This is a genomic window from Candidatus Melainabacteria bacterium, assembly GCA_016193285.1.
Taxonomy (GTDB): domain Bacteria; phylum Cyanobacteriota; class Vampirovibrionia; order 2-02-FULL-35-15; family 2-02-FULL-35-15; genus JACPSL01.
Genome location: JACPSL010000031.1, coordinates 1 through 57,671 on the forward strand (window position 1 = coordinate 1; position 57,671 = coordinate 57,671).

Sequence of the window (57,671 nt, forward strand, 5' to 3'; positions counted from 1 at the left end):
CAATTAAAACTCAAATGGAGTACAGGATGAAATCTGCATCTAAAAGATGGAGATTGTTTAATGCTAAAAAACTTCTTGTTCTTCGTGATACCATTTTTAATGGTCAGTGGGACAAGTTACCCCGAATTGCTTAACACACCCAAAGCTGATAGCTGATAGCTAATTATGTTAAAGTTTTCAAGAAGGGATTAACAAAATAAAAAATGGAAGCTACTACAGTTCACGGTAATAAATTTATTGAATATTTTTTTGCATTTATGGTACAAGATTGGTTTGCTTTTTGGCCAATTACTATTTGTTCTATATTAACAGTTGCAGTTGTAATCGAACGTTCTTTATATTATGCAAGAAATAAAAGAGATGTTACTACCTTTATTCAAAGGTTACAAAGAGAACTTGAACGAGGGAATTTAGATGGTGCTCAATCATTAGCAAATCAATTAGGCGGGGTTATTGGAGAAGTTGCAGAAGAAGGTACAAGACTAATAGCAGTTGAAAAAGAAGATTTTTCAAGAGCATTTGACATTACTGTAAACATAGTGAGTAGAAAGCTGGAAAAATATCTTGCAATATTAGGCACTATTGGTGCTACAGCACCGTTCTTAGGATTATTTGGAACTGTTGTTGGAGTTATTGTTACTCTACAAATTCTTGGTGAAGCTGGTGGTCAAACTCAGGAAGTTGTTATTGGAATTGCTAAAGCACTAATTGCAACAGGCTATGGTTTAATCGTAGCAATTATAGCTGTCATTATGAATAACTACTACAATAACACTGTAAGAAGATTTGAAGAAGATTTTCAGCTTTTAAAGTTGTTATTTTTAAGTTTTACAAATATAGTATCAAGTCAAAGTAATCCCCCACCAAGCTTTTATAGGAAATAATCATGGCATTTGGCACTAGCGGATCAAGTGGAAGACAAACATTTAGTGAGATAAACATAACTCCATTAACAGATGTTTTCTTAGTTTTGCTTATCATTATGATTTTAATTGCACCCCTTATTAATCAAAGTTCTCTAAAGGTAGAACCACCTGTTGCACAACATGGGAAAGCTGAACAACAAAACAAAACAATAACAGTAGAAGTAAGTAAGGAAGGAACTATTGCAGTAAACGGGATAAAAGTTTCAGACAAAAGCACACAACTTGATAAAGTTCAAGGAATAGTTGGTGATGCAATGAAAAACGAATTTCAAAAGCTTGGAACAAAAGACATTCCTGTAGCAGTAAGAGCAGATCAAGATGCAAGACAAAAATATGTTGTAGCTGTATTAGATGCTGCTGCTGGAGCAGGTGTAAAAAAATTACGGATAGTTACACTTCAAAATGCTACTAGCTATTAATGAAGATCATTATAAAAGTAGGTACAACTACACTAAGCTCCAATAATGGCATAAACATAGAAATTGTTGAAAAGCTTTCTTATGTTATTTCTAAACTAAATAAGATTGGGTACAAGGTTGTTCTTGTAACTTCTGGTGCAATTGCACTTGGTGCAAAAAAATTAAACCTCTCAAAAAAAACAAAAACAATACTTGAAAAGCAAGCTTGTGCTGCAATAGGTCAAGTACAGCTCATGCATACCTATGAAAAATGTTTTTCAAAGTACAATATTCCAATTGCACAAATTCTTTTAACAAGGGATGGCTTTGCTCAAAGAGAAATTTATACGAACGCTAGGAAAACCATCTTAGAGTTACTGAGCATGGGTGTTTTGCCTATTATTAATGAGAATGATGCAGTTGCAAGTGAAGAAATTAAATTTGGTGATAATGACATGTTAAGTGCAATGGTAAGTGATTTAATTTCTGCAAACAGATTAATTATTCTTACTGATGAAAAAGGTTTATATGATAAAAATCCGAAGAAATTTAAAGGTGCAAAATTAATTTCAGTAGTTAAAGAGATTTCATCAAAAATACAAAAGATGGCTTCTGGTGCTGATTCAGATCATGGTACTGGTGGCATGGTTACAAAAGTTCAGGCAGCAAAAATTGCAACACGTGTTGGAGTAAGAACACATATAATTCATGGGAAAAGACCTGAGAAGATTCTTGATCTTTTAAAAGGAGAAGCTATAGGGACAACTTTCTTGCCAAAATGAAACCAATATCAACAAAAGAATTAGATCTTTATAAAAATAAAGATACTAACAATGAAGACGACTTAGTAATGCCGCTTTCTGAGCATATGGATGAACTTAGAAATAAAATAATAATTTCCTTCATAGCATTTTCTATAGCTACATTAATTGGATTTTTATTTAGCAAAGAAATTATAACTTTGCTAATTAATATTGCTCCAGAAGAAACCACATTTCTACAAATAAAGCCAGGAGAATTTTTTTTTACTAGCTTACGTGTTGCTCTTTATAGTGGACTTACAATTTCTTCACCAATTATTATCTGGCAACTTGCTAGTTTTATTTTGCCAGGATTAACTACAAAGGAAAAAAAAATTGTTATTCCAATTCTTGCAGGTGCCCCGTTTTTATTTTTTATGGGTTCAGTATTTGCTTATTTTTTTGTAGCACCATCAATGCTTAATTTTTTGTTTGGATTCGGGGAAAATATTATTTCAACAAGTATTAGTATTGAAAGTTTTATTTCTTTTACACTTATGATTATGGCAATATGTGGTTCTGCATTTTTACTGCCAATTATTATTCTTGCTCTTGCAAATGTAGGAATAGTTGATTCAAGCATGCTAATTCAAAAATGGAGATATGCAATATTACTTTCTGTAATTTTAGGTGCTATTTTTACACCTACGCCAGATCCTTTTAACATGAGCATTGTAAGTGGGATATTAATATTTTTATATTTTATAAGCTACAGTATATTAAAACTAACGAGGAAATAGTTGTCGAATAGGAGTAAAATATCTCTGTAGTTTTTGATTTATATAGATTTGGCTACTTTAAGCCGTGAATGGGTCCTGTAATTGAAATAGCTATTCCAAGATAAATACTTGCTATACAAACAATGATTGTTGTTAATCTAAAATATTTTTTAGTTATCAATAAAAGGTCAAAATGAAAAATTAAAATGACAGCTGCAATTATAAATAAAGTAAGAAAGTCAGCCGTATATCTTAACGTCACATATTGAAATCCTATTAATAAAATAAAGTTTACTACTGCTGGCAATAATATTACTAAAAGCTCATTTAAAGGGAATTTGATCCCGATATTTTTTATAAGTCCACATTTTTTAAAGTCTCTAATTAAGGGTGGTATTAATATCAAGAACAAAAGAAATGGAATTCCAAATAGCATACCTACAATTCGTTCAAGTCCTTCAGCAAGATAAAAAGGTGGTCTCCAAAAGTTTAAAACAACAAATGGAAATTCCTTATCCAGTCTAGGCAAATAAAACAGATAGTAATATAAGTTTGATAGTATGATTTCAGGACAAAAATATTTTGCATGAATACTAGTTAGTGCATATTTATTGCCATTTTCAAAGACATTATCAAATCGTAGGTAATTATAAATCATGTGTAGGACTAAACAAAAAAGAAATGGCATAAAGAGTGGCACAAGAAATTTATAAGAAGGATTTTGTCTTGTGGCTACACTTTTATTAATAAGAAATGAAATAAAGACAAGAAGAACAATAACTCCAAATACATAATACAATCTACTCCCAATAGCTAATCCTAGAAATAAACTTCCAAGAAATAGTTCTCTTTGTCTTAGATTTTCATCTGTTATTGCTTTAACAAAAAAATAAATAGATCCAGTTAAGCAAAAACATCCACAAGATATTGCAACTTCATAAATTGCAGTATGTCTACATAAAAACGGCCCCAAGTTTAAAAAACCTAAACTAAGCAAAAGCATATTTACTAACCAGTTAGGTGATTCTTTAAAGTATTTCTCTCTTAGATCAGTTATTAAAAAAAATCCAAAAATAAAAGCACCAAACATAAATACCATTGCTGCTAACTCCTCTGTTGCTCTTAGTTTTGTTAGAAGATAAAATGGCAGATAAAAAAGCAGTACCGGAGAAGGTCCAAAATACAGATAAAGTTTTCCTTTATATAAAGAGATATCTTGAAATCCTTTCTGCCTGAAAGACTTGTTTAACTTTATGTTATATGGATCTTGTAATTCTAATAATTCTTTTGGTGGCGTTATTTGTAAATCCAGTCTTGATTTTAAAAATGAATTAACCAGTGAATTATATACATTAGAGTAAGATTTGCTAAGGTTTAATTTATATGTGCCATCAGTTGCAGTCCAGAAATAAAAAAGAAAAATAATTAAAAAAATAAAAAAGCGTTGCATTGAAATAATTATAAATTAATTAATTCTTTTGTAGCACTTTCTATATCTTCTTGTTTTATTAAACTTTCCCCAACAAGAAAAGAATAAACACCATGCTCTACTAATGATTTAATATCTTCATTTGTAAATATTCCAGATTCACTAACAACAATTTTGTCTTTTAAATCCTTTTTATATTTTGTAATAAGATTTTTTGTTGTGTTTAAATTTGTTTCAAATGTCTTTAGATCGCGGTTATTGATCCCAATCATTTGTGGATTTATATTTAATGCGATCTCCATCTCACGTTCATTGTGGATCTCAATTAAACAATCAATTTCATTTTCACATGCAATTTCATACAAATCACGCAATTGTAGAGACATGCCGCGGCATGTCTCTGCGATTAATAAAACACAATCTGCACCATAATAAATTGATTCATAAATTTGATAAGGATCGATAATAAAATCTTTTTGTAAAACGGGTAAATCCACAACATTTTTTATTTCATGAATGTAATTTAAATTACCCTGGAAATATTTTTCATCTGTTAAAACAGATAAACAACACGCACCACCATTTTTATATGCTTTTGCTATTTCTATGTGATTAAAATTCTTTTTTATAATTCCTTTTGATGGTGATGCTTTTTTAATTTCTGCAATTAATGCAATTTGTTTTTTGTTGATTTTGGTTTTTAATGCCGTAGAGACGCAATTAATCGCGTCTCTACCAGGCATATTTTTTTTCAATCTGTCAAGAGATAATCTCTCTTTTGATTTTTCAATTTCTATTTTCTTATAGGCAATTATTTCTTCAAGGATGTTCATGTAGCGATTTTTTGTTTCATACCATCAATTAATATTTTAGCTATCTCTGGTCTTGTAAATTCTTCTGGCAACATTTCTCCGTTGCGTAACATCTCCCTGACTTTCGTTCCACTAAGAATTAAATGATTGCTTTTATCGTGTGGACATGTCTTGTAAGATGCCATTTCTCCACAAGCTTTACACCAGAAACTATGCTCAAAAAATATTGGAGTAATGCCAAGCTCATCTTTTTTAAATTCACTAAAGATTTTTTGTGCATCATAAGTCCCATAATAATTTCCAACACCTGCATGATCACGTCCAACTATAAAATGAGTACAACCATAATTTTTTCTAATAATTGCGTGTAATATAGCTTCTCTAGGTCCTGCATATCTCATACTTGCTGGCATAATGCATAAAAGTGTTCTATCTTTTGGAAAATATTTTTCTAAAATTGTCTGATAACACTTCATTCTAATTTCTGCTGGAATATCATCTCCTTTGGTCTCTCCCATTGTTGGATGAAGCATTAACCCATCTACAGTTTCAAGAGCAACTCTTAAAAGATACTCATGAGCTCTATGAACTGGGTTTCTGGTTTGAAAAGCAACTATTTGTTTCCATCCTTTTTCAAAAAATATTTCTCTTGTTCTTGCACACCCAAGATTGTATTCAGGGAATTCATCATACGTATGTTTTAAAACTTTTATTTCTCCAGCGAGACAATATTCGCCGGCTTCAAAAAGATACTTTACTGCAGGATGTTTTATATCAGTTGTTTTAAAAACAAGTTCAGCTTCTTTTTTTAAAATTGGTTGGTAAATTTCTTTTAAATTTAAAATCGCAACTGCTCTATTTAATTCATCTTTTAATGTAATTTTGTTTTGGTCTTTGATCTCTTTGTATGTCTCTTTATTTACTTGTAATGTAATAGGTATAGGCCAGACTAAACCATTTTTGAGCCTCATTGTTTCAATAATTTCATCGTAGTCTTCTTTTTCTACAAATCCTTTAAGTGGACTAAATGCACCAGTTGCAAGCATTTCAAGATCACATAAAACTTTTTTTGAAACAGTTATACTGATTAATTCCTTAGCTTCTTGAAAAAGTTCATCTGGATTACCAGGAAAACAGTTAACTAATTCATTGCCATGAGGTAAGATTAATTTCATCATAACTAATTAATTCTATCTTATCTTATACGCTGGAACCAACTTTAAACTTCCCTTGTCAGAAATAACTACCATGTCTAAGCAAGAAGATCTAACAAAAGTAACAATAATAACAATAGTAGCTTTGTGTATTCTCATCTTTAGCTTGTTTTGGCTAAAAGGGTATAAGCTTTACAGCGAGCAAAAAATTAAAGTTTACTTTGAAGATGTTAGTGGTCTTGAAGAAGGTGCAATTGTTAGGTGGAATGGTCTTAGAGTTGGTGTTGTAGAAAGTATCAAACCTATATTAAAAAACTCTAATAAAACCTCTCGTAAAATTAAAAGTGAGCTTATTAGTTTAGGTGAAAATGAATTAAAAGAAGCTAAAGAGCTAGAATTAAAAATTTCCACTGGCAAAAATAATTTAAAAGATAAAATTGAACAACTAAAAAACAAAGCTCAAACCCATATCCAACAAGGACTTGCTGAGGACCAACAGAAAGAAAAAGAAATTAGAAACCATGTAGAAGTAACACTTGTGATTACAAAAAAGAATGTACCATTTGGTCCGCTTTCTTCAGTGAGTATTGTTCCTTCAGGACTTGTTGGGGAACAATTTGTAGAAATCTCATCTGTTATAAATAAAAAATCTTCACAAGTAGACTTTAAGCCAATTTTTTTAACTCAAGAACCTATTCGCTTTGAACGCTTTTTAAAAGCAAACATTGAATCTTCAGAAGCCTTTAAAGAAGCTATAACAAAAATCAACAAGTTAATAAAAGAAGAAGATGTAGAACTACTTGCTTCAACAATTAAAGATGTTAGAGAAGTTGTTGTTAATGTAAATAAATTAATTGATAATGCAAGTGTACTTTTAACTACTACAAGTACAAAACTAGAGCAACTAGCTACGAGTTCAAACTTACTTTCAACCAGCATAGTACAAGTAGGTGAAAATATAAATAAAATAATTGGAGATGAGGCTGTACGTCAAGATATAAAAACTACAGCAAGTTCTTTAAATATAATTACTGATCAAGTTGCAAAATTACTTAATGAGCAAGGACTTGCAAAAGATATTTTAGAAATTAGTGAAACTGCTAACGCAACCTCTTTAGAATTATCAAACTTTATAAAAGACTTACGACAAACTCATGAAGAATTAGAACTTCCAAAAGCAATTACAAATTTAAATTCCTTATCTGAAAAACTTGACAAGCTTACTGAAGAATTAAATAAAATAGTTGCAGATAAAGAATTTCAGGAAGATATTAAAGTTACAGCTCAAAAAGCAAGAGAGACAAGTGAAAACTTACAAAAGATGTCAAAAAAATTTAATAAGAGGTTTTTATTGTTTAGACTTTTGTTTTAAATTCTAGCAAGTAAGAAATTCCTAATTCATTAGGACTATTTTTAATAGAATCCTTTAAAAAATTATTAAATTTTTAATAAAAGAAGCTTTTAAGGTTGATAATAAAGCTACCTCTAGTAAGGTGGATGAAAAATCATGAATTACGTAAAAACAAAAATAAGAAAAAATATAAACAAAAATACAAATAGTCATTTTTATGACAATCCTTATCTTGATATTGATTTAACTTGCGAAGGAGAAAAAAAAGAAAGAGAAGCAACAGTTCAAGAAGATAAAGACTCCATAAAATTTTACTTAAAGAAGCTAAGTTCCATTCAACTTTTAACTCACAAGGAAGAAATAGAGCTTGCCACGAAAGTAAAACAAGGTGACATTGAGGCAAAGAAAGAACTAGCAAGAAGAAATTTAAGACTTGTGGTTTCAATAGCAAAAAGGTACATTAATCAAGGTTTATCATTTTTAGATTTAGTACAAGAAGGAAACCTTGGTTTAATGAAGACTGTAGAAAAGTTTGATGTAGACCGTGGTTATAAGTTTTCTACTTATGCTACGTGGTGGATTAAACAATCCATTACACGTGCTTTATCTGACAAATCAAGAATAATAAGAATACCTGTTCATGTTGTAGAAACAATAAACAAACTTAAAAAATCAATCAGGGATCTAAGTCAAGCACTTGGCAGAGAACCAAAACAAAATGAGCTTGCAAAATTGCTTGATACTGATGCTAAAGATATTCAAAACATTACTAATTCAATGCAAGCTCTTATATCAACAGATGCTCCAATTGGTAAAAATAATGATGAAGCTGACTTACAGGAGCTTCTTGAAGATAAACTATATATTGAACCAGAAGATGCTTTAATAAATGAAGATTTAAAAGGAAATATTGAAGATTCACTACTCTTGCTTAATCCAAAAGAAAAAAAAGTAGTAGAATTGCGTTTTGGTTTAAATGATGGTTTTAAAAAGACATTAAAAGAAGTAAGCCAAAAGATGGGAGTAAGCTACCCGTGTGCAAGACAGCTTTTAGCAAGCGCATTAAAAAAATTAAGAAATCCTGAAGTAAGTAATAAGTTAAAAGAGTATTTGTATAATTAATTTTACAATATATTTGTTAAAGCAATAAAAGAAATGCTGAATACTATTTGACATCCACGACTTGTTTTAATAAAATGAACAGGTTTATGTAATTTTATTCTATGGAGGAAGACAGTGAGTACAATTCAGAATCAACATTTTGTTTTATGTCGTTTTCAAATCCCTTATTATAATGAACCAAAAGTAGGATTAGTTTTAGATAGAGAGGAAGGTGTAATTGGAGATTTAACACCTAAAGGAATTAACTCCATAGAACAGTTAGCAAAAATGAGTTCAGGACACATGTTACAAGAACTTAGATTACTTTCAAAAACTAAACTACAAAGATTTGACGAAGGACGGTGTGCAGGTTTTTTAACTCCAATTGGTGAAAAACAGTCTGTATGGGCAGCAGGAGTTACCTATAAAAACAGTGTTCTTGCAAGAGAAGAAGAATCAGGTAGCAACATTTATGCAAATGTTTACCATGACGAGCGTCCTGAAGAATTTCCAAAAGCATTAAGTGGAAGAGATGTTGTAAGTCCTTATGACACAATTGGCATTCGTAGTGATTCAGACTGGAATGTTCCTGAACCAGAGCTTGTCATTGTTTTTAATTCAAAAGGTGGAATAGTTGGCTATACAATTGGAAATGATGTAAGCTCACGTGATATTGAAGGCAAGAATCCTCTTTATTTACCTCAAGCAAAAGTGTATGAAAATTCATTTGCAGCAGGTCCTGTTTTAGTTGTTGGTCCAAAAGAAGAAGAAGTAAAAACATGGAAGGTTAATTTAAAAATTTATAGAAATGGAGAAACTATTTTTAATGGGGAAAGTACAGTTGGAAACATGAATCGTACTTTTACAGAGCTTAGAGACTGTCTTTTTAACTATAGTTCTGACTTCCACTATGGTGTAGCTCTTTCTACAGGGACAGATCTTGTACCAGGGACACCAGAAAAAAGATTTACTCTGGAGCCTGATGATTTAGTTGAAATAAGTATTAGTGTAATAGGTACTTTAAAAAATAGAGTTGGAGTAATTAGGCCAAGGACAGATCTAGAACCTGTTGAGTAATATTTCTCTTAAAATATCTATCTGTAAATTAGAGCCAGTTAAAACACAAACTACTTTTTTGCCTTGAAAAATTTCTTTGTTCTTAATTAGACCTGCTAGTGAAACAGCTCCTGCACCTTCAGCAAGAGTATGACAATGTTCCAGTAAAAGTAAAATTGCAGCTTTAAGTTCTTCATCACTTACAAGAAAAATATCGTCTACATATTTTTGCATAATTTCATATGCATATGGATAAACATTTCTTGTAGCTAATCCTTCTGCAAAAGTATTTAAATTTGGATAAGTAATTAATTTTTTTTGTTTAAAGCTATCATGAACAGCTGGTGCACCTGTTGATTGAACACCATAAATCTTAGGTAGGGGCTTGCTGCAGCAAGCCCCTACAGAGGATTTTTCTTTTAAAGCAATTGCTGAACCACAAACTCCACTTCCTCCGCCAACAGCAGTTATAAAACAATCTACCTCAGGCAAGTCTTCATATACTTCAAGCCCAATAGTTCCTACTCCTTCAAAAAGTTCTCGTTGTTCAACTGAATGAACATAGTAATATCTTTCTTCACGAGCTAATTTTTTACAATACTCCCATGTTTCAAAAACATCTTTCCCATAAAAAATCACTTTTGCACCAAAATCTTTAATTGCTTGTACCTTCGATGGATTTGATCCGCAAGGACATGCAATTATAACAGGCAGATTAAATAAATTTCCTGCATAGGCAATTGATTGACCATGATTACCTGTAGAGCCTGCCAGTAGAGGCGTTGCGCGCAATGCCTCTATACCAATCTCATCGATTAATTTACAAACAAAATTAATTCCACCACGAACTTTAAATGCATTGGTTGGATTACAATTCTCATACTTTATGTATACTTTTGCACCAGTCAAATTACTTAATGAAGTTGAATGTAAAAGAGGAGTTTTTAAGAGATATTTTTTTAGTCTATCTCTAGCAGCTTCAATACCTGTAATTGTTGGCAGATTTAATGTTCTAACAGCCATAAAACTAAATTTTAACAAAAAAAAGATAATTAAACTGCTATCATTAGTCTAAGTTTTTGTGTTAAAGAAGAAAGTTACTTAGTCTGTTGTAAGAACTGTTTGTATTTTTTAAAATAAAAAATTTAAAGATCTTATAAACGGTGAAAAATGGATAAGCTTAAAGTAAACCCACCAGGTATAGATAGCAAAACCACTACTTGTCCTGTTACACCGGCTGGCTCACCTAACAGTAGATCTGAAACTGTAACAAGGTATGACAGTGATTCACAAACGTCTAACCTTACTTCTGAAAGAGTACTTGGAAATCTAACTAGACTCCTCAAAGAACAATTCAATAGATCTAAACCAGTTTTATCTTTAAAGGAATATACAGGCCTTGTTCTTGAAAGACCAGATTTACGACTAAGACCAATTTCAAAATATGCACTAGATGCAATTAACTATGTAGAAAGAGAATATGGTCCAGGTAAAACTGTAAGAGTTTTAGGTCGCGACTTAAAAGAATACAAGTTTTTAGAGATGCCTTGGAAATCACAATCACTTCAGAATATTGAGAGATTTAGAGGACACTTACTTTTTGTAGATAGATTTATTCGCAAGCTAGAAGCTTTTTCTACAAAACCTCACCCTGATCGTGCAGTTTTAATTCATGGTCCAAACTCAACCGGTAAATCATCTTTTCTTGATAAACTTTTTGCCTTACTGGAATATTATTCACATACAGATGAAGGAGCATTGTATACATTATCATGGGCTTTTGATGACAAGCTTTCTGAATTTGGATTTCACTCAAATAAAAATGGATATTCTTCTGAAGAATTAATAAATCCACAAGATGTTATAGTTACAATTCTGTCTAATAAGAATTCAATTCCATTTTTTGTGCTTGATATAGAACAAAGAGCAGAAATACTTGATCTGTTAGAGGCTAGTGGGAAACTTCCGAGTGGTTTTAATACAGATTTTGTTCTTTCCTATAAATTGGACGATATGTCTAAAAAAATCTTTGATGGACTACTAACACTATATGGAGGTAATCCAGATAGCGTCTACAGACATATGCAAGTAGTTAGATGGTACTTTTCAAGCACAGGTGACAGAGGTTTAGTATTAAAACAACCAACAGATGCACCAAATACAATATTACAACAGATTACACCAACGACTAATTGGGAAAGACTTCCTCATCAGATTATAAATGTTTTATCAAATGCAGGATTACATACACTTGAAGGTCCACTTTCTCAAGCTAACCATGGGATTATTTACTACGATGACATGTTTAGAGGAATAGAAAGACATAGAGGTCTTAATGACTATTTATGGATACTTAGACTTGCAGAAAAGGGTGAGACTACTGTAGCATCTACAGATGGTATAAATACTACAAATGAACAATTTGATATTTTAACTATTGGTACTGCAAACGACAATAGACTTAGAGATATTGAATCAATTGATGGAGAAAATTGGCAAGCATTACAACCGAGACTCGAACTTTTAGAAATCGGACATGAACGTTGTTATGGATATGTTGCTGAACTATTTAGAGATAAACTTCCTCTAATTATTCCACCAAATACAAAAAGGCATGTCTCTCCTAATGTTATTGATACTCTTGCACTTTGGGTAACAATGACTCATTTATTTCCATACGGGAATGAAGCTTACTACAACTCCAGTCTGCATGATACATCTGTTCCTCTTAGAGAAGAAGCTAAGCAAACACTTAAAACTCTTTTGAGAGGAATGTCTCCACTTGAAATAGCTCTTTTGTATCAAGATGCAAACTTAAATGTTTTTGAATTAGATCCATCAAAAGTAAAATATGATTCACAAGCTCAAAAATTATTACATGATAATGCAAGATATAAAACTGATGAATATAACCTTAGTAGCAGCGAGCATAGTTTAGATTTTTATGAAGGTTGCATAGGTCTTCCAACAAGAACAGCAGAAGATATACTAACTCGTGCAGCTCAGTTAAACCAAAATGAATCACTTACTGTAATTGAACTATTTAGAGCAGTTGATGATGCAATTAGGCGTGGCTTTAGGTTTGAAATGGAAAGGAATGAACTAGCAACAAGAGTTAACTCAGAAGCTGCAAAAAAAGACAAACAAGCTTCTCTAGGAAGAACTAACTTTACATTGCCTAAGTTTCCCTCTAGTCAGGACTTACTTACTCAAGCTAAAGAATATGCAAAAAGAAAAATTCGCTTTGATGTATGCAAAGCAATTAGTCTTATAAAAACAAATGAAGAAATAAAACATGAATTAAAGAGATACTTGGCACACTTAAAAGCATTGCTTAGAAGTGAGAATGTTCCTTCTGAATGGAGAGAACCAAAACACCAGCTTAAACCCAATGAACAGATTTTAGAATTGCTAGAAAATATTTTTGAAATAGAGGAACGTTACAGAGACAAATTTAGAAGAGACACTTTAAGCGAAATAGGTAGTTGGCAACTTACAAATTCAGATAGAACTGCAATTGATCATATAGACGAAGTCTTACCTAATTTAACTAAAAAACTTGAAGCAGCATATGCTAAAGAAAATGCTAAAGATGTAAAAAATTTCCTTACTGATCTTAGAGAACTTCTTGAATCTAAGAAATCAGCACAAATAGAAAATGACGAGGCAAGAAGTAGTATTCTCCATAATGGAATTATAGAATTACAAAAAATGGGATACACAGAAGAAATCATGCTAAAAGAGATCTTTTTTGCTTTTGATAGTGATTACTTACTTTACCTAGATAAATTAATCCAATCAAAAAGTAGCTATTCTATCTAATATACAATCATCCCATCCCCATAGCTATAAAACCTATATTGCTCTTTAATAGCTTCAGTATAAATTTTTCTAACATTCTCCCACCCAATAAATGTACTAACTAAAACTAAAAGTGTTGTTTTTGGCAGATGAAAGTTTGTAATTAATGCATCTATGATTTGAAATTTAAAGTTCGGGGTAATATACAAACCGTTTAAACCACCAGGTTTTTTAATTGTTGCAGCATATTCCAACGCTCTTACAGTAGTAGTTCCACAAGCAATTATTCTTTTTTTGTTTTTTTTAGCTTTAAGAATTTTGTCCCAGACCTCACTTTCAATATAAAAAAACTCAGGCATTAATTTATGTTCTCTAATGTCATTAGATCGAATTGGCAAAAATGTTCCAGGACCAACATGCAAAGTTATATAAAATATTTCAACCCCAATTTTTTTAATTTTATCTAATAACTCAGGAGTAAAATGCAAAGCCGCTGTTGGTGCTGCAACAGCGCCAGGTTCTTTTGCAAAAACAGTCTGATAACGATCAATATCTATCTTTTCAGGTTTTCTTTTTATGTAAGGAGGTAGAGGTGTTTCGCCTATATTGTTTAAGATGGTTTCTAGATCTTGGTGAGATTGAAATCTTATTGTTTCGGTATCGATAACGTTGATTGTCTGTAGAGACGTTGCACGCAACGTCTCTACACCAATTAAATGTTTCTTCGGACTTGCTAAAATCTTCCATGTTAAATTATCAGGACTAATAGGGCTTACAAGCAAGATTTCGATTTCTTTATCTTTTTTTGTTTTACAATAAAATCTTGCTGGAATTACTTTTGTGTTGTTTAAAACTAAAACATCATTTTCAGTAAGTAAGTCAGGTAGTTCATAAAACTTACAATGTGAAAGTAGAGACGTTGTGCACAACGTCTCTACTTTCCTGTAACAAAGTAATCTAGATTCATCACGTTTTTCTAATGGATATTGTGCAATTAAATCTTTTGGCAGAGAATAATTGTATGTTTCAAGATTATATAAGTCTTCAACCATAGTTATGAAATCTCAAATTGGATTATCAGTTCTTGTTTGTACGAGAAATAGAGCAAGGCAACTTGCAACATTAATTCAGTGTTTAGGAACTCAAACAAATATTGAAAAACTAAACTGGGAAATTGTCATAGTCGATAATAACTCAAACGATAATACAAAAGAAGTAGCATATGCATTTTGTGAAGGAAGCAATTTAAAAGTTAATTACTTGTTTGAACCTAAGATTGGTTTATCAAATGCAAGAAACTCAGGTATCCTAGCTTCAAAAGGTTCGTTGATTCTTTTTGTTGATGATGATGTATTAATTCCTAAGGAGTTCATTAGTAGTGTTTTGTTTGGAGTACAAGAATTTCCAGAGTTTGATATTTTCGGATTTAGAATTTTACCTGACTGGCAAGAGAATTTAAAACCACCTTTTTGGCTAATTTTTAAGAAACCTCTAAATTTACCAATAAACTTAATTCAAAGCTTTCTTCCAATTCATGATCTTGGGAAAGAAATACTTCAATACCCAAATAGAATTACAAAAAATCCAATTGGGGCTTGCTTCCTAGTAAAAAAGGGAGTCTTTGAAAAACTAGGACCATTTAGAGATGATCTTGGAGCTGGTCAAAGCGGGGTTTGTGAAGATACTGAATTTTTCTGGTATGCAATGATAAATAACTTTAAGATCTTATACTGGCCTTATGCTGCTCTTTATCATCCAGTAGATCCTAAAAGACTAACTATTACTTATTTACACAAGTGGTATTTTAATTTAGGAAGATCGCTGTACTTGATAAAGAGCAAAGGAAGGATAAATAAAGAGTTTCCAGCTTCCAGCTCTTGCCTTTTGTACTTTAAATTATTTATCTTGATCCTACTTTTACCATTCTCAATTATTTTATTGATTTTTAAAAGACCATTTTATTTAAGTACTTTACTTGCAAAAACTTTTGGAGAAATAAACCAATTAATTAAATCTACAAAAAGTTCTTAATTCCAAGAATATTGTTTTTTCCTTTTCATGTACTCTGCAAAATTTTCTTCAGCAATTTGTAAACATTCAGGGCATATATTGAAGTGTGCATCTACTTTTTTTTGAAGGTCTTTAGGCATTGTTCCATATGCATAATTTTTTAACTGCTTTTTTGAAAAGTGTTTTTTTACTGGTTCTTGTGGACGAGATAAATCACATATTATTTTTGTAGCAATCTCATTAGTAATACATACCTTTGTAAGACTCATTATTTTAACCATTAAACTAAGTGTATAACAAAAAGGACAATTCCTTGACCTAGCTACTATGCATTGGTAACATAATTATCCGCTATTTAATTTCCTTACTTAAAGTTTAAATAAAATTTTAGATGAGGGTTAATTAAAAAGAGAAAAACAAAAAAATATAAATTTTGCTTTTTCTTTGCGATAACTTGTGGCCTGAAATAGGTCTCGTGAATTCTGAAAACTGCATACAAGATCAAAAAAAATCAGAGAATCATAAATATCTTCGAAGATATTTATTGATGTTATTGATAAAACCAAAAACGAAAACAGATAAATTAGAGAGAAATAAATACATAAGCAAATACAATACAGGGACATCCCTAAAGTGTAATTGCAGATGTAAAGCATAAGGATAAATTGATGATCCTTTTGTAGTCTAGAGGAAAATAAGTTAATCGTTTTACAATTATAGGATTCATCCGATTTATTCGGTGAATCCTATAGAACGTGAAAAGTGATCAACGGAAGCTCAAGCTTGTCTTGAGCATAAAAAATAACAAGCTACAAAGGGCATACGGTGGATACCTTGGCACCAGCAGCCGATGAAGGACGTAGTAAGCTACGAAAAGTTGCGGTAAGCTGCTAACAAGCTACGACCCGCAAGATTCCGAATAGGGAAACCTGGTTCGAGTTATATCGAACCATTGCTAACTGAATTCATAGGTTAGTGAAGGTAAGTCTGCGAATTGAAACATCTTACGTAGCAGAAAGAAAAGAAAACAAATCAGTGATTCCCAAAGTAGCGGCGAGTGAAATGGGAAGAGCCTAAACCAATTAGCTTGCTAATTGGGGTTGTAGGACTGCATTTAGTACTTGCAAGGATAGTTGAACAAAGTTGGAAAGCTTGACCAAAGAAGGTGATAGTCCTGTAAACAAAATCTAAGCAAGGCGAGCAGTATCCTGAGTAAATCGGGGCACGTGAAACCCTGATTGAAGCTACCAGGACCATCTTGGTAAGGCTAAATACTGACTGGTGACCGATAGTGTACAAGTACAGCGATGGAAAGGTGAAAAGAACCCCGGGAGGGGAGTGAAATAGAACATGAAACCGTATGCTTACAAGCAGTGGGAGGATAAGTAATTGTCTGACCGCGTGCCTGTTGAAGAATGAGCCGGCGAGTTAGTATGTCTAGTTTGGTTAAAGAGTGATATCTGGAGCCAAAGCGAAAGCGAGTCTGAATAGGGCGATTTTATTAGACATATTAGACGCGAACCTTGGTGATCTAACCATGGCCAGGTTGAAGCACAAGTAACATTGTGTGGAGGACCGAACCTATTAGTGTTGAAAAACTATTGGATGAGTTGTGGTTAGGGGTGAAATGCCAATCGAACCAAGATCTAGCTCGTTCTCCCCGAAATGTATTGAGGTACAGGGTTAGATTAAAGCTTTGTGGAGGTAGAGCACTAGTTCGGTAAGGGTGGTGAATAACCATACCAAATCGAGTTAAACTCCGAATACCATTAAAGTGATATCTAGCACTGAGACGATGAGTGATAAGATTCACCGTCAAGAGGGGAATAGCCCAGACCACCAACTAAGGTCCCTAAGTTAATGCTAAGTGACAAAGGAGGTGGGATTACTTAGACAGCCAGGAGGTTGGCTTAGAAGCAGCCACCCTTAAAAGAGTGCGTAACAGCTCACTGGTCAAGTGATTCTGCGCCGAAAATGTCCGGGGCTAAAGCATTATACCGAAGTTGTGGCTCAGCAATTTTTTTAAATTGTTGGGGGTAGGGGAGCGTTGTATTTTAGGATGAAGCTAAGTTGTAAAACTTGGTGGACAAAATACAAGTGAGAATGTCGGCTTGAGTAGCGAAAACATTGGTGAGAATCCAATGCACCGAAAGCCTAAGGATTCCCACGGAAGGTTCGTCCACGTGGGGTTAGTCGGGACCTAAGCTGAGGCTGAAAAGCGTAGGTGATGGATAGCAGGTTGATATTCCTGCACTATTAAGTAGTCGTTATAGGAACATTGGGACGTAGGAGGTTAGGTTGTGGCGGTTAATGGATTCCGCTCCAAGCGTGTAGGTAGTCACTGCAGGCAAATCCGCAGTGGCGCTATAACCTGAGGCGTAATGGTAATTGTCTACGGACAAGAAGCAACTCACACCACACTAACAAGAAAAGCAGTGTTTCAAGATTATTTAATACCCGTACCAGAAACCGACACAGGTAGGCTGGTAGAAAATACTAAGGTGCGCGAGATAACTCTCTCTAAGGAACTCGGCAAAATGCCCTCGTAAGTTTGCAAGAAGAGGGACTGTACAGTATGTAAGAAATTTACTTTCTGAAGTACAGTGCAGTGACACAAGGCAGACCCAAGCGACTGTTTAACAAAAACACAGGTCCCTGCTAACACATAAGTGGATGTATAGGGGCTGACACCTGCCCAGTGCTGGAAGGTCAAGGGAGTTGGTTAGGAGCAATCCAAAGCTAGCAACCAAAGCCCCAGTGAACGGCGGCCGTAACTATAACGGTCCTAAGGTAATTTCAATTGCCTTAGTAAAATCTGGCTGTATGCTGGAAAGTCTGGAGTATCTTATGGTACTATGGAACATATTTACCTTAGAATATGCCTAGTAAAAATCCAATAAGTGCAGACAACCAGCAGGAAAGTCTAGAAGTTGCTGGATGGATAGTAGGGTTTGTTGATGGAGAAGGCTGCTTTTCAGTTAGTCTTATACACAACAAAACAACTAAACTAAAATATCAAGTGTTTCCAGAGTTTGTAGTAACACAAAGAGCAAAGAGTCTAAGTGCTCTAAAATTTCTACAAGCTTTTTTCAAGTGTGGATCTATTGTTGAAAATAAAAGAAAGGATAACCATAAAGAGTCTTTATTTAAATATTGTGTACGTTCGCAAAAAGACTTGAAGAAAAAAATTATCCCCTTTTTTCAAACATTCAAATTACGCACTGCAAAGAGGAAAGATTTTGAAAAGTTTGTAACAGTAATTTGCTTACTAGATTCAAAAAGACATTTAGAAATAAATGGTTTAAAAGATATAGCAAAAATTATTGAGCAAGTGAATAGAAAGATTCCATCTAAATTTCTAGAATCCTCAGAGACTGTACGCCAGGCTTGTCAAATAAACAATGAAGATACAGTCCGAGCTTTATAGCGATATAAAGAGGACAGCAGAAATGACTGTCCCAGTTATGTAAATAGCTAGTAACAACCTGAGCGAAATTCCTTGTCGGGTAAGTTCCGACCCGCACGAATGGTGTAACGATTTGGGTACTGTCTCGGAGAGAGACTCGGCGAAATAGATTTATCTGTGAAGAAGCGGATTTGGTGTGCCAGGACAGAAAGACCCTATTGAGCTTTACTGTAGGCTGGAATTGGTCGCGGGCGCAAGATACGTAGCATAGTTGGGAGACTTTGAGGCTTTACTTCTGGGTAGAGCGGAGTCAACAGTGAAATACCAATTTTTTTACTCCTGCGTTCTAACCGAATGCTGTTATCCAGCATCGGGAAAGTTCCTGTCGGGCAGTTTGACTGGGGCGGTCACCTCCTAAAAAGTAACGGAGGTGCGCAATGGTTCCCTCAGGCTGGTCGGAAATCAGCCGTTGAGTGTAAAAACATAAGGGAGCTTGACAGCAAGACAGACATGTCGAGCTGGTACGAAAGTAGGCTTTAGTGATCCGGTGGTTCCGCATGGAAGGGCCATCGCTCATCGGACAAAAGTTACCATAGGGATAACAGGCTGATCTCCCCCAAGAGTCCACATCGACGGGGAGGTTTGGCACCTCGATGTCGGCTCGTCGTATCCTGGGGCGGTAGTACGTCCCAAGGGTTGGGCTGTTCGCCCATTAAAACGGCACGTGAGCTGGGTTCAGAACGTCGTGAGACAGTTCGGTCCATATCCGGCATACCCGAAAGATATTTGAGAGGAGACTTCCTTAGTACGAGAGGACCGGGAAGTACAGACCTCTGGTTTACCAGTTGTCACGCCAGTGGCATACGCTGGGTAGCCATGTCTGGAGTGGATAAGTGCTGAAAGCATATAAGTACGAAGCCCACCTCAAGATGAGATATCTCATACCACAAGGTAGTAAGATCTGCGGAAGACTACCGCGTTGATAGGCAGCAGGTCTAAGTGTAGTGATACACTCAGCCAAGCTGTACTAATAGATCGAGGGCTTGTTTTTTTCCTCTAGACCACAAAGGGATCGTCTGTATGCAGCTTCCAATATTCGACATATGCTAGCAATAAAAAGATTGTTACCACACACTCATTTTTTTTAAATAGGCTTTGCTTGTTTCAAGAAAGGATCAGCTTGAAGTAAGAAATAAGGATCGGGTTGAGGTAAGAGATGAGGGCGTTGTAAAAAAGTTGCATGATTTGATGGACCAGCATAAAAATCATTTCTTGTAGGAATAATTTCTTCAAGACCGGCACTTTCGCCTATGTCCCAGTTAAAAGCTTTTAAATCAACTTCTGGAATATTATGTCTAATGTTATCGTTAAAGTGATCTCCATGTATTCTTATCATTTCTTCTCCTCATATTAAATACTTATGAAAACATGTATACAAGTATACACTCATGGAAGAGTAATTTAAATCTGTATCAAAAGTCTTAAAAAGGCTTAAATATAAAGTAAACTAAGCTATATGAAACCTAATTTTTTTTAAGCAGTCTAAACCAATATCTAAAAAGGAGGTTCTATCATGGGTGATTTAGGAAATTTATTAAGCAATAATATTACATTGCTTGTTGTTATGATTGCAGGATTTTACTGGCTTGGGAAAAAGTTAGATAAAAAATAAACCTACTAAGATTATATATGGTAGAGACGTACCACTGGTGCGTCTCTACTTAGGTTTTACAATAAGAACATGCCTACAAATACAATTCATACCAAGACCATCCAAATAAAAACCAAAGGCTTTACAGATATTGTTGACTTATCAGATGAAATAGAAAATTTTCTACAAGAAACAAAAATTAAAGAAGGTACATTGGTTGTATTTGTACCTGGTTCGACTGCAGCAATTACAACAGTTGAATATGAGCCAAGACTCAAAAAAGATATTTCAGGGTTTTTAGAAAAAATTCTTCCTTATAAAAAAAATTATGAACACCATAAAACTTGGGGTGATAATAATGGATCAGCTCATATAAGAGCTGCACTTGTTGGCCCATCACAAGCTATTCCAATAATTAACGGGAAACTTACATGTGGTACATGGCAACAAGTAGTATTAATTGATTTTGATACAGGTGCAAGGGCTAGAAAAGTAATTTTACAAATTATATGAAGAACAAAATTCTTATTTTAATTCTAGTAGCTATATTACCTAGCTCTTATCAAGCACTTGCACAAGATAAAATAAATATCTATGAAACAGTTTTGGATGAATTAAGTGATGTTGTAACAAAAATAAATTCGCCTACAAATAAATATTTAAAGGTTATAAGAGGAGATCTTGAATCTATTAAAAAATCAATAACAGATATGCTTGAAAATCCAACAACTTTTTGTAATGAAATTATTACTGAAGCAGCAGATATTATAAATAGTACAATCAGTGACGCTGATAAAAAAGTTTGCAAAAAAAAAAGAACTACTAAATGTATACCTAAAACTTTATACGATGAGATTGTACCTATATTGGAAAAAGTGAGTGATGAGTTGCATGAAGACTCAGATGAAAATTCTTTTCTTGATATTTGTGAGGATTTTAATCATCCTTTAGGATGTTTAATTAATGATGGAGGAAAAGAAGTAGAAATTGGAACCACAAACAATGATACTGAAATTACACTATGTAACTCAAATGAAAAAATTAAATCTAATGATATTTTTCAAAGCAACACATTAGTTCTATCATCAACAACTAAAATTGATAGTGACTCTGATGTGGGTAACATTGAAATGTATAAATATTCACTCAATAGTAGTGATTTGTACTTTGCAAAAAATACCTCGCTTCTCCCTATTGAGGTGAAAGTTGAACTAAATGCAGGTAGTACAAATGTTACTGTAGATATTCCTCAAACCATTTCTCTTTTGCCTAAGGAAGAAAGATTTGTATTTAAAGTTTGTGCTACAAATCCGAGCAAAGCATGGAACTATGAATATAGTTTCATGCTTGCACAAGGTTTTTCTACAAGTACACATACAGCTAATGGAAAATATTTTTTACCATTTAAAGGAGGTGAGAGTTATGAAGTAGTCCAAGGCGAAACAGGTTCTTTCTCTCACTTTGGCGACTTTTTATACTCGATTGATTTTGATCTTTTAGAAGGGACAGAATTTACTGCAATGAGAGATGGAATAGTAACCTTTGTTAAAGAAGGTTCAAATGAAGGAGGAGCAGATCAATCTTTTCTAGGTAAGGCTAATTTCATCTGGGTTTTACAGCCTGATTATTCAATAGCAAGATATGTTCACTTAAAGCAGGATGGAGCAATTGTTAATGTAGGTGATAAAGTTAAAGTTGGTGATGTACTTGGATATTCTGGCAACACAGGTTTTACAAGTGGACCTCATTTACATGTTCAAGTTGTTGTACCAAAAGGATTTAATGGGGAAGAAAAAATCCCAATACGGTTTAAAGGTATAGACGGTGCATTAACAGATGGTTCAACATACACTGCGTTTCCGATGTGTGGAAAGTAGTGGTAGGTAATATGGACCTTGATTTAGTATTTAAAAATATTCTGGAATTATTTCAGAAAGAAAAAATCAATGTTGCAATAATTGGTGACTTTGCTTTGCAAGCTAGCGGTATGACAAGAGCAACTCAAGACATTGACATGCTTGTTCTTATTGATGACAAAGAAAAAGTAAAAAAAATAATGCTAAGTCAGAGATTTGAACTGCGCCATGAGAGTAAAGATGTAATGAATTTCTTTGGTATAGTACCAGTATTAGGTAGAGTAGACTTTATAATTGCTCATAGAAAATATGCTAGAGACATGCTGAAAAAATCAATTGAGAAAGAAATACTAAACGGAAAGTTTAAGATTAAAGTAATAACAATTGAAGATCAAATAGGTTTTAAAGTACAATCAAGTACAAATGATAAAGAACGATATGATAGACATAGAATGGTTGATAAAGTTTAATTATCATTGTTTGAATATGGACTTGATAAGAGAATACTTTAGAGTTTTTAACAGAGAAAATGAACTCGATGAAATAATAAAGAAAGTAAAAAATGTTAAGTGAAGAGTTTAAGAAAGAAATGCTTGAAGATGGGCTTAGCAAGGAACGAATGCTTGATTTTAGACAAGCAAATAACATCACTACTCCAACATCCTTAGATGACTATTTAAATTTTCTTCGTGGGCTACAAAAAATATTTGGCCCTTTTCCTATTTCTCAAAAAATTACAAAGACAGAAAATAACAAGCTCTAATTATAAAATGTTTTTATGTTCTCTCAAATCAAACAAAAGATCCTAAACAAAGAAAGAATAACTTTTGAAGAAGGAATTGCACTTTATAAATCAAATGACATTTTAAAAATTGGTGAACTTGGTAAATTAGCTCGTGAAATTAAATTAGGAAAAGAAAAATCAAAATGGATTTACTGGAATAAAAACTTACACTTAAATCCTACTAATGTTTGTATTGGCCACTGTAATTTTTGTGCATTTGCAAGGCTGCCAAATGAAGAAGGAGCATATACTTACTCAATAGAAGAAGCACTTCAACATGTTGAAAGAGGTGTCAAAGAAAGTGCTACTGAAGTTCATATTGTAGGTGGTTTAAATCCTAAAGCTTCTTTGCCTTACTATATTGAGCTGTTAAAAGTAATTAAAAAATATTATCCAAGACTTCACATAAAAGCTTTTACTGCAATTGAAATTGATTTTTTTAGCAAGCTTAAAAAACTTAGTAACCTTGAAACCTTGAAACTTCTCATTGAAGCTGGTCTGGATAGTATGCCTGGCGGTGGTGCAGAAATATTTTCAAAGGTAGTAAGAGATGAGACTTGTCCAGATAAGCTGCCTGCAGAAAAATGGCTTGAGATACATGGTATTGCCCATAGTCTTGGTTTAAAGTCAAATGCAACAATGCTTTGTGGGATTGGAGAAAAAGTAAAAGATAGAGTTGATCACTTGCTAAGACTTAGAGAGCAACAAGATAAATCAAAAGGCTTTCAAGCATTTATTCCACTTAGCTGTCATTATGAGGATACTGAAATAAAAAATAAGGTGCGGTCACTAACTGCTTTTGATGAGTTAAAAAATATTGCTATTTCAAGAATTATGCTTGATAACTTTGATCATATAAAAGCTTACTGGATTCAGCTTGGTATAGGTCTTGCACAAGTTGCACTTAATTTTGGAGCAGATGATTTAGATGGCACGGTTCAAGAAGAAAGTGTTACTTATGCTGCTGGTGCTAGTAAAAGAGGACTTAAAAAGGATTTTATACAAAAACTAATTGAAGATGCTGGTTATATACCTGTTGAAAGAGACACTGTCTATAACGTTTTAGCGGTATAATTATACTCACTAAAGCTGTGGACGATCACATAAAAGTAGATGTTGAAGGTAACTTGTACTACCAAGGTAAACAATTAACTCATGATAAAATAATAGAATTTTTTAAAAAACTAGACTTTGAAAAAATTGATGACAGTAATTACCAGCTAAAGTGGCAAAATAATAATGTAACTCAAAAAATAAGTATTGTACCTGAAGATACTATATTTATCGTAAGAGATGTAGTTAAAGACAGTAATGAGATTAAGCTTGTTCTAAATGATGAAACTATGGAAAAACTTGATACAAATACCTTAGAGTTTAAAGGAAACATTCCATATGCTTGGATAAAAAGAGGCAGAATAAAAGCAAGATTTAATAGACATGCTGCTTTTAAACTTGGTGAAGCAATTTTAGGATAGGTTTCCTTTAAAAAAGTCAATTACTCCAGATGAAAAATAAATTTAGAATTATCTGATTTTACTGGTAATTTTACTAATGGAAAGATCCCTCATGTAATTAAAGATGCGGTTAGCTCAATTTCTGATGAGACTTAAGGTTTAAAAATTTTAAAAATAGATGCAATTCTATTGAGAGTCCATGGTAAGAGGACTTGAGCACCTTTAATTGCTATTTCTTTGGCTGGTTCTTTCATCCAACCAAATAAGAAAAATCTTCTAGTAAATGGCGGTACTTTTTCTAGTTCTTCTAACCCTTCACAAGCATGTTGAATCAAATTAGGAGGCCCACCAAATTTTTCTTCTTCCTCTTTTCTTTTTAACTCTCTTTGTTTTGCAAGCCCTTCATAATTTTTAGCTGTTGTGTCTGCAACATGAGTAGCTGTTTTACCAGTTATGTCTGTTAAAATTGCTCCTGCTCTGACTATTACTTCTCTTATCCTTCTTCCATTTTCCCTTGCATTGCTATTTTTTGGTTTTCCATTCACCCCGTCCTCTACATCAACACTTTCTTGTGCTATACCGAATGCAGCTTCAGCTGGACTCATTAATTTCCTCTTCATTGCCATCATTTGCAACCTTTTTCTAAGGCCGCCGCCAATTGTTCTTCCAGGATTTATAGGAAGTGTTTCAGTTTTCACTGTGTTTGCCATATTCTATCTATTTTTCCTACTTGCCCCACGAAAACCAGTTCGTAGAGGTAGTGACTATAATTTGAACTTAGCAAAAAATAAATAAAATGTCAACGTTCTCTTAACCGAGATGAAAAATATAATTTTTGAAGGATCAAAGAAAGCAATTTTATCAATGCCATCTTGGATAACTCCCCAGCCATTTATAGAAACTAAAATCAGGTGCTACTTCACTAAGTGCTTTTTTTAACGAGATGTCTTCTCTGTGTGCTTCAAGATCAATAAAGAAGATGTATTCACCAAGTGCTTTTCTTGAAGGCCTTGATTCAATTCTTGAGAGGTTTATTTTTTCTTTTGCAAATGATTGAAGTACATTAACTAAAGTACCTGGCTTATCATAAGGTACCCCAAATGCAATTGTTGTTTTGTCTTTGCTGCTTGATTTTATTGTTTCAGTACCAATTAAAACGAATCTCGTAAAATTTTCTTTTTCATCATTAATTCCTTTTTCAAATACTGGTACTTTATAAATTTCAGCTGCCATGGCAGGACCAATTGCAGCTAGACCATTTAGTGATTCACTAACAATCTTTACAGCAAGTGAGTTGCTTGTAGTAGGTTCAACTTCTGCTTCTGGCAAAAATCTTTTTAAATAGTTTTGACACTGACTTAGGGCTTGAGTGTGTGCAATAACTTTTTTAATTTCATTTAATGTTTTATTTTTTGTAATTAAACAATGCTCTATTGGAATTATTATCTCTGCATTTATTGTTACTTTTTGAGAGGACCTAAGTAACTGGTCAAGTGTTTCACCTACAGATCCTTCTATTGAATTTTCAACAGGAGCAATTCCACTTTTTATTTTTCCACTGTTAACTGATTCAATTACTTGAGCTATTGTTTGAAAAGAACAAATACTATCTTTAATTTCAAATTTAGATAAGTACTGAATTAATGCTTGATGAGTAAATGAACCTTCAGGACCAAGGTAACCAATCATTAAAGAGTACCTAACTCACCAAGGACATGATTTACTTCACTCAATGCACTAGTATTATTACCTGCTTTTATAGCCTTTATTGCTTTCTTTAATCTTGCACCCATACCTTTTACCTGTCTTGGTGTAAGTCCCTTAATTTTTCTTAATTGCCCAATTGCACTTTTTAAAATAGTTATTGCTGTTTTATTTTTTCCCTGATCTAAAAGATCTTGAATACTTTCTAAATCAGCAATTGCCATTTGAAGAGGGCCAAACTCTTCTGTTTGCTCCAATGCCTGACTTACAGCAGCTGAAGCTCTACAAACTTCAGCGAAAGGTAACAAGTACACAAAAGAAAAAATAAACGTTACGAATACACAAACAAATCTCTTCATATAGTCCTGCCTTCCAAAGAAACTAGAAACAATGGCTATTTTAGCAGGCAATAGTTTTTCTGAAACACTGATACTTATAATAAATACTAAATGTTATTCTTATCCACCTAATCTATATCCAAAACCTCTAACTGTTTGTAAAACTTTTGGTCTTGCGGGATCTTCTTCTAGTTTTTGCCTCAACCAACAAATATGTACATCAACTGTTTTTGTATCTCCATCATAGTCAAGGCCCCATACTCTTTCTATAAGATCGTCTCGCGAGTAAACTCGCCTTGGATTGTTCATAAAAATTTCAAGCAGTGCATATTCTCTTGGTGAGAGTGAAAGTTCTTTATCAGCTAACCAAACACGATGACTTGCAGTGTCCATTATAATGTCACCAAAGCGAAGCCTTTTGCCTGGCGTTTGAGAAACTTGTTGAGCTCGTCTTAGTACTGATCCAACTCTTGCAAAAAGTTCTTCCCATGTAAATGGCTTAGTTACATAATCATCTGCACCAGCAGTAAGTCCTTCAACAATATCTTCTTTTGCAGTTCTCCCTGTAAGCATGATTACAGGAGTAAAATCTTGTTCTTCACGAATTTGTTTTAATATATCTACACCTTGTATATCTGGGAGTGTCCAGTCCAAAATTACTAAATCAGGTTGTTCTCTTCTAAATGCTTCAAGAGCACTTTTTCCATCGTATGTAGTTATGGTGTCATACCCTTTTTGCTTTAAGTTATATGCAACTGGGTCAATTAAATTTACCTCATCATCAACTAACAAAATTTTGTTTGGCATATGTTTATGTCCTTATATGATTAACTTACCATAATCTAGGTTAAGATAAACCCGTCTTAATCCTATTCTTTAATCTTTGCTTAGTCAATTGGAAGATGAACAATAAAGCTAGATCCGCTCCCCATTTTTGATTTAACTTCAATTTTACCTCCATGAAGATCTACTACATTCTTAACAATTGATAGACCTAACCCTGAACTCCCTCTTGCTTTTGTGCGGTCAACTCTATAAAACCTGTCGAATATTTTTGGGATTTCACCTTCAGGAATTCCAATGCCTGTATCATCTATTTGAAAACTTCCAGGTACAGGCCCATGTTTAATAGTAACTTGTGTGTTTTCTTTGCTATATTTTATTGCATTTTCAATTAAATTTTGAAGCACATGATCAATTTGTTCAGGATCAGCAAAAATTTCATAGTCACCTGAAACTAAATTTGAAATTTTAATTTTACTTTTGTCAGCTATTGGCTGAAGTAACTTTATTGTTTCATCAACTTTTGTTTTAAAATTTATTCTTTTCTTTGGCCCTGAAAGTTTGCCTGATCTAATCTTTCCAAGATTTAATAATTGATTTACTAATTTTGTTAGTCTATCAATTTCATTATTAATTTGTTCTAAGAATTTTCCTGAAACATCCGGGTCTTTCATTGCACCAAGAAGAAGACTTTCAGTAAGAGTTTTTATATTTGTAATGGGACGCCTGAGTTCATGACTCATTTCACCTATGTTTTCTTGATGGGTTTCAGTAATAATTAGGATAATATTGCTGTCACTTGTAGTAATTTTCTTTGCTTTTAATTGGTTTGATAATCCAATGATTTCTTTCTCAGTATTGGATGGAAGATGCAAGATTTCTATAATTTGTTCTTTTAAAAGTTTAAAATTATTTTTTTTAAAATCTTCTTCATTTGTTTCTAAAGCACTAACAGCATATTTATTCCAGGACAATAAATTATTTTTCATGTCGAATAATAAAAGGCCAACTGGTATTTCCTCAATGTAATTTTTCAATAGTTCAAATATTTCTCTGGTTTCTGGCATTGTTTTTAAAATAGACGAGCAAACATAAAAAATGTGATCTAATATATACTATTTTACCCAGCAGTAATATAAAATTTTTCTTTTTCTTCAAGATATTTTTTTAGTTCTGGATAATCATTTAAGTTGGAATCCTCTTTTAAGATTTGCAATGCTTTTCTTCTTGCTAATTCTAGTACTGTAGCATCATTTATAATATCTGCAAGCAATAAGTCAGGAAGCCCACTTTGTTTTGTACCTAAAAATTCACCAGGTCCTCTAATCCTTAAATCTTCCTGAGAAATAATAAATCCATTATTTGTCTTTGTTAGTATTTCAAGTCTCTTTAAAGCATCCTCAGAGTAACCTTGAGGTGAAAGCAAACAATATGCTTGTTCTCCACCTCTACCAACTCTTCCACGCAATTGATGTAACTGAGATAATCCAAACATTTCTGCATTTTCTATCATCATTACAGTTGCATTTGGGACATCCATTCCAACTTCAATAACAGTTGTAGTAATTAAGACATCAATCTTCTGGGTTACAAAAGCTTGCATAACTCTTTCTTTTTCAGCTGATGGCAATTCTCCGTGCATAAGACCAAGTCTTAAATTTTTTAAAAAAGTTTTAGAAAGTTCTTCAAACTCAATTGTAGCTGCCTTTGCAGATAAAGCTTCTGACTCATCAATTAAAGGAAAAACAATATATGCTTGTCTTCCTTTTGCAACCTCCCCGCAAATAAGATCAAACACTTTTGCTCTTTGCCATGACTGAACAACTGAAGTTTTAATTGGTATTCTTCCTTGTGGCAATTCATCTATTTCAGACATTTCTAAATCACCATGTAGAGCTAATGCAAGAGTTCTTGGAATTGGTGTGGCAGTCATAAACAATCTTTCAACATTTTTAGATTTTTGTAAAAGAGCATCTCTTTGTTTTACTCCAAAACGGTGTTGTTCATCAATAATTGCAAGTCCAAGGTTTTTAAATGTAACTTCATCTTGAATAAGTGCATGAGTGCCTACAACAATTTTTATGAGACCTGTAACAAGACCATCGTAAATTTCTTTTTTTACTTTATCTCGTGTACTGCCAGTTAACATTGCAACTTGGATACCTAAAGGAGATAAATATTCCTGGAATTTTCTAAAGTGCTGCTGAACTAAAATTTCAGTAGGTGCCATAAGTGCAGTTTGATAACCATTTTCAACTGCAAAAAGCAATGCCATAAGAGCAACTATAGTTTTTCCACTTCCAACATCTCCTTGTAAAAGCCTGTGCATAGGCTTATCACTCATTAAATCTTTTTTAATTTCTAGGAAAACCTTGTTTTGTGCATTTGTTAATTTAAAAGGCAAAGAGTCAACTAGTTTTCTTACAAGACTCTCATCTCTTTCTTTAAGGCTTAAGCCAGTTCTATCTTTGTCAAGAGTATGTCGTCTATAAGTTAGTTCTAACTGCATTAAGAAAAACTCTTCAAATACAATTCTATGCCTTGCAAGATTACATAACTCCTGGCTGTCAGGAAAATGGATTTGAGACAAGCTTGTTTTTAAATCAAGTAACTTTTCTTCCTTTAAAAGTTTTCTTGGTAAAGATTCTTGAATATAATCAGAATAAACTAAAAATGCATTTGAAACAATTTTTCTTATAAACTCTTGAGAAATTCCTTCTGTTAATGGATATACTGGTACAATTCTTGCAACATTTAAGAGACGCTCTGATGAAGCATCTCTGCCATTGTCGTCAATTATTTCTATTGCTGCATTTGCAAGGCAGAATGCTCTTGAAAACTTATCATATGAAACTGTACCTGAACAAATAACTTTTGAATTTATTGGATGTTGCTTTTTATAATTTTCTTGAATGAGCTTGTTAAATTTCCCGCCAATAAATCTTGTAATATTTATTTTTCCTGTCTCGTCTTGAATTATAATTGTAAAAATGGTTAGATTTCTTCTCTTTGGTGGAGTAAATGATCTAAATCCTTTAATTTGACCAATGATGGTAACATCCTCATTAATTTTTAGGTCTTTAATTTGTCTTGTTTTTTGAAAATCCAGGTATGTTCTTGGATAATAACGAAGAAGATCATTTACAAGAAAAACACCAATCCTATTAAACACAAGAGATAATCTTGGTCCTATACCTTTTACATATTTAACATCTATTTTTTTTGGGTCTTTTTCGTATGATTTGTTGGGAGGTTTCAAGGTTTCAAAGTTTCGAAGTTTCTGAGCTCTGCTCTCTGCTCTCTGCTCTCTATTCTTATCCGATATTTCTTTTAAAATTCCTTGTGCTTTATGAATAGTTTCAATTCTTGAAGTAACATCTTGTGTTGGATATGAATAAAATAAATTAATAAGCAGTTTAAGCTTTTCCTTATCATTAAACTCGTAAGAAAGTAATTTTGTGTTTTGAATTATAAAGTTAGAGAATGTTGCCTTTTTGCCTTTTGCATTTACATAGTGTTGATCAATTTCATAGTTGATTGCATCTTGAATAGTCTTAAGCGTTTCATGGATTGTTTTCATTTATTGATATTATAAAGTAAAAATATTGCATCCAATACTACTACTTGCTAAACTAAACTAATTATGTCAATTATCACTGAAACAAATTACTTTGGCAATTTTAGGCACATTGAAGACCCAAAAGTTTTAATTATCCCAGTCCCTTATGAATATACAGCTTCAAGTAATAAAGGTACTAAATATGGACCACAGGGAATTTTAAATGCAAGTACTCATCTGGAATCCTTTGACGATGAGCTTTGGACTGAAATTGAGAAAATAGGAATTAATACTACAAACTTTGTAAGTTGTGAGTTTGTAAATAACAAAACCAAGCAACCGTTTGTAGAAGTAGAAGATGCTGTAAGAAATGCAATAATTAGTGGCTGTTTACCAATACTAATTGGTGGTGAACATTCTTTATCATATGGAGCTATAAAAGCAGTCTATGACTTATATCCAGATATTTCTGTTGTACATTTTGGGGCTCACTTAGATTTAAAAGAATCATTACAAGGAAATAAATACACAAACAAATGTACAATTAAACAAATTTATAATTTAATGCCAGATTTAAAAATTGTTCAGGTAGGTACCAGGTTGGTTTCTCTTGAAGAAAAAAATTGGCTTGAAGAAAATAATCCAAACATAGATATCTTTTTTGCAAAAGATAAAAACCGTTGGACAGTAGCAGACTTATTAACTAACCTTACTAAAAATGTTTATGTTAGTTTTAATTTAAATTTTTTAGATACAAGTATCATGCCATCTGTACAAAGACCAGAGCCTGGCGGATTGAGTTGGAATCAAGCAATTGACATTATGAAAAATATTTGTACTTTTAAAGAAATAGTTGGAATGGACTTTGTTGAGTTTACACCAATACCAGATTTACTTGCACCCAATATACTTGCTGCAAAAATTATTTACAAATCAATTGGCTATACTTTTGCAAGGCAGCTAGGTGTGTTGGAAGAAGAAAATTCATTTGTAAGCACTGAAAACTAATCCATTAGTGACCACAGGCACTTTCATTAAACACTTTACACCTGTAATTTCAGAAATTACATCTGGTGCAGTTTTTATTACTACATCATTTGTTTTTTCATCATAGCTGCTAATGACAAAGCCTAAGACATTTAGCTCTTTTTGTTTTGCGAAATTAATTGTTAAAACTGTGTGATTGATTGTGCCTAAGGTTGGACGGGCAACAATAATAACTGGGTAGGTTAGATCTTTTATTAGATCAGCAACTAGATAGCAATTAAGACTATAGACCTTTTTGTGGTCTTTGGTCTCTGGTCTCTGGTCTCTGGTCTCTGCAATAGGCACTGCAATCCCTCCAATCCCTTCTATAATAACCACATCAAATTCTTTTTCAAGTTCTTTAATATCTGAAATTATTTTTTCTACTTCTATCTTCTTATTTTCATTTTTTGCGCTAACTAATGGAGCACTAGCAAGAGAAAAAGAATAAGTGTTAAATATTGGGATTTTATTATTTGTAAATTTAGCTAAAAGAGTAGTATCTTTTTCGGGTCCTGTTTGAATTGGTTTTGAAATTGCAACTTTTTTACCTTGTTCATAATAAGAATTAGCTAACAGTGCAGTAAAAATACTTTTACCAACTCCTGTACCTGTACCTGTTATAAAAAAATTTATCTTCTTCCTCTTAAGAACTCAGGAATGTCTAAAATATCTGAAGCCATTCTTTTTACTTTGTCATCAACAATAGTTTTTGTCCTAGCTTCAACAACTTTTTCTTCTTTTCTATCGCTAACACCAACACCAACTGGTCCAAAAAATTCTTTTGTAAGTTCTTTGGTCTGTGCTCTTTGCTGTTCCACTGTTGGTACTTGCATTGAAAAGCCTGTTGCAATAACTGTTATTTGAACTTCATTTTGAAACTTAGGATCAATGACTGCTCCAATGATTATGTTTGCATCGTCTTGAGCAAGTTCATAAATTAATCCTGCAGCTTCATGTACTTCATGTAAAGTCAAGTCAGGTCCACCAGTAACATTAAATATAATTCCTGAAGCACCATTGATGGTAGTCTCAAGTAATGGACTTTCAATAGCTTTTCTTGCTGCTTCTGTTGCTCTGCCCTCACCAGATGCTGTTCCCATACCCATTAGTGCTGAACCTGCAGAAGTCATAATGTTTCTTACATCTGCAAAATCAACATTTATTAAACCAGGTATTGTAATTATGTCAGAGATGCCTTGAACACCTTGAAGCAAAACATTGTCTGCTTGCTTAAATGCTTCATGTACAGATGTTCTTTTTTCAATAACTTGTAAGAGTTTATTATTGGGGATAACAATTAAAGCATCAACCTTTTGTTTTAAAGCCTCAATACCTTGTTCGGCTTGGCTAATTCTTCTTCGGCCTTCAAAGGTAAATGGTTTGGTACAAACACCAATTGTTAAAACTCCAAGATCTTTTGCAATCTCAGCCATTATTGATGCACCACCAGTTCCAGTACCACCACCCATTCCACAGGTAATAAAAATCATGTCAGCACCTGTGATAGCTGCAGCCATCTCATCACGGCTTTCTTCAGCTGCTTTTAAGCCAATGCTTGGATTACCGCCTGCACCCAGGCCTTTTGTTAACTTGCCGCCAATTTGAATTTTATTTGGTGCTGTACATAGTTGTAATGCTTGTGCATCTGTATTCACTGCCCAGAACTCAACATTACTTAAACTAGTTTCAATCATTCTGTTTACAGCATTACATCCTGCACCACCTATCCCGAACACTTTTATGATTGCAGGTGAAATATTTAATTTTGAATTTGAATCAAAAGTTTGTCCTTCCATGATTTTTTTATCCCTCTTTTTTATGTTTCCTACTTTTTAAGTTTCTACTTTTCTATTTTTTGCTTCATAGTAAAAGCAGCCTTGTTTTTGATATGCTAGGGCTTGGATAAAAAAAATTCAAGTATCTTTTTAGTTGCTGTTGCTCTAAAACAATTTCTTAAAAGAGCTTAAAACAATAAATTGGCCTCAATTGTGACTTTTGAGGCCAAATCCAATGCTTTTATATCTAAAGGTTATACAATAAAATGTTCCTAATTAACTTTACGATTAGTTACTATTTAAAAGAAAGCTGTTGTAGTTACATACCTTGACAACTGAACAAACTTACTTTCTAAGCAGATACAAGGTTCCTTCCTGGCTAATTTTGATCTTTAAATTTTAACAATTCTTGTTTCTCTTTTTTTCTTGACTTGGCTCTTGTTTCTTGATTAATTTTAGGGATTATTTTTTTATCACCTTTAAGACCACCTACAGATTTTACTTTTGCTTCTTGTTTAGATCTATAAAATATTTTTGACCTTGACTCTGAAAGAATCATTAAATAATTTTCATAGCGCGATTGCAGGATTGCATCCTTCTCAATAGCATCATTTATCTTGCATCCTTCCTCTTGTTCATGTAGACAGTTATTAAAATTACATTTGACATTTTTAAACTCATTAAATGTTGTTTGTAGCTTGATAGGATTTAACCCAGCAAAACTAAACTGAGTAAACCCAGGAGTATCTCCTAAAAAACCATTGTTGCACTTGTATTCAATTGGAATTAATTGAATGTTTCTTGTTATATGTTTGCCTTGTTTAATTGCACTCAAGGAACCTATTAAAATATCTTGGCTAGGAGCTAATGCTTTTATTAAACTTGATTTTCCTGTACCAGATGGTCCTGTTAGGACTGTTGTTTTATTAACTAAATTTGGAGCTAAAAGATCTAAACCGTTTTTTGTTAAAGCTGAAGCATAAAATATTTCGACACCACTGTTTTTGTAAATATCATTAATATTAATTTCTTTTAAATCAGTTTTATTTATACAAACTATAGTTTTTTCATATGGTAATTCATATTTTATGTAAGAGATATATCGATCTAAATTATATAAACCAAAATCTGGCTCACAGGTAGAAAAGACAATTAGCACTTGATCAATATTTGCAATTGGTGGTTTTGCGATTTTATTTTTTCTATCTATTAAGTTAGTTATTACACCACTTGTAGGGTTTGTTTCTTCAAACTCAACCTTGTCTCCTACAAATAAAAATTTTCCTTCTTTAAGCAATCTACTTCTTGCAAAGCACTCCCATGTTTTATTTTTTTCATCTACTACATAGTAAAAATTTGCTAGGATTTTAGTAATTGTGCCTGTTAGTTTCATAAGGGTCGTCGCTTTTTGGATTCTTCATGCATAAACAGTGATGTATGATCTGGTAATTCCTGGATAAACATTTCCTTATAAACAAATGAGATTATTGGAATAATAGGAGTTAATAATAGAGCAAGAATTAAATCATAACCAATCATACTAAATGAAATATGCCAGGTAACATCTAACCAATCTCTTTTAAAAAGTAAAATATAAAAGATTCCTAAAAAATGTGTGGTGAGAAGTGGGATTAAAACTGTTAAAAACTTTTTATTCTTTTCATATAACCACCCGCTTAAAAAAGCATTAAGAGGAAAAGAAATTAAATATCCAAATGTTGGTTCTTTAAAATAATCAAGCCCTCCACCACTTGCAAAAACCGGAAGGCCTAAAAATCCTAAAACAAGATATATAGTTATAGCAATAAAACCTGTTTGAGGACCTAAGATTATCCCACATGCCCATACAGCCACAGTTTGTAAACCATAAATCTGCATGTCAAAATAAAAGTGTGGTAGTAGACTTTGTAAAAAAATTAATAATCCTTTATTTGTACTTGCTGGATTAAAATCTATACCTACAAAAGGCAAACGAGCTAGTACTAGATTACTTAAATAAATTAAAACAAGAAGGCATAAAACCATTAGCCATTTACACTGATATACTGGCTTATATTTCATATCAAACAAATTATAGCTCTTAATGGAACTAATCTCTGGCTATTAAAATCTGTTAACATATGGCAAAAGAAATTAATACTTTGGTTACTGATTTAAAACCAGCTTCACGGAAAAATGTTATTCCTATAACTTCTCTTACTGATCTTGGAAGTGCAATAAGTGAAATTCAAAATCAGCTTTCAATATTAATTGGAAAGTCAGAAGATGATGTAAGCCCTGAGTTTAAAGCTTTGATGGAAGGTTATATAAATAAAGCTAATGAATCAGAAGAAATAAAAGCTAAGTTAGAAAATATAGCTTCTTTAAAAGAAGAATTAAAAGTAGAAATTTCCCGTGTCCGTGAAACAAATAGAAATTTAATTAATGAGTTACAAAGTGCAAGAGAAACACTTAAAAATCTTGAAAGTGAATTTAACAACTTTCAATTAACCTCAAAAAAAACTGAACAAGAATACAAAGATAAACTAAAAATTGTAAAACATCAAAATGAAGAGCTTGAAAACAAAATTAAAGGGATGACAGAAGAACATGATGGAATTAGACAAGAATATGAAAATTTCAGGAAAGAATCACTAGACCAAAACTATAAATTCCGTGAGCTTGAACAAGAGCTAAAAATTCAGAATGACAATATGCAAAAGCAACTAGAAGAATATGAAATGCTTTTAGGTGAACAAAAGGAAGCACTTGAGTTTAAGACTAAAGAAATTGAATATAAAGACGCTCTTTTAAACCAGTTGGTTAAACAAGTAACTAATGAAAAGTTAAGAATACAAAACATAGCCCCAAATATTGCTAATAAAAAAGAAGATAAAAGAAAAGGTTGGTTTTTAGGTTAACAAATTGTTAAGTAGGGGCAAGTGTCCACTTGCCCCTACTGTCAAATTTTTCTTCTTAACCTCTTTTTATACATTGTAAGGGCTGGTTGCGATCAGCCCTAAGGAGAAAAATATAATGGCATTACTTAAAAACAAGATTGATATTGATATGGAAGATGAAACATTTTTAACTTGTGAGGAAAGTGAAGAAGAAACTAAAACTCTTCCACTCACTGATGATTTAGTCAGAGTTTACTTACGTGAGATTGGTAGGATGTCTGTTCTAGGATCAGAGGCTGAATTAGAGCTTGCAAAGAAAGTTCAAGTTGGAGATGAAAAAGCAAAACAAGAGTTAGTAATGCATAACTTAAGATTAGTAGTTTCCATAGCAAAGAAATATCTAAATAGAGGAATGTCATTTCTTGATTTAATTCAAGAAGGTAATCTTGGTCTTATGAAAGCAGTTGAAAAGTTTGATCCAGATCGTGGTTATAAATTTTCTACTTATGCTACTTGGTGGATTAGACAAGGCATTACAAGGTCATTATCTGACAAGTCAAGAACAATTAGACTTCCAGTCCATATGGTTGAAATAATTAGCAAGTTAAAAAAAGCAATTAAAAAACTAACTGATAAGTCAGGCAACTTTCCTTCTTGTGAAGCTCTTGCTTGTGAAGTAGATATGGATATTAATAAAATTAAAGAAGTTATTCAAATTATGGAAGTACCTGTTTCTTTAAATTCTCGTGTAAATAATGAAGAAGAAGGAGATCTTGAGGACTTCATTAGTGATGATGAAAACCTAACTCCTGAGCAATTGACAAATTGGATCTTGCTTGGAATGGATATAAATAAAGCACTTAAAAAGCTAACCATGAAAGAAGCAGCTGTAATTAGATTACGTTTTGGTTTGGATTGTGGAGAGCAAAGAACACTTGAAGAAGTTGGAAAAATTTTAGGTGTAACAAGAGAAAGAGTTAGACAACTAGAACACCGTGCTCTAAAAAAACTCCGGGAAAATAATTTTTGTGAAAACTTAAAAGATTATTTTGTTGCATAAATAACCATCCCCCGTTTGCAGTAGATCATACACTATTTGATTTAGGTATATAAGCTAAAAAGGGCTTGCCCTGGGGGTTTCACATACATTGCTTAAAAAAATATTATAAACAAATAGGGATAGCTATTAGATGAACCCTAAGATTTTTCACAAATTATATTAGAGAGCAGAAAATCTGCCTCGAAGTGAAAAAACAAGATGTATCTAAGGCTTAAGAAACTATTCCTTATTAATTTATTTATTGTTATTGTCATGAGCTTGACAATGAGCAACAATACTTTTGCCCAAGGAGATGGAGACAAAGAACTAGAAGCTGCACTTAGAGAAGATGAAGATTTAAGCAGTGTACAACCAACTCAAGAAGGTACACATGTTCAAAGAAGTATAGCAGCAAGTGTTCTTGGAAGAGAACTTACTCAAAGAGAAAAAGATTCGCTAGGAAATGATTATACAAAACATGATGTAGAAATTGCATTTTTAGCAAATGAGCAAAGGCTTGTAATAGTTAGAGCACTGCTTGCTTGTGGTGTTCCTGAAGAAAATATTAAGGAAATTCTGATTATCTATCAAGTTTCAAAACTACAAACGTTTAAGGAATTAGTTGACTATTTTACAGATTTAAAAGAAAGGCATGGGTCAGTTATAGATGGAATAAGAGATGAATTTATCTTAAATATAAAAGATTATGAACAAACTTTTAAGAAAGCAGCTGTAAGGGCCTATGAAATAGTGTTTTGTATAAAACTTGAAGTTGAAAATGACATACAACAAGTAGTAGGTTTTCTAAAAGAACAAGAAGCATTAACCTTCTCAAAAATGGTTGAAGTTTTAATGTCAGCACTTACACCAAAACAAAAAGAAGAAATGCTTTTTAAAGCTCTGGACAAAGTTGGAAGATCAGACTTAAAAGAAAACAAGGAATTTACAGAGAAAATCCTAGCTCAAGAGTTTACTTGTGAAAATTTAAGCAGGATGTTACAAGAATTAGGTCCAGCAAAGAAATCTCAGCCAATAAAGCAACCACCTGAAAAACCATCAGGAAAGAAACCACAGAAGAAATGATTTTATCCGGGGTAATACTAAGAATATTTAAATTTAATTTATTTTTTAAAGGGTATGTTTATTACTTAGTCTTAATTTGACTCATGTAGTATAAAAACATTCACCTCCCAGCCAGATAGACAATCTAATAAAAAACCCGCTCTAAGGAAGCGGGTTTTTTATTATTTTTAGTTTCAAGGGCTTATAGTAGGAGGTGTATGATTTATCTATTTGCCCTTTAAACTGCTTGCTTTTTCCACTTTTCTTTAGCAAAGCAAAATCATAATACACTATAAGAACCTTTTGTTCAGTGACATTAATCACTATTTCATTTATGCACTAAAGTCTTTGGTTCTTAAATTGATGTTATGCTAGATTATTTAGTTCCAGCTTGTAAATTTTAAATCTTGTGAATTTTCAAAGATATCCAAAAATTTTATACAAAGATAACGAAGATAAAGCAAGCAAAAGATCTACTTTGTTTTATGTAGTTTTATTCTTCATAGGGCTTTTCTTAACAATTGTTTCACTAAATATTTACAGTCCTTCCTTGGTACCACAAGATCTGAGAGTAATAAGTTTAAACAAAAGACAAAACATTCTAATTTTAGGGTGTGATGAAATTTTTCCAGGGGAAGCAAAGAATTTTAAATTTGACCAAGCACTTTTATGGAAGGGTCGTTCAGATACTATATTTCTTATAAGTTGTAATCCATTTAAAAACACTTTAAATATTTTAAATATCCCAAGAGATACAAGAATTAAAATTCCAGGACATGGTGTTGAAAAAATAAATTATTTAAACTCAATTGGTGGCCCTAGGTTCACTAAAAAATATTTAGAAAGACTCTTAAGAACACCAATTCATCATTATGTGGTTATAAATGTTCAAGGGCTAAGTCAAATCATTGATGAAATTGGAGGAATAAAAATAGATGTTCCTCAAAGAATGTTTTATGAGGATCATGCTGCAAAGCTTTACATTAATTTATTTCCTGGTAAACGGGTGCTAAACGGTGAACAAGTTGTTGGATACTTACGTTTCAGACATGATAATTTAGGTGATATTGGAAGAATTCAAAGACAACAAGCATTTATGAGAGCTGTTTTTGACAAGCTGTTAGACCCTGTAATCTTTACTAAACTTCCAGAGCTTACCTCAATTTACAAACAAACAATTCTTACTGATTTAAAACCAAAGGATATTATTAGAATTGCTAACTTTGTAAGAAATGTATCTCCATCTAAACAAAATATTGTCTTATTACCAGGAGAGTTTGGTCAGCATAATCAGATTAGTTACTGGATACCTAACCCAAAAGAAATCGATAGAGTTATTAAACAACTTTTTTATGATAAAGAAAATAATTTTAATTTCTTAAGGAAGAATCCAAAAGACATAAAGATTTCCATTTTTAATGGTTCTCGTAAGAATCGCAGGTTAGCTACTAAACTAACAAATATATTAAGAGAATATGGCTATACAGTCCTTCAAGCTCAAGACTATGAAAGTTATGTAAAATTTACTAAAATATATGCTCAAAAAGCTAATTCTGACGTAGCGTTACAAATTAAAAATGATATTGGCAATCGTGGGGAGTTGTTAATAGGAAATCTGGGTCCACCAGAAGCAGATGTTACCATTTTAGCTGGTGATGATTTAGCAAATATTAAAGAAGGAAGGTAAATGTTATATAATCGTATACTTTTAGCCAGCATAATTATTGGAACGTGGGCATTTATAAAACTTGTAGAAGAATTACTTCCAGACAAAGCATTATCATACTTGCCAAAACCACTTGCTCTTTATGCAATCCTTGTTCTTGTAATATGCATGGTTATTCATACTGTCTCTCTTGCTATAGCTCAAAATAGAAAAAAGAAATCAAGTAAACTACTACAAGCCAGATGCTATCCAAATGTTGATATTTTTGTTTCAATTCATAATGAGGAAAAAGTAATTGCAGATACCATAGAGAATTTATTAGCTTTAAACTATCCAAACTATTTAATTTATTTAATAAATGATCATTCTACAGATTCTACAAAAGAAATTTTAGACAAATATTTTTTGAGATTTCCTAATAAGATAAAGGTTATACATAGAACCAAAAATAGTTTATGCAGAGGTAAAGCCGCATCATTAAACTATGTATTTAATCATTCAAGTGAAGAGTTAATTGCTGTTTTTGATGCTGATGCAAAAGTAGAATCAGATTTCCTCTTAAAAGTGGTTCCCTATTTATTGGAAGATAATTCTGTAGCCGCAGTTCAGTCACAAAAAAGAGTTTCAAATCCAAACGTTAACTATTTAACCAAACTACAGGAAAATGAATACTGCCTTGATAATTATTTCCAATGTGGAAGGGATGAAATTCATGGGAATGTTGAGCTAAGAGGAAATGGTTTTATTATTAAACGAAATGTTTTAGATAAAATTGGTCATTGGGATGAAGAAGCACTTACAGAAGATCTTGAGCTATCAACAAGGCTTACAGTAAATGGCTGGCAAATTAGATTTTGCCCTGAAGCAATTACCTTAGAACAAGCACCAATTAAATTCCGTGCATTACTTTTACAAAGGCTAAGATGGGTTGAAGGAAGTTTAAGAAGATGCTTATCAAATCTTTTAAAGATGTTTACTCTAACTAAGGGATTTTCCATAATGCAACAATTTGATGCATTTGTTTTCCTCTCTCAGTTTGCAATTCCAATCTGGATCTTTTTAGATATTATTTCAGAAGTAATCAGGTACTTAAAAGAGCAAGAAACTCATTTGACAAGTTTAATGTTAATATCTCTTGCTGTGTGGATAATTACATGGGTAAATTTAATTTTTGGTATAAAAATCTATAGAAAATTTTCTTGGAGGACAAGTATTAAAAGAGCCTTAGAAACTAATATTTATTTTCTTACTCTTATGCCAACGGTTGTTTTAATTACAACAAGAAAAATATTATTCAGCAGAACAAAAGGTAAATGGCACAAGACAGAAAGATATGATAAAGCTGAACTTGAAGAGGTGTAACTATGCCTAAATTATTAGACTTCTTATATAACAGACTTAAATCATATGGTGTTGACCATGTGTTTGGAATATCTGGTGAATCAGTTCACGTACATTTTCATTCCTTGGAAAAAAGTCCACTTAAATCAATACCCATGACTCATGAACCTTGTGTTGGTTATGCAGTTGATGCATATTCAAGAATACGTGGACTAGGTGCTGCTTTAGTAAGTTATGGTGTAGGAACTTTAAATATTGTAAATGCAGTTGGTCAAGCTTATGCTGAAAGATCTCCTGTTGTAATTATTAGTGGAGGTCCTGGTATAAATGAAAGAAGAAAATATACTCACTTGCACCATAAAGTAAGAACTTACGAAACACATCAAAGAGTAATGAATGAAATTACAGCACAAAGCATTATTGTAGACAATCCATTAACTGCTGGTAGAGAAATTGATCGAGCATTAGATATGGCAGTTACACTGAAGCTTCCTGTTTATATTGAAATCCCAAGAGACATGGGTGAAATTGAAATCATAGAAGAGCCACCTTTACGTACTCCAAAAATCCCTGAGGATTTAGCTGCACTTGATGAAGCATTAGATGAAATTATAATCATGCTAAACAATTCAAAAAATCCTGTAATAATTGCAGATGCAGAACTAGCTAGAATTGGATTACAAAAAGAATTAATTACTTTTGCTGAGAGAGTAAATATACCTGTTGCATCTACAATTCTTGGTAAATCAATTTTCCCAGAAGAACACCCGCTCTCCATGGGAGTTTATTTTGGTGGCTTAAGTAATCAAAAAGTTGCTGAGTATATTCATAATTCAGATTTTCGTTTAATGATTGGAGTTATTTTAAGTGATGTAAATCTTGGAATGTTTACTGCAAAGTTTTCCCCGGATGATGCTGTAGCAGCTAATATTGAAGGCTTAAAGGTAAAAAAACATTTTTACCCTCAAATTAGCTTAGACCTTTTTATGAAAGGATTGCTTGCAAGAAAAGATATAAGAACTCATAACTTTAGCTTTCCAAGGATAAAAATTCCAAACTATCCTACAGGACAAGACAATGACATGATAACAGTTAAAGCATTAATGACCATTCTAAATGAATTTATTGATAAAGGTTACAGAGTAATTTGTGATGTTGGAGATTGTTTATTTGCAGGGCAAGAATTACAAATGAAAGGAGCAACCACCTTTCTATCTCCTGCTTATTACCTTAGTATGGGCTTTTCAATTCCTGGAGCTATTGGGGCTCAAATAGCTGACTCATCAAGGCGGCCAATTGTAATGGTAGGAGATGGTGCATTTCAAATGACAGGAATGGAATTAATTACAATTGCAAAGCTAAAACTAAACCCCATCATTATACTTTTTGACAATTCTATTTATGCAACTCTTCGTTATTGTGAGCCGCCAGCTACTGCACAAAGGCATGATATACCTACTATGGACTATGCAAAAATGGCAGAAATTATGGGTGGTAAAGGTGTATCAGTAAAAACTGTTGGTGACTTCAGAGGTGCATTACAAATAGCAAAAGATGTAAAGGACACCTTTACTTTACTGGATGTAAAAATAGATGAATATGATACATCTCCTGCTCTTAAAACTTTTGGGCAAAACTTAGTACGTTTTATTAAAGATTCTACAAGCAGCACAGTAAAAGTTTAATGAGTTCCCAGATCCAAATAAAACAAGAAAAAGAACTTTTAGGATTTACATCACCAAATGATCTTCGTGAAATAAATCATAAAAAAAACAAAGCAATGATCAGTAAACTAACTGATCTAAAAACTGCAATTAAAAAACATGTTAACAATGGTGATTATCTTGGAATTGGTGGTTTTGGAATGGATAGAATTCCAGCAGCTGCACTTCATGAAATAGTTCGCCAAAAGAAAAAAAATCTTACACTCGCAGGTCATACAGCAACACATGATGGCCAAATACTTGCTAGTGGGGGATGCATTAACAAAATAGATGCAGCTTATGTTGTAGGAATAGAACTTTTAGGACTTTCACCAAACTATAGAAGAATATTTCAAGAAGGAAAAGTAAAAGTTACTGAATGGACAAATGCAACCTTGGCATGGCGATATAAAGCAACTAGTATGGGTTTATCATTTTTACCAGTTCGATCAATGCTTGGAACTGACACAATAAAACATAGCTGTGCAATTGAATATAAGTGTCCGTTTACAGGAGAAATATATGCACTTGTACCAGCATGCTCTCCGGATATAGCAATTATTCATGTACATAGAGCAGATGAATTTGGAAACTCACAAATTGATGGAATAACAGTTTCTGATTATGATGTAACTAGAGCATCAAAAAAAGTAATAATTACAACAGAAGAAATAATTTCAACAGAAAAAATAAGACAAGAATCCGAAAGAACAATTATTCCTTACTACTGTGTAGATGCTGTTGTACATGTACCTTATGGTTCTTATCCAGGAAACATGCCTGGGAAATATTATTTTGATCTGGATCATTTAAATGAATGGATAGAAGCTGAAAAAGATTCAAACAAGTTAAAAGAATTTTTAAATAAATATATTTATGATGTAAAAGACTGGGAAGAATATTTAGAAAAATGTGGTGGAGAAAAAAGACTGGCAGAATTAAGAAGCATTGAATTAATTGAGCAACCAATAAATAATATTCACGTCATTGCGAGGAGCGAAGCAACGAAGCAATCTGCTAACGCTTCTAAGTCCTCAAACATGACCGAGTTTATGATCTGCACTGCCTCTAGATTTCTTGAAGATGGTAAGATTGTTGTAGTTGGTACTGGACTTCCTGTGCTTGCAGCTATGCTTGCTCAAAAAAATCATGCACCAAATCTTTTACTTATGTTTGAAGCAGGTGGAGTTGCACCACTATTACCTGCTCTCCCAATGTCTGTTGGTGATTCAAGAACACATTATAAAAGTCTTTTAGCTACAAGCATGCCAGAAATTATGGAAGGTTGTGCTAGGGGACTAGTGGACTATGCATTTTTAGGTGGAGCACAAATAGATCGCTTTGGAAATTTAAACTCAACTATTATAGGCAGTGACTACAATAAACCAAAAGTAAGATTACCTGGAAGTGGTGGAGCTAATGATCTTGCATCACTTTGTTGGAATACAATAATAATTATAAAAATGGATAAACATAAGTTTGTTGAAAAGTTAGATTTTCTTACCACCCCAGGATACTTAACTGGAGCTGGTGCAAGGGAAAAAGCAGGGCTTCCTCCAAACACTGGGCCATTAAAAGTAATCACTGATTATTGTGTACTTGGATTTAACAAAGATACAAAAGAAATGCAAATAGAAAGTATTCATCCAGGTCTCACATTAGAAGATGTGCAAAACAAATCATCATTTAAATTAAAGGTTGCATGTAGAGACTGCCAGTCTGTGCCAACAACAAGCAATCCAACTCAAAAAGAACTAGAAATATTAAGAAGAGAAATAGACCCAAGGGGACAAGTAATTCTTTAACGATTTTCTTACAATCATTGTGATAGCATATAGATAATTTCAAAGGAGAAAATTATGGTAGATAAGATAACACCAACAGGTCAGAAAGTAACTCCAAAAGCAACTTCAGGAACAGGGGGTTTTAATTTCGATGAAATAGAAGAACATAAACCTATTAGAGATACAAACCTTGTACTTGCTGAGTATCAAGAAGAAAAGTCACGAAGTCTTTTTGAACAATTAAAACAATATGGATTAGATATAAACGATGAAACAAGTCCATATTGTAACTCACTATATGCATTAGACAATGCTATCTCTGATAGATTAGAACTTTTTAGAAGGGGAAAAATAACAAAAGAAAATTTCCTTCAAGGCAGTGCTGCTGAATTCCGTACAAGACTTAAAGCTGCTGTTAGTAAGGTACTCAATGATCTAGCTACGCTAACAAGTAGAGAAGAAAGTAAAAAGATTATCACACGACTTCTTCTTGACTATGGTGAGCCGCTTTCACACTTAGTTAAAAAAACAACATAAAAAATTATCCTATAAACCACTTTATACCTGAGTATAAGTAAAACACTCCAATGACAGTAAGAATAATCGTACAAGTTATTTCAATAAACTTACTATGTTTCTTAAAATAATCTAATTGTTTTAAAATACCTGTAAATAAGCTGGTTACAAAGATTAGTCCTGTATATCCAACAGAGTAAGCAATCATTATTAGTGTGCTAGTAAAAGTTGATCCTGCTGAACTTGCTAAAGCTAAGATTGCAAATAAAATCGGACTAGCACATGGTGAGCTTACTAGTGAAAATGCCATACCAACAATAATTGGTCCGCCTGCTGGTACAGAAGTTATAAATTGAGGTAAAGGGAAATTTATTACTCTAAGAACTAAAAGTGCCATAACTAAAACAAATATTCCAATTGCAACATGCACATAACCTCTATACTCTATTAAAACAAAACTAGCAAAAGAAGCAAACAGACCCATAAGGCTAAATATAAAAGCTGCTCCAAGACAAAATAAACTTGACTTTTTTAGTGCATCTATTTTTGATTCAATTTTTGTAATGCCAATATAAGTTAAATACAATGGAATCATAGGAAGAACACATGGTGTTAAACTGCTTGCAAGCCCTCCTAAAAAAGCTAAAGCAACAAGCATTGGTAAAGGAAGTCCTGCACTTGATCGTATAAAGCTTGAGACTAAATTTTCAAAGCTATTAAAGAAATCATTCATTTTGTTTACCAGTATTATAATTATACTATGAAATCTTTTATTTCCTTGCTTTTGATCTTGTTTTTATCAGGTTGCTCAATTCAACAATTAACACAAGAAGAAATTCAAAAAATAGTTACAAAAGTCCAGAACTCAAAAATAATTGTTTTAAATGTTTACCACGATAGGTGTGAAAGTTGTAAAAATATTGAACCAATAATAAAAGAGTTAGAATCTGATTTTTCTAATAATCCAAGCATAGCATTTTTAAGATATGATTTATCTAATCCATTTTCAATTTACAATTCAAGAAAAATAGCTAAGTTAGTAGGACTTGAAGATATTTACAAAGCTCAAAGGTTTAGCGGGATAGTTTTAATTGTTGATACTAAAAGTAAGCAAGTTTTAGAAACCTTAATAGCTGAATATAACAAGCAAAAGTATGTAGATCTCTTGTATAAGAAAGGACTACGAGCTAAAATATAATCGCTATGAGAAAAATTGTTTTAATATTAATAGCTTTAACGTTTACACTGTACGGTTGTCATGGTTGTTCATTTATTAAAGAGCGTTTAGGAATAAAAGAAGCTCCTAAGCAAGATCAACAATATCAAGATCAAGAAAAAGGAAAATCAGGTCCTATACCAATCAACCCACAACATTCATAGAACATTTACAAGCTACAATAAACTCTCAAAATGGCTGGTAATAAAACCTATAAACAAAGAACATATCTTGATCCAATTCATGGGCCTATTGAACTAAACCTAAATGATTCAACTGACAAACTACTTGCAAAGATTATAGACAGCAAGGAATTTCAAAGACTTAGAAGAATCAAACAAATGGGATTAGGCTGGTTTACTTTTCATGGTGCAGAACATACTAGGTTTGGTCATAGTTTAGGAACTTTATATATTGCAAGACAAATGTTAAATCACTTGTCAAAAAGTTTTCCAGAAATACATTCACATAAAAAAGAAATCTTGATATCAGCACTACTACATGATATTGGTCATGGTCCTTTTAGTCATACATCAGAAAAGTTTACAAAATTTAATCATGAAGACTGGACAGAAAAAATTGTTTTAAGTAATTCAGAAGTTAATTCAATACTTAAAAAGCACGGTAAAAATTTACCAAGAAAAATCACTAAACTTTTAAGGCATAAAGAAACAAAAACTTACTTAAGCCAGATTATTTCAAGTTATATAGATTGTGACAGGTTAGATTATCTCCTTCGAGATTCTTATTATGTAGGTGTTCCGTACGGACTTACAGGTTCAGATAGGATAATCTCATCGCTAGAAGTTGACAAAGATAAAATTGTTATAAATGAAAGTATTGGCTTGGATGCTGTGATTCATTATTTACATGCAAGATATTCAATGTACAAACAAGTGTATCAGCATAAAAAAAACCTAGCTTGCGATTTTTTATTAAAAAAAATTATTCAAAGGGCCTGTCGTAGAGGAAAAGTTACCTCTCCTCTACGAGATTGGTTAAACATTGATAATTTGCCAATTGAAAAAATAAATATAGATTCTTTTATAGAGATAGATGATTACTTATTAATTTCAAGCATACAAAAATGGTCAGAGGGAAATTCAGGAGACAAAATTTTGAGCACATTATCAAACTCTTTTATCACAAGAAAATTATTTAAGTCGTTAGAGTTCCGACGCAAAGTTTCTAAGGAAAGGAAAAATGAAATTCTGGAAAAAGTTAAAAAAATCGCTAAAGCAAAAAACTTTGATCCAAATTATTACGTAGGGATAGAACATTCTGCTTCTACACCTTATGAACCTTATAAGGCTTTAAGTAAGACAACTGATAAAGCAATTTTTATAAAACAAAAAAATGGTAAAGTAAAAGAACTTTCTCAGGTTTCAGGTTTAGTAAAAGCTCTAAGTCAAGAAAACGTTGTAAAAACATGTCTTATATTTGCACCTGAACTTGAAGATGACATAAATCAAATTAAAGAATTTAGAGAATTGTTCAAATAAGATATAATAAAACCTTGAATCTTTTCTAATTCTCTGATTCCTGACCACTGATTTTCTGAAAGGGCTCATAGCTCAGTTGGTAGAGCGCCTGGTTTGCATCCAGGAGGTCAGGAGTTCGAGTCTCCTTGGGTCCAGCTTTCGAGTCTTTCTTTATTTAATCGGCGAGTCATTAGGGATTGCTGTAAATTGGAAACCATAGTATTTAGGCTGGTTATTTTCGTCATTTGCTAAAGTTGAACAGAGACCAGATATTGTTGAAGTGTTATTAATTACCCCAAGGCAGTTGTACGAAAAAAGACTATCCTTAAGTTGTAGTGGTACATTAAAATTTATAAGATCATAAAATATAAAAGCAATTGCATTACTGACTAGTGTTCGAAAGTTTTGACTTCTTACATCATATTTTAAAGTAGTAGGACTGTCTTCATTCTTTTTAAAATTTAATTTGAGCAGTAAACCATCATTGTCTAAAGTTGCACTTAGTGTGTAACTCTCTTTTAATAAAGGTACAAATGTATCTGTTTTTATACAAGCATATGATACTTGTGGGCAATTAACTTCTGGACAAACCGGACATACGGAATCAGTGTTTAACTTGCTTAATGCGCGCTCTTCACAAACGTCACAAATTTTTTTTAGTATTCTTGTAGAACAGCCAGGACTAGCATAAGATGGTAAGCCAAGAATCATTGATATAAAAATTATTAATAAAGTATTTTTAAACATGTACGTATTAAAATAATTATATACACAATGGTTTGTGAGATTTCTACAAATTAATATTAATTTTATAATCCTGTGCTTTGTGTTTTTTTATGGGCCTTTAGCTCAATTGGATAGAGTACCTGGCTTCGAACCAGATGGTTGGGGGTTCGAGTCCCTCAAGGCCCGAGTTCTGAGATTTAATTCATCTAAAATGGCCTTTTGATCAGTAATGGTGAGCATCTCACGCAGTTCTAATCTTAGTAAATCTGTTTCAATAGCAGGATAGTCTTTTATTATTGGCTCTAGCCAGGAACAGCCTTCCAGGCTGAGTTTACTGTCCTTTAATAAAAAGTTCGAGCCTAAGGCTACAAAGATTTCCTTTTTAGTAGCAATACCCCCTTTTAGAAAAGCATCTCGGGCATCTCTAGCAAAGTCAAAAGCCTTCCCTAGTTTTTTTTGCCAGCTATCAGCTCTTTCGCTAGTTTCTTTTAGTTTTTGTTCAAGTTGTTTTTTTTCATTCACCAGGGCGGTACGCTTTGGATTGTATTCTTCATCCGTGATCTGCTCTTTTAATTTCATATCAAAAAGTTTATCTATTTGGTTTTGAGTATCTACTAATGCTTTAGCCTGCATTTCAAATATGTTTTGTCTTGTGTGAGTTTCTTGTGCATTTTCTTTGTTTATTATTTCTAATGCAAGGTCTCTAAACTCAGGAAGAATTGTAAACTTACAAATTTCTCTCATAATTTGTGCTTCTAAATCTTCAACTGTTATTGCCTTTTGAGTACATTTGTAGCCCTTTTTCTGGTGGGTACAGCGATAGTAAGTGTAATCCTTCAATTTGCCAGTCCTTTTTACAAGTTTGGTTTTTGTTTCAGCAGTTACAAAGCAACTGCACTCTCCACATCTGATATTTCCAGCAGTAAAAGCAAAATTTCTTGTCTTTGTCCTTGGTTTGCCTTTTCTACCCAACATGAACTGTACAGCATCAAATTCTTCAAGGGTAACCATCTTTTTATGAACACCATTATATTGCTTTCCTTTGTATTCGATAATTTGTGCAAAAAAAGGATTGGTAAACATCTTGTAGATCACGCTTCTTGAAAGCTCATTACCACCAAATCTTTTAGTTTTCTTTGTTCTAAAGCCCCACTCTTTGTTTGCAATATTCCTTATTTGTTCTGGATTATAAATTCCTGTAAGCATTAAATCCCACATTTTTCTAACTAAGTCAAAGCGATCTGGATCAGGAAGAATGTCATTTTCACCTCTTTCTTTTATCTTACTGTTTAAATAGCCAATTGGTGCTTGGTTTGGGGCCCAACCTTTTTTTAGTTTGCTTTCAAGCCCTCTTTTGACATTCTTACTTAAATCTACGCTAAATTGGTTTGCAACTCCCATTTCAAAACATAAAAATAATACATTATCCTCGGGTAAATGTTCTTTTTCATAAGTCCTTATTGATTTAATTATTCCATTTTGTAAGAGGTTGATTACTCTTCCCCCCTCTTCCATGTTCCTTGCAATTCTGTTGTTTTGCCAGCAAAGAATTCCATCGGCTTCGCCAGCTTCAATTTTCTCTATCATTTTATTAAAGACTGGCCTGTTGTTTGCTGTTTTAGCCGATTTGGATTCCTCTAATATCTCTACTATTTTTAAGTTGTTCTTAGATGCAAGTTGCTTGAGCTTTTCAATTTGATCATCAATAGATTGCACTTGCTTATCTTCACCCTCAGTAGATTTTCTAGCATAGAGAATGTATCTAATTTTTTGATTGTTTTCTAACATCTTCTTTCACCACAAACCAAGTCTTGCCTCTTTTTATCCCATTCAATGTTTTATTTAAAATGCGAGCCTTAAGTGTGTCTGCTTTTGCAAGTCCAAGCCTTTCAGCTTCCTTAAGAGTAATCAACTCCTTCCCATCTTTTGTGTACATATTTTCATCATCCATTATTCTCACACAAGTTTCATTCCCATTGTTCCCGATACAGTAAAATGGCCTAGCCTACTGTTCATGAGATTTTGTAGGACAGGCCAGTCGGCCTATTCCTAGAGCTTTTGCTATAGCTAAGCTCCTTTCTTAATCTTTCAATATTACTAGCCATAGCTGATTTTGTCTTTTCACATTTCTCAAGAAATTTCTTATATCTCTTGGTAAATTCCCCTTTGTAGAAAAACCGCTTTATGCTATTCCATTCTTCCATTAGTTGAAATGCTGGCATGTAGTTGCCATATTTTTTATTATGTCCGCTTAATTTACAAGATTTGTATGTGAGATTATGGCAATATCTACAAGCAAAGTAATTACTGTGGGATGCCTTATACAGCACACCAAAGCGATTTTTGCATAAAGGGCAAACAAACCAATATCTTTTACCACCATAATTGCATTTAGTAGTTGTTAAAGGGATTTCATACATAATGTCTGAGTTTGGGTAAATAATATAAAAAGCAGATTTATCTCCTAACAGCACACAAAATCCAATGGTGAGCTTGAAGCCCATGAGAGATGACCAAGTAATTGTGCCTATGCTTGCATGACTGATTGTGTTTTTGTCCAAGCCAAAGAGGGAGAGCTTCAAGCAACTTTCTGTTTCTAGTTTGGGATATGGGTGTATTTTTGTATTATTGAATTGCATTTATCTTTCCAGGAGAGTGCTAAAGCAATGGTCTAAGCATGAAAAATGCCTGAATCATTAGGGATCAGTTGGTGTTTCATCTTTTAATAGCTCTTGATTCTTTATAACTTTTACTTTGAAAAATCTCTTTTCTTTAAAGGTTTGAGAAAGTTTTAAATATTTTGCATTAGCATTGTTTAAAACATTAAACTTTGTTTCTCCTTTATCCCAGCTAATTGGAAGCCCTTTAAAGGGGATATTAATATAATATTCTTCATCAGCTTCAATAATTGGCATAAGTGCTTTGGAAAAGCTAATACATCTATCTTTAAATGATATAGCTCTAATATAATATTGAGATTTCATAATATTTCTACTCTATCCATTTCTTTAACTCTCTTACTTTTTCCCATTTAAACCTTTCAAGGGGATCAGTTGGCGGCTCATCATCATCTTGGTACTCATTTTCCAACTTGGTAGTAGGGGTGGAGTAACAAGATGATGAACTATCCTGTGCAGGATTTGAGGCGAGATTCTCCTTGGTACTCCTTGCTTCTTCTTGGGGTGGTGGTGAATTTGTTTTTTCATTTGAAGATTCTGTATCAGCAATTGAATTTAATCCCGCCCCTTTTAAATCCCATGCTACACAGCGATATTGAGCCTTTTTGGCTTGTTTCTTATCAAACATTTCATCATCCTTTGGAACTTGAGTAATCATATTACTTGCCAGCAATTCTTTAATTAGTTGCCTTGTCCTTTTATCTTTCAATCCCCATTTTTTCATAGCGTCATCTACAGTAAAAATATTGTCATCTCCAGAGAATTGATAAATTTGATTCCATTTATTTTGTAAATCCTTTGAAATATCACTTGCATTAGCATCAAAATAATCTTTGAAATATTTGATTACAAGATCATAATGATCTACTAATAAATTTATGCTTATCCCTGCGGTGGGTGAGGAATAACAAGAAGAATTAGCCGTCAATTCTTGTGGATTCTCAGAGATTTGCTTGGTACTCCTACCCGATTGCCAAGCAGTACCAAGTTGGTACTGATATAGATACCCAACAATCCTTAATAGTTTTAAAAACTTCTTAACATCTCTACTTGCTTCTGGGTTTCGACTGTGGAAAGTTATTTCTTTGTTGAAAGGGATTTTAATATTTTTATATTTAATTGGCTCAAGAAGTTCAACAGCTTTTCTATGTTTGGCAATTAAAAACTTTCTTTCTTCTTCATCCATTTCTTCACAAGCAAGAACTTGATTAACAATATTTCTAACATGATCAGGGCTATCATCAGTATTAAAAATTAAAAGCCTGTTTTCATTTTCCTCATGTAGCTTTGATTGAGTTGTTGTAGAGATATAAACAATTGGCCCTTTTACTTTTAACTTCTTTAATTTCTTTGTCAGGTCTTTCTCATTTGAATCAACAATCATTCTAGTAACTTCATCATCTTCAACTAATTGCCGCCAAGCACTAGCAATTTCCCAAAACTTATCATCAGGCGGCCTTTCTTCTGTTATTATAATTATTTTGTGAGAAATGTCTGTCCAGTAATTAAGTGCTTGCTCACTTTGAGAAGTAACAGAATGGACTACTCCATCTGGCATTAGGTTTGTTACAGTTTTTACAAGTTTAGTTTTACCTGAACTACTTGCCCCTTTAAGAATCACTCCGAGACAGCTTTCTTGTTTGTAACTTATGCAAGCAAGATAAAGCCTGACAAGGTTATCTTTCTCACCTACAATTCCTAACTTACTAAAGTCCTCAAGCAATTCATCAATCATGTTTGGATTTCTCAAATAACTCCAAGCGGCTTCATTCACTCTTTTATTAAATGATCTAGTTTTGGTGAGTAAGTCATATAAAGTTTGAAAGGTGTTATCTTTCAGCCAATCTCTTAATTCTTGTTGATCTAAAACAATCCCATTAGCATCAGGATATTCTTGTTGTATTAATTCCATTTCATCTTTGCCAGCTTGATCACTGTCAAACAATAAATAAACATCATCAAACAATCCAAAATTGAAACTTGGTGAATTGATTTTGTGTGTGCTATTTACTCCATGCACACTAATAACTACATAAAACTCTTTTCTAAATTCATCAGTTGCAACACAATCAAGAGCCCAAAGATTAGTAAAGCCTTCAAGTAATAATAATTTCTTTTGCCCGCAAGGCGGATCAAGTTCCAGATACTGTGGGTTAATAATTTCTTCTGAGTTTATATCCCATCTATCACCTCTATCATCAAGAGCTTTTAATTTCCATCTCTTGCCGATTTGAATTGCAAGAGCTTCATTTTCCTCACAATATTTAATTGGATATTTTTTAATAATATATTCTGGTTTTGTAATATTTTTCTTTTCAAACCATTCAGCAATTGCCCCTCTCTTTAAATCAGCATCAACAAGCCTAAGTGGTTTAACTGTCCATGTCTTTTCTTTTTTATATTGCTTTTTTATTTTGATGTGAAATAGATCAGCAATTTCTTGTATAGCTGTTTTAAACGGAACACCTTTCATCTCTTTCCAAAACTCAATAGGATCACCTCTGCGGCCACAAGCAAAACAGTTATAAACTCCATCTGCGGTACGGATAGAGAGACTTGGATTATTGTCCTCATGGCCAGGCAATATGCACTTAAAAGAAGTGTTTGAGTTTCTTAGCTCTAGCCCAAAGTACTTATAAAAAGCGTGAACATCTAGCCTACCAAGTAAATCTTGGCCGTCTGTGTTTGCCATATTTTTTACTCCTTTGAATTAATTTTCATTTTTACTTTCCCCAACCCCTTGCAAATCTTGCCCACTGCTACTTTTCAAGATGATTGCTGTGATCTGCACAAGTTTTGAAAGCTCATTCCTGGCGACTTCTCGCGTAACACTTTTTCCTCTCGCTTGTAGTAGCCCTAGATAGTTATCAATGTCTGTTTCTGAAAGATGCATATCATTGTCCTGTAAAAATTCTGGTTTTTAATAATTTCAATTGATCAAAAAAAGTCCGTGGATTAACTTCCAACGTATCTGAAAAATATGCGTTAATTACTTTTGCTAGGTTTTCACTCTCGCAAAATGAAAACTGGACTTTTTTAGGATTTGATTTGTTTATCTCTTGAGGCTGAAATCCAAAATAAATAAGAGTAGAAACTATTGGTAAATCGGTAGTTATAAAATTTTTTGCTTTAATATTATTTTCCATGTCAATTTTCTTTTTGGAGTTAATTTTGTCATTGGAAAGTTCATAAGTAGTTCAAATTTGAACTTTTAGAGAACTCTTTGTAAATTAGAAATAAGACTATAAAACAAGCAAAAGCCTACAAATACCATGGTTTAAACACCACACAATAACATCTAACTTTATTATAGAAATTTTGAACTTTTTTTGAACTCAATTTTCTGAAGTTAATCTTCTGACATTAAGATAGATTTATTTTTGAATGTCCAAGTCTTATTGTTGCAGTGTATGAATTTTTCTTTTTTATCAGTACCAGCGGTTTCAGTTAATATTTTATTTAGCCGTGAGCATAATTTATATGCTATTTTTTTATCTTTGCCCTTTGTCTTAGCTACACCCTTTATCTCTTTTTCTTGAACTGCTTTATCATATTTACTTATAAAATATCCGTGTAATCTTTTAAGTTGTGGAGTGAGTTTTACAACTGAACTCTGAGACGCTATTAATCCATCTTTATAGGCTGTCAAGTTACCAATCCTATATGCTTCTTTTAGCTGTTTAGAGGTCTCATAATCTTGCACTTCGCGACATATTAATCTCTCACTCAACTCTATAGAATGTTTTGTCCCAGTAGCAGTAACTTCTTTTTTATATTTCATAGTAATATGTTTTATGTAGTGTTAATTTTATTTTTACATTAATAATACCAGTAATTTTTCAACTAATCGCCCAACACTCAATTATTAGATTCCATAGGCTTTTTGTTATTGCCCCGAGCATCAAGCAATAATAAAGCATTTGTCAAAACAATGCACATGGTCTAAGAAGAACTTTTGCAACAGTAGCGGCTAACGCTGGCAAACCACTAAATATTATTTCACTTGCTTTAGGACATGCTGATTTAAAGACTACGCAGGGGTATTTGATGACAACTCAAGATGAAGTAATTAAAGAGATGCAGGGGTGGTAAATAAGAACTTATAGATTTTCAATTTAGTGGAATTGGTAGTGCCTGAAAGATTGGAGAAGACTACTGAGAAAAATATAACTCACTATATGTTTTTATTTTATATTAAGTGCTTGAGCTACCCCTGATTGGTAATTTTAGTATGCAGATAAAGATAAGCATGATTACCATTTTTTGTAATGTCAAATATTCTTGGTGCTTCAGAACCTACTAATCTACCACCTGTTTCAAAATTACCATGAACAGTGCCAACTTGAGGTGTTATTTTTAATTTAGTTGTATCACCTTCTTTTCCTGAATATCTTGCTTCATAGTAGTTCTCATCAAAGCCATCTTTCAATTGACAACCAGCTGGCAAAGTAAGGACTTTTTCTCTTTCTTTGCTAGCATCTATTTCAATCCAAAATTTAATAGGGTCTCTTTGCAAATCACTAACTACTTCCAAGCGTGCTGCTCTTAAATACTGAGTATAATCAAATGAAGCTGGTTCTAAACCAGCTCTTTTTGCACTGTTTGCAATTGAAACTTCTCTTTCAATAACATCATCAGAAGGGACTTCAACACCAAATCTCTCTGAAATAGCTGCTTTCAAACTAAAAAGTTTGGATTTATCAAGTAGTGGTCTATCAGCATTTCCACCAGAACCAATAGAATTTGTAATCATTTTTTATCTCCTTCTTAAATATTTATCTGAATACATTTATATTTCTATATTAGCAAATGCAAAAAAAAAATACATTAAATTTATTTAATGTAAAAATAAAGAAATTATAAAGGTGGTCTAAATTGGCTTATTAAATGAATTTTGTTAGGATTTAAGTTAAATTAAGGATTGGGGATAAGATAGATGGCACAACAGGCAAATTGGTAAAAATAAGAATTGCTTTATTTTCCCTGATAGCAGATTGCAAAAGCAAAAGTCAAAACCAAAGTGAGTATAATATCAGTATGAAGAATATATTTATATCAGCTTGTATTATTGCATTAGTACAAACTAATGCAATGCCATTATATGCCCATAATGCAACTGATGCTTATGATGCAGTTCTCAGGCAATCTGCTTTAATTACAAGTGTGCAAATACAAAGTAATTTACAAAGTCTAAAGGACAAAGACTTTTTAACTTCTGTTAGTTTGGAAGATATTAAAAGAGATGTTGATTTTTTAAATCAAATTAATACAACTTTGCAACTCAACAGTTTAGAATCCCATCACCATAGCAATAATCCATGCTCTGTATTCCAAGATGACTTAAATAATTACTAACTACAAGCATATTATTCAAGCATATTGTTGTAGTGTTGTATTGAAAACCAAAAATTTCAGAAAGTTGTTAGACCATCAGGGCGAGGCGTAGCCGAGCCCAAAACCCAATACCACCCAGGGGTAGGTGCATTTGTTTTTTCTTTGCAAAAGATATAAGTTAGTTTATTTCAAGTTCTATGGCTTTGTGCAATCCATACATTTAAAATAAATAGTGCAATGCCTGGTGGGGTAAAATAAATTATAAGATTATGCGGCACAAGCCAACTCAGGAATATGCAAATACTCCTTATATTCTATAATTTTAGTTCTAACACGATCCACGATGTCCC

General features: G+C 32.8%; 57 protein-coding genes, 2 tRNA genes, 1 rRNA gene and 2 pseudogenes (1 of these 62 running past the window's edge). 33 read left to right on the forward strand and 29 right to left on the reverse strand.

Going from position 1 to position 57,671, the window contains the following annotated elements; genetic code table 11:
• The first annotated feature begins 203 nt into the window (after positions 1–203).
• Genes HYY52_06490 through tatC form a run of 4 tightly spaced genes read left to right on the forward strand, consistent with a single transcriptional unit; the run spans position 204 to position 2,864 of the window.
• On the forward strand, positions 204–884 hold the full coding sequence (locus tag HYY52_06490) for a MotA/TolQ/ExbB proton channel family protein (protein ID MBI2996337.1): 681 nt from the start codon (positions 204–206) through the stop codon (positions 882–884).
• A 2-nt stretch (positions 885–886) separates the two neighbouring features.
• Positions 887–1,345 carry a biopolymer transporter ExbD gene (locus HYY52_06495; protein ID MBI2996338.1) on the forward strand — a complete coding sequence of 153 codons (459 nt, stop codon included), beginning with the start codon at positions 887–889 and terminating at the stop codon, positions 1,343–1,345.
• Positions 1,345–2,106 (forward strand): glutamate 5-kinase, encoded by a 762-nt coding sequence (proB, locus tag HYY52_06500; protein MBI2996339.1) that lies wholly within the window; start codon positions 1,345–1,347, stop codon positions 2,104–2,106. The genes HYY52_06495 and proB overlap by 1 nt, the downstream gene beginning before the upstream one ends.
• On the forward strand, positions 2,103–2,864 hold the full coding sequence (tatC, locus tag HYY52_06505) for a twin-arginine translocase subunit TatC (protein MBI2996340.1): 762 nt from the start codon (positions 2,103–2,105) through the stop codon (positions 2,862–2,864). The genes proB and tatC overlap by 4 nt, the downstream gene beginning before the upstream one ends.
• A 52-nt stretch (positions 2,865–2,916) precedes the next feature.
• Here tatC and HYY52_06510 read toward each other — a convergent pair whose 3' ends face one another.
• The 3 genes from HYY52_06510 to sat are packed head-to-tail and all read right to left on the reverse strand — an operon-like array spanning position 2,917 to position 6,259.
• The gene (locus HYY52_06510; protein ID MBI2996341.1) at positions 2,917–4,293 is read right to left on the reverse strand and encodes a hypothetical protein; all 1,377 of its coding nucleotides are present in this window, start codon (positions 4,291–4,293) and stop codon (positions 2,917–2,919) included.
• Positions 4,294–4,301: 8 nt separating this feature from the next.
• Entirely contained in the window at positions 4,302–5,105 is an 804-nt protein-coding gene (trpC, locus tag HYY52_06515) for an indole-3-glycerol phosphate synthase TrpC (GenBank protein MBI2996342.1), read from the reverse strand.
• Positions 5,102–6,259 carry a sulfate adenylyltransferase gene (sat, locus tag HYY52_06520; GenBank protein MBI2996343.1) on the reverse strand — a complete coding sequence of 386 codons (1,158 nt, stop codon included), beginning with the start codon at positions 6,257–6,259 and terminating at the stop codon, positions 5,102–5,104. The genes trpC and sat overlap by 4 nt, the downstream gene beginning before the upstream one ends.
• 73 nt (positions 6,260–6,332) lie before the next feature.
• On the opposite strand from sat, the gene HYY52_06525 reads away from it, so the two are divergent.
• From HYY52_06525 to HYY52_06535, 3 genes are all read left to right on the forward strand, one after another.
• Positions 6,333–7,610: an MCE family protein gene (locus HYY52_06525; protein MBI2996344.1), complete on the forward strand. Its 1,278-nt coding sequence runs from the start codon at positions 6,333–6,335 to the stop codon at positions 7,608–7,610.
• 135 nt (positions 7,611–7,745) lie between these two features.
• Positions 7,746–8,711, forward strand: a complete 966-nt coding sequence (locus HYY52_06530; protein MBI2996345.1) for a sigma-70 family RNA polymerase sigma factor — start codon at positions 7,746–7,748, stop codon at positions 8,709–8,711.
• Between the two features lie 123 nt (positions 8,712–8,834).
• Positions 8,835–9,767, forward strand: coding sequence for a fumarylacetoacetate hydrolase family protein (locus HYY52_06535; GenBank protein ID MBI2996346.1), 933 nt, complete (start codon positions 8,835–8,837; stop codon positions 9,765–9,767).
• Here the strand turns inward: HYY52_06535 and HYY52_06540 are convergent.
• Positions 9,750–10,769, reverse strand: coding sequence for a pyridoxal-phosphate dependent enzyme (locus tag HYY52_06540; protein ID MBI2996347.1), 1,020 nt, complete (start codon positions 10,767–10,769; stop codon positions 9,750–9,752). The genes HYY52_06535 and HYY52_06540 overlap by 18 nt on opposite strands.
• A gap of 147 nt (positions 10,770–10,916) precedes the next feature.
• Between HYY52_06540 and HYY52_06545 the strand changes: the two genes are divergently transcribed.
• Positions 10,917–13,568: a hypothetical protein gene (locus tag HYY52_06545; GenBank protein ID MBI2996348.1), complete on the forward strand. Its 2,652-nt coding sequence runs from the start codon at positions 10,917–10,919 to the stop codon at positions 13,566–13,568.
• Here the strand turns inward: HYY52_06545 and queA are convergent.
• On the reverse strand, positions 13,565–14,599 hold the full coding sequence (gene queA / locus HYY52_06550; protein ID MBI2996349.1) for a tRNA preQ1(34) S-adenosylmethionine ribosyltransferase-isomerase QueA: 1,035 nt from the start codon (positions 14,597–14,599) through the stop codon (positions 13,565–13,567). The two genes, HYY52_06545 and queA, sit on opposite strands and share 4 nt — an antisense overlap.
• 4 nt (positions 14,600–14,603) lie before the next feature.
• Here queA and HYY52_06555 point away from each other — a divergent pair, with 4 nt between their 5' ends.
• The gene (locus HYY52_06555; protein ID MBI2996350.1) at positions 14,604–15,578 is read left to right on the forward strand and encodes a glycosyltransferase family 2 protein; all 975 of its coding nucleotides are present in this window, start codon (positions 14,604–14,606) and stop codon (positions 15,576–15,578) included.
• Here the strand turns inward: HYY52_06555 and HYY52_06560 are convergent.
• Positions 15,575–15,826 (reverse strand): hypothetical protein, encoded by a 252-nt coding sequence (locus tag HYY52_06560; protein MBI2996351.1) that lies wholly within the window; start codon positions 15,824–15,826, stop codon positions 15,575–15,577. The genes HYY52_06555 and HYY52_06560 overlap by 4 nt on opposite strands.
• A 535-nt stretch (positions 15,827–16,361) precedes the next feature.
• Between HYY52_06560 and HYY52_06565 the strand changes: the two genes are divergently transcribed.
• Positions 16,362–20,013, forward strand: a 23S ribosomal RNA gene (locus tag HYY52_06565).
• Between the two features lie 94 nt (positions 20,014–20,107).
• Here the strand turns inward: HYY52_06565 and HYY52_06570 are convergent.
• Positions 20,108–20,359, reverse strand: a complete 252-nt coding sequence (locus HYY52_06570) for a hypothetical protein (protein ID MBI2996352.1) — start codon at positions 20,357–20,359, stop codon at positions 20,108–20,110.
• A gap of 345 nt (positions 20,360–20,704) precedes the next feature.
• Here HYY52_06570 and HYY52_06575 point away from each other — a divergent pair, with 345 nt between their 5' ends.
• The 6 genes from HYY52_06575 (at position 20,705) to HYY52_06600 (ending at position 24,729) form a co-directional block, all read left to right on the forward strand.
• Positions 20,705–21,127 (forward strand): YjbQ family protein, encoded by a 423-nt coding sequence (locus HYY52_06575; protein MBI2996353.1) that lies wholly within the window; start codon positions 20,705–20,707, stop codon positions 21,125–21,127.
• Positions 21,124–22,491: a peptidoglycan DD-metalloendopeptidase family protein gene (locus HYY52_06580; protein MBI2996354.1), complete on the forward strand. Its 1,368-nt coding sequence runs from the start codon at positions 21,124–21,126 to the stop codon at positions 22,489–22,491. Before HYY52_06575 ends, HYY52_06580 begins: the two co-directional genes overlap by 4 nt.
• Positions 22,492–22,502: 11 nt before the next feature.
• Entirely contained in the window at positions 22,503–22,940 is a 438-nt protein-coding gene (locus HYY52_06585; GenBank protein ID MBI2996355.1) for a hypothetical protein, read from the forward strand.
• A 92-nt stretch (positions 22,941–23,032) separates the two neighbouring features.
• Positions 23,033–23,233 carry a hypothetical protein gene (locus HYY52_06590; protein MBI2996356.1) on the forward strand — a complete coding sequence of 67 codons (201 nt, stop codon included), beginning with the start codon at positions 23,033–23,035 and terminating at the stop codon, positions 23,231–23,233.
• Positions 23,234–23,248: 15 nt separating this feature from the next.
• Positions 23,249–24,328 (forward strand): aminofutalosine synthase MqnE, encoded by a 1,080-nt coding sequence (gene mqnE, locus HYY52_06595; GenBank protein ID MBI2996357.1) that lies wholly within the window; start codon positions 23,249–23,251, stop codon positions 24,326–24,328.
• A 17-nt stretch (positions 24,329–24,345) separates the two neighbouring features.
• Entirely contained in the window at positions 24,346–24,729 is a 384-nt protein-coding gene (locus HYY52_06600) for a hypothetical protein (GenBank protein ID MBI2996358.1), read from the forward strand.
• 131 nt (positions 24,730–24,860) lie between these two features.
• On the opposite strand, the gene HYY52_06605 is transcribed toward HYY52_06600, so the two are convergent.
• From HYY52_06605 to recG, 6 genes are all read right to left on the reverse strand, one after another.
• Positions 24,861–25,418: a hypothetical protein gene (locus tag HYY52_06605; protein MBI2996359.1), complete on the reverse strand. Its 558-nt coding sequence runs from the start codon at positions 25,416–25,418 to the stop codon at positions 24,861–24,863.
• Positions 25,419–25,569: 151 nt separating this feature from the next.
• On the reverse strand, positions 25,570–26,397 hold the full coding sequence (gene pheA / locus HYY52_06610; protein ID MBI2996360.1) for a prephenate dehydratase: 828 nt from the start codon (positions 26,395–26,397) through the stop codon (positions 25,570–25,572).
• On the reverse strand, positions 26,397–26,771 hold the full coding sequence (locus HYY52_06615) for a hypothetical protein (GenBank protein MBI2996361.1): 375 nt from the start codon (positions 26,769–26,771) through the stop codon (positions 26,397–26,399). Before HYY52_06615 ends, pheA begins: the two co-directional genes overlap by 1 nt.
• Positions 26,772–26,870: 99 nt before the next feature.
• Positions 26,871–27,557 carry a response regulator transcription factor gene (locus HYY52_06620; GenBank protein ID MBI2996362.1) on the reverse strand — a complete coding sequence of 229 codons (687 nt, stop codon included), beginning with the start codon at positions 27,555–27,557 and terminating at the stop codon, positions 26,871–26,873.
• Positions 27,558–27,637: 80 nt separating this feature from the next.
• The gene (locus HYY52_06625; GenBank protein MBI2996363.1) at positions 27,638–28,600 is read right to left on the reverse strand and encodes a hypothetical protein; all 963 of its coding nucleotides are present in this window, start codon (positions 28,598–28,600) and stop codon (positions 27,638–27,640) included.
• A 53-nt stretch (positions 28,601–28,653) separates the two neighbouring features.
• Positions 28,654–31,113 carry an ATP-dependent DNA helicase RecG gene (recG, locus tag HYY52_06630; protein MBI2996364.1) on the reverse strand — a complete coding sequence of 820 codons (2,460 nt, stop codon included), beginning with the start codon at positions 31,111–31,113 and terminating at the stop codon, positions 28,654–28,656.
• Between the two features lie 63 nt (positions 31,114–31,176).
• Here recG and HYY52_06635 point away from each other — a divergent pair, with 63 nt between their 5' ends.
• Positions 31,177–32,100 (forward strand): agmatinase family protein, encoded by a 924-nt coding sequence (locus HYY52_06635; protein ID MBI2996365.1) that lies wholly within the window; start codon positions 31,177–31,179, stop codon positions 32,098–32,100.
• On the opposite strand, the gene bioD is transcribed toward HYY52_06635, so the two are convergent.
• The 4 genes from bioD to HYY52_06655 all read right to left on the reverse strand — a co-directional run bounded on the left by bioD (position 32,077) and on the right by HYY52_06655 (position 35,957).
• Positions 32,077–32,754 (reverse strand): dethiobiotin synthase, encoded by a 678-nt coding sequence (gene bioD, locus HYY52_06640; protein ID MBI2996366.1) that lies wholly within the window; start codon positions 32,752–32,754, stop codon positions 32,077–32,079. The two genes, HYY52_06635 and bioD, sit on opposite strands and share 24 nt — an antisense overlap.
• Complete coding sequence (ftsZ, locus tag HYY52_06645; protein MBI2996367.1) at positions 32,751–33,917, reverse strand: cell division protein FtsZ; 1,167 nt, start codon at positions 33,915–33,917, stop codon at positions 32,751–32,753. The genes bioD and ftsZ overlap by 4 nt, the downstream gene beginning before the upstream one ends.
• Positions 33,918–34,275: 358 nt before the next feature.
• Entirely contained in the window at positions 34,276–35,289 is a 1,014-nt protein-coding gene (gene rsgA, locus HYY52_06650; GenBank protein MBI2996368.1) for a ribosome small subunit-dependent GTPase A, read from the reverse strand.
• Positions 35,286–35,957, reverse strand: a complete 672-nt coding sequence (locus HYY52_06655; protein ID MBI2996369.1) for a biotin transporter BioY — start codon at positions 35,955–35,957, stop codon at positions 35,286–35,288. Before HYY52_06655 ends, rsgA begins: the two co-directional genes overlap by 4 nt.
• A gap of 59 nt (positions 35,958–36,016) precedes the next feature.
• On the opposite strand from HYY52_06655, the gene HYY52_06660 reads away from it, so the two are divergent.
• The 9 genes and pseudogenes from HYY52_06660 (at position 36,017) to HYY52_06700 (ending at position 45,907) form a co-directional block, all read left to right on the forward strand.
• Complete coding sequence (locus tag HYY52_06660) at positions 36,017–36,796, forward strand: hypothetical protein (GenBank protein MBI2996370.1); 780 nt, start codon at positions 36,017–36,019, stop codon at positions 36,794–36,796.
• Between the two features lie 115 nt (positions 36,797–36,911).
• On the forward strand, positions 36,912–37,835 hold the full coding sequence (locus tag HYY52_06665; protein MBI2996371.1) for a sigma-70 family RNA polymerase sigma factor: 924 nt from the start codon (positions 36,912–36,914) through the stop codon (positions 37,833–37,835).
• Positions 37,836–38,099: 264 nt separating this feature from the next.
• Positions 38,100–38,897, forward strand: a complete 798-nt coding sequence (locus HYY52_06670; GenBank protein MBI2996372.1) for a hypothetical protein — start codon at positions 38,100–38,102, stop codon at positions 38,895–38,897.
• Positions 38,898–39,285: 388 nt separating this feature from the next.
• Positions 39,286–40,563: an LCP family protein gene (locus HYY52_06675; GenBank protein ID MBI2996373.1), complete on the forward strand. Its 1,278-nt coding sequence runs from the start codon at positions 39,286–39,288 to the stop codon at positions 40,561–40,563.
• Complete coding sequence (locus HYY52_06680) at positions 40,564–41,904, forward strand: glycosyltransferase family 2 protein (GenBank protein ID MBI2996374.1); 1,341 nt, start codon at positions 40,564–40,566, stop codon at positions 41,902–41,904.
• Between the two features lie 2 nt (positions 41,905–41,906).
• On the forward strand, positions 41,907–43,568 hold the full coding sequence (locus HYY52_06685) for a thiamine pyrophosphate-binding protein (GenBank protein ID MBI2996375.1): 1,662 nt from the start codon (positions 41,907–41,909) through the stop codon (positions 43,566–43,568).
• Positions 43,568–44,545: pseudogene (locus tag HYY52_06690) on the forward strand (CoA transferase subunit A). Before HYY52_06685 ends, HYY52_06690 begins: the two are co-directional and overlap by 1 nt.
• Positions 44,546–44,626: 81 nt before the next feature.
• Positions 44,627–45,391 (forward strand): 3-oxoacid CoA-transferase, encoded by a 765-nt coding sequence (locus HYY52_06695; GenBank protein MBI2996376.1) that lies wholly within the window; start codon positions 44,627–44,629, stop codon positions 45,389–45,391.
• A 54-nt stretch (positions 45,392–45,445) separates the two neighbouring features.
• The gene (locus HYY52_06700) at positions 45,446–45,907 is read left to right on the forward strand and encodes a hypothetical protein (GenBank protein ID MBI2996377.1); all 462 of its coding nucleotides are present in this window, start codon (positions 45,446–45,448) and stop codon (positions 45,905–45,907) included.
• 4 nt (positions 45,908–45,911) lie between these two features.
• On the opposite strand, the gene HYY52_06705 is transcribed toward HYY52_06700, so the two are convergent.
• Positions 45,912–46,619 (reverse strand): sulfite exporter TauE/SafE family protein, encoded by a 708-nt coding sequence (locus HYY52_06705; GenBank protein MBI2996378.1) that lies wholly within the window; start codon positions 46,617–46,619, stop codon positions 45,912–45,914.
• A gap of 27 nt (positions 46,620–46,646) precedes the next feature.
• Here HYY52_06705 and HYY52_06710 point away from each other — a divergent pair, with 27 nt between their 5' ends.
• The 4 genes from HYY52_06710 (at position 46,647) to HYY52_06725 (ending at position 48,738) form a co-directional block, all read left to right on the forward strand.
• Entirely contained in the window at positions 46,647–47,084 is a 438-nt protein-coding gene (locus HYY52_06710) for a hypothetical protein (protein ID MBI2996379.1), read from the forward strand.
• A 5-nt stretch (positions 47,085–47,089) separates the two neighbouring features.
• Positions 47,090–47,266, forward strand: coding sequence for a hypothetical protein (locus HYY52_06715; GenBank protein MBI2996380.1), 177 nt, complete (start codon positions 47,090–47,092; stop codon positions 47,264–47,266).
• Between the two features lie 30 nt (positions 47,267–47,296).
• Positions 47,297–48,604, forward strand: coding sequence for an HD domain-containing protein (locus HYY52_06720; protein MBI2996381.1), 1,308 nt, complete (start codon positions 47,297–47,299; stop codon positions 48,602–48,604).
• A gap of 61 nt (positions 48,605–48,665) precedes the next feature.
• Positions 48,666–48,738, forward strand: a tRNA-Ala gene (locus HYY52_06725).
• A 16-nt stretch (positions 48,739–48,754) separates the two neighbouring features.
• Here HYY52_06725 and HYY52_06730 read toward each other — a convergent pair.
• Entirely contained in the window at positions 48,755–49,330 is a 576-nt protein-coding gene (locus HYY52_06730; GenBank protein ID MBI2996382.1) for a hypothetical protein, read from the reverse strand.
• Between the two features lie 91 nt (positions 49,331–49,421).
• Here HYY52_06730 and HYY52_06735 point away from each other — a divergent pair.
• Positions 49,422–49,495, forward strand: a tRNA-Arg gene (locus HYY52_06735).
• Between the two features lie 546 nt (positions 49,496–50,041).
• Here the strand turns inward: HYY52_06735 and HYY52_06740 are convergent.
• The 8 genes and pseudogenes from HYY52_06740 to HYY52_06775 form a co-directional block, all read right to left on the reverse strand.
• Positions 50,042–50,710 (reverse strand): annotated as a pseudogene (locus tag HYY52_06740) (recombinase zinc beta ribbon domain-containing protein).
• A 361-nt stretch (positions 50,711–51,071) separates the two neighbouring features.
• Positions 51,072–51,245 carry a hypothetical protein gene (locus HYY52_06745; protein MBI2996383.1) on the reverse strand — a complete coding sequence of 58 codons (174 nt, stop codon included), beginning with the start codon at positions 51,243–51,245 and terminating at the stop codon, positions 51,072–51,074.
• 76 nt (positions 51,246–51,321) lie between these two features.
• Positions 51,322–51,948 carry a hypothetical protein gene (locus HYY52_06750; GenBank protein MBI2996384.1) on the reverse strand — a complete coding sequence of 209 codons (627 nt, stop codon included), beginning with the start codon at positions 51,946–51,948 and terminating at the stop codon, positions 51,322–51,324.
• A gap of 57 nt (positions 51,949–52,005) precedes the next feature.
• Positions 52,006–52,293 (reverse strand): hypothetical protein, encoded by a 288-nt coding sequence (locus HYY52_06755; protein ID MBI2996385.1) that lies wholly within the window; start codon positions 52,291–52,293, stop codon positions 52,006–52,008.
• Between the two features lie 7 nt (positions 52,294–52,300).
• Positions 52,301–54,679, reverse strand: coding sequence for a hypothetical protein (locus HYY52_06760; GenBank protein ID MBI2996386.1), 2,379 nt, complete (start codon positions 54,677–54,679; stop codon positions 52,301–52,303).
• Between the two features lie 18 nt (positions 54,680–54,697).
• A complete protein-coding gene (locus HYY52_06765) occupies positions 54,698–54,880 on the reverse strand; it encodes a hypothetical protein (protein ID MBI2996387.1) in 183 nt (60 codons plus the stop codon).
• A 1-nt stretch (position 54,881) separates the two neighbouring features.
• Positions 54,882–55,133: a hypothetical protein gene (locus HYY52_06770; GenBank protein ID MBI2996388.1), complete on the reverse strand. Its 252-nt coding sequence runs from the start codon at positions 55,131–55,133 to the stop codon at positions 54,882–54,884.
• Positions 55,134–55,336: 203 nt separating this feature from the next.
• Positions 55,337–55,768 (reverse strand): hypothetical protein, encoded by a 432-nt coding sequence (locus HYY52_06775; GenBank protein ID MBI2996389.1) that lies wholly within the window; start codon positions 55,766–55,768, stop codon positions 55,337–55,339.
• A gap of 137 nt (positions 55,769–55,905) precedes the next feature.
• Between HYY52_06775 and HYY52_06780 the strand changes: the two genes are divergently transcribed.
• A complete protein-coding gene (locus HYY52_06780) occupies positions 55,906–56,079 on the forward strand; it encodes a tyrosine-type recombinase/integrase (GenBank protein ID MBI2996390.1) in 174 nt (57 codons plus the stop codon).
• 115 nt (positions 56,080–56,194) lie between these two features.
• Here the strand turns inward: HYY52_06780 and HYY52_06785 are convergent, their stop codons facing one another.
• Positions 56,195–56,740 carry a hypothetical protein gene (locus HYY52_06785; GenBank protein MBI2996391.1) on the reverse strand — a complete coding sequence of 182 codons (546 nt, stop codon included), beginning with the start codon at positions 56,738–56,740 and terminating at the stop codon, positions 56,195–56,197.
• Between the two features lie 284 nt (positions 56,741–57,024).
• On the opposite strand from HYY52_06785, the gene HYY52_06790 reads away from it, so the two are divergent.
• Positions 57,025–57,342 (forward strand): hypothetical protein, encoded by a 318-nt coding sequence (locus HYY52_06790; GenBank protein MBI2996392.1) that lies wholly within the window; start codon positions 57,025–57,027, stop codon positions 57,340–57,342.
• 246 nt (positions 57,343–57,588) lie between these two features.
• Here HYY52_06790 and HYY52_06795 read toward each other — a convergent pair whose 3' ends face one another.
• Positions 57,589–57,671, reverse strand: partial view of a hypothetical protein gene (locus HYY52_06795; protein MBI2996393.1) — the final stretch only. It continues 208 nt past the right edge of the window; only the last 83 of its 291 coding nucleotides appear in the window; its start codon lies beyond the right edge, outside the window; it ends in the stop codon at positions 57,589–57,591.

Bases quoted from the DNA above. Each gene is read 5' to 3' on its own strand.
- HYY52_06635 (MBI2996365.1), top strand. From the start codon at position 31,177: ATGTCAATTATCACTGAAACAAATTACTTTGGCAATTTTAGGCACATT.
- recG (MBI2996364.1), bottom strand. From the start codon at position 31,113: ATGAAAACAATCCATGAAACGCTTAAGACTATTCAAGATGCAATCAAC.
- HYY52_06745 (MBI2996383.1), bottom strand. From the start codon at position 51,245: ATGTACACAAAAGATGGGAAGGAGTTGATTACTCTTAAGGAAGCTGAA.
- HYY52_06775 (MBI2996389.1), bottom strand. From the start codon at position 55,768: ATGAAATATAAAAAAGAAGTTACTGCTACTGGGACAAAACATTCTATA.
- HYY52_06785 (MBI2996391.1), bottom strand. From the start codon at position 56,740: ATGATTACAAATTCTATTGGTTCTGGTGGAAATGCTGATAGACCACTA.
- HYY52_06575 (MBI2996353.1), top strand. From the start codon at position 20,705: ATGCCTACAAATACAATTCATACCAAGACCATCCAAATAAAAACCAAA.
- HYY52_06620 (MBI2996362.1), bottom strand. From the start codon at position 27,557: ATGCCAAACAAAATTTTGTTAGTTGATGATGAGGTAAATTTAATTGAC.
- HYY52_06555 (MBI2996350.1), top strand. From the start codon at position 14,604: ATGAAATCTCAAATTGGATTATCAGTTCTTGTTTGTACGAGAAATAGA.
- HYY52_06560 (MBI2996351.1), bottom strand. From the start codon at position 15,826: ATGAGTCTTACAAAGGTATGTATTACTAATGAGATTGCTACAAAAATA.
- HYY52_06760 (MBI2996386.1), bottom strand. From the start codon at position 54,679: ATGGCAAACACAGACGGCCAAGATTTACTTGGTAGGCTAGATGTTCAC.
- trpC (MBI2996342.1), bottom strand. From the start codon at position 5,105: ATGAACATCCTTGAAGAAATAATTGCCTATAAGAAAATAGAAATTGAA.
- HYY52_06790 (MBI2996392.1), top strand. From the start codon at position 57,025: ATGAAGAATATATTTATATCAGCTTGTATTATTGCATTAGTACAAACT.
- HYY52_06605 (MBI2996359.1), bottom strand. From the start codon at position 25,418: ATGGCAAACACAGTGAAAACTGAAACACTTCCTATAAATCCTGGAAGA.
- HYY52_06660 (MBI2996370.1), top strand. From the start codon at position 36,017: ATGGCAAAAGAAATTAATACTTTGGTTACTGATTTAAAACCAGCTTCA.
- HYY52_06670 (MBI2996372.1), top strand. From the start codon at position 38,100: ATGAGCAACAATACTTTTGCCCAAGGAGATGGAGACAAAGAACTAGAA.
- tatC (MBI2996340.1), top strand. From the start codon at position 2,103: ATGAAACCAATATCAACAAAAGAATTAGATCTTTATAAAAATAAAGAT.
- HYY52_06730 (MBI2996382.1), bottom strand. From the start codon at position 49,330: ATGTTTAAAAATACTTTATTAATAATTTTTATATCAATGATTCTTGGC.
- HYY52_06580 (MBI2996354.1), top strand. From the start codon at position 21,124: ATGAAGAACAAAATTCTTATTTTAATTCTAGTAGCTATATTACCTAGC.
- HYY52_06615 (MBI2996361.1), bottom strand. From the start codon at position 26,771: ATGAAGAGATTTGTTTGTGTATTCGTAACGTTTATTTTTTCTTTTGTG.
- HYY52_06700 (MBI2996377.1), top strand. From the start codon at position 45,446: ATGGTAGATAAGATAACACCAACAGGTCAGAAAGTAACTCCAAAAGCA.
- HYY52_06490 (MBI2996337.1), top strand. From the start codon at position 204: ATGGAAGCTACTACAGTTCACGGTAATAAATTTATTGAATATTTTTTT.
- HYY52_06540 (MBI2996347.1), bottom strand. From the start codon at position 10,769: ATGGCTGTTAGAACATTAAATCTGCCAACAATTACAGGTATTGAAGCT.
- queA (MBI2996349.1), bottom strand. From the start codon at position 14,599: ATGGTTGAAGACTTATATAATCTTGAAACATACAATTATTCTCTGCCA.
- proB (MBI2996339.1), top strand. From the start codon at position 1,345: ATGAAGATCATTATAAAAGTAGGTACAACTACACTAAGCTCCAATAAT.
- HYY52_06685 (MBI2996375.1), top strand. From the start codon at position 41,907: ATGCCTAAATTATTAGACTTCTTATATAACAGACTTAAATCATATGGT.
- HYY52_06525 (MBI2996344.1), top strand. From the start codon at position 6,333: ATGTCTAAGCAAGAAGATCTAACAAAAGTAACAATAATAACAATAGTA.
- HYY52_06590 (MBI2996356.1), top strand. From the start codon at position 23,033: ATGTTAAGTGAAGAGTTTAAGAAAGAAATGCTTGAAGATGGGCTTAGC.
- rsgA (MBI2996368.1), bottom strand. From the start codon at position 35,289: ATGAAACTAACAGGCACAATTACTAAAATCCTAGCAAATTTTTACTAT.
- HYY52_06545 (MBI2996348.1), top strand. From the start codon at position 10,917: ATGGATAAGCTTAAAGTAAACCCACCAGGTATAGATAGCAAAACCACT.
- HYY52_06495 (MBI2996338.1), top strand. From the start codon at position 887: ATGGCATTTGGCACTAGCGGATCAAGTGGAAGACAAACATTTAGTGAG.
- HYY52_06510 (MBI2996341.1), bottom strand. From the start codon at position 4,293: ATGCAACGCTTTTTTATTTTTTTAATTATTTTTCTTTTTTATTTCTGG.
- mqnE (MBI2996357.1), top strand. From the start codon at position 23,249: ATGTTCTCTCAAATCAAACAAAAGATCCTAAACAAAGAAAGAATAACT.
- HYY52_06765 (MBI2996387.1), bottom strand. From the start codon at position 54,880: ATGCATCTTTCAGAAACAGACATTGATAACTATCTAGGGCTACTACAA.
- HYY52_06710 (MBI2996379.1), top strand. From the start codon at position 46,647: ATGAAATCTTTTATTTCCTTGCTTTTGATCTTGTTTTTATCAGGTTGC.
- HYY52_06755 (MBI2996385.1), bottom strand. From the start codon at position 52,293: ATGAAATCTCAATATTATATTAGAGCTATATCATTTAAAGATAGATGT.
- HYY52_06705 (MBI2996378.1), bottom strand. From the start codon at position 46,619: ATGAATGATTTCTTTAATAGCTTTGAAAATTTAGTCTCAAGCTTTATA.
- sat (MBI2996343.1), bottom strand. From the start codon at position 6,259: ATGAAATTAATCTTACCTCATGGCAATGAATTAGTTAACTGTTTTCCT.
- HYY52_06665 (MBI2996371.1), top strand. From the start codon at position 36,912: ATGGCATTACTTAAAAACAAGATTGATATTGATATGGAAGATGAAACA.
- HYY52_06750 (MBI2996384.1), bottom strand. From the start codon at position 51,948: ATGCAATTCAATAATACAAAAATACACCCATATCCCAAACTAGAAACA.
- HYY52_06625 (MBI2996363.1), bottom strand. From the start codon at position 28,600: ATGCCAGAAACCAGAGAAATATTTGAACTATTGAAAAATTACATTGAG.
- ftsZ (MBI2996367.1), bottom strand. From the start codon at position 33,917: ATGGAAGGACAAACTTTTGATTCAAATTCAAAATTAAATATTTCACCT.
- HYY52_06530 (MBI2996345.1), top strand. From the start codon at position 7,746: ATGAATTACGTAAAAACAAAAATAAGAAAAAATATAAACAAAAATACA.
- HYY52_06655 (MBI2996369.1), bottom strand. From the start codon at position 35,957: ATGAAATATAAGCCAGTATATCAGTGTAAATGGCTAATGGTTTTATGC.
- HYY52_06695 (MBI2996376.1), top strand. From the start codon at position 44,627: ATGACCGAGTTTATGATCTGCACTGCCTCTAGATTTCTTGAAGATGGT.
- HYY52_06585 (MBI2996355.1), top strand. From the start codon at position 22,503: ATGGACCTTGATTTAGTATTTAAAAATATTCTGGAATTATTTCAGAAA.
- HYY52_06680 (MBI2996374.1), top strand. From the start codon at position 40,564: ATGTTATATAATCGTATACTTTTAGCCAGCATAATTATTGGAACGTGG.
- HYY52_06770 (MBI2996388.1), bottom strand. From the start codon at position 55,133: ATGGAAAATAATATTAAAGCAAAAAATTTTATAACTACCGATTTACCA.
- HYY52_06720 (MBI2996381.1), top strand. From the start codon at position 47,297: ATGGCTGGTAATAAAACCTATAAACAAAGAACATATCTTGATCCAATT.
- pheA (MBI2996360.1), bottom strand. From the start codon at position 26,397: ATGATTGGTTACCTTGGTCCTGAAGGTTCATTTACTCATCAAGCATTA.
- HYY52_06715 (MBI2996380.1), top strand. From the start codon at position 47,090: ATGAGAAAAATTGTTTTAATATTAATAGCTTTAACGTTTACACTGTAC.
- HYY52_06570 (MBI2996352.1), bottom strand. From the start codon at position 20,359: ATGATAAGAATACATGGAGATCACTTTAACGATAACATTAGACATAAT.